Annotated in this window: 55 protein-coding genes and 1 pseudogene (2 of these 56 cut by a window edge); 35 read left to right on the top strand and 21 right to left on the bottom strand. The window is 27.8% G+C overall.

The window, feature by feature from the left end:
- Window positions 1-6: the end of an RIP metalloprotease RseP gene (gene rseP / locus BG_RS00575; protein ID WP_011193470.1), read on the top strand. It extends 1,296 nt beyond the left edge of the window; the window shows 6 of its 1,302 coding nt (coding positions 1,297-1,302); the start codon falls outside the window, past its left edge; the stop codon is at window positions 4-6.
- Here the strand turns inward: rseP and trhA are convergent.
- On the bottom strand, window positions 3-704 hold the full coding sequence (gene trhA / locus BG_RS00570) for a PAQR family membrane homeostasis protein TrhA (protein WP_011193469.1): 702 nt from the start codon (window positions 702-704) through the stop codon (window positions 3-5). The genes rseP and trhA overlap by 4 nt on opposite strands.
- A 201-nt stretch (window positions 705-905) precedes the next feature.
- Here trhA and BG_RS00565 point away from each other — a divergent pair, with 201 nt between their 5' ends.
- The 6 genes from BG_RS00565 to dnaB all read left to right on the top strand — a co-directional run bounded on the left by BG_RS00565 (window position 906) and on the right by dnaB (window position 5,838).
- Complete coding sequence (locus BG_RS00565; protein ID WP_011193468.1) at window positions 906-2,600, top strand: PTS transporter subunit EIIC; 1,695 nt, start codon at window positions 906-908, stop codon at window positions 2,598-2,600.
- Window positions 2,601-2,743: 143 nt separating this feature from the next.
- The gene (rpsF, locus tag BG_RS00560) at window positions 2,744-3,163 is read left to right on the top strand and encodes a 30S ribosomal protein S6 (protein WP_011193467.1); all 420 of its coding nucleotides are present in this window, start codon (window positions 2,744-2,746) and stop codon (window positions 3,161-3,163) included.
- Between the two features lie 11 nt (window positions 3,164-3,174).
- Window positions 3,175-3,624 carry a single-stranded DNA-binding protein gene (locus BG_RS00555; protein ID WP_011193466.1) on the top strand — a complete coding sequence of 150 codons (450 nt, stop codon included), beginning with the start codon at window positions 3,175-3,177 and terminating at the stop codon, window positions 3,622-3,624.
- Between the two features lie 14 nt (window positions 3,625-3,638).
- Window positions 3,639-3,929, top strand: coding sequence for a 30S ribosomal protein S18 (rpsR, locus tag BG_RS00550; protein ID WP_011193465.1), 291 nt, complete (start codon window positions 3,639-3,641; stop codon window positions 3,927-3,929).
- A 16-nt stretch (window positions 3,930-3,945) separates the two neighbouring features.
- Window positions 3,946-4,446, top strand: coding sequence for a 50S ribosomal protein L9 (rplI, locus tag BG_RS00545; RefSeq protein ID WP_011193464.1), 501 nt, complete (start codon window positions 3,946-3,948; stop codon window positions 4,444-4,446).
- A 24-nt stretch (window positions 4,447-4,470) separates the two neighbouring features.
- Window positions 4,471-5,838 (top strand): replicative DNA helicase, encoded by a 1,368-nt coding sequence (gene dnaB / locus BG_RS00540; protein WP_011193463.1) that lies wholly within the window; start codon window positions 4,471-4,473, stop codon window positions 5,836-5,838.
- A gap of 10 nt (window positions 5,839-5,848) precedes the next feature.
- Here dnaB and BG_RS00535 read toward each other — a convergent pair whose 3' ends face one another.
- Window positions 5,849-7,213 carry a hypothetical protein gene (locus BG_RS00535; protein ID WP_011193462.1) on the bottom strand — a complete coding sequence of 455 codons (1,365 nt, stop codon included), beginning with the start codon at window positions 7,211-7,213 and terminating at the stop codon, window positions 5,849-5,851.
- 142 nt (window positions 7,214-7,355) lie between these two features.
- On the opposite strand from BG_RS00535, the gene BG_RS00530 reads away from it, so the two are divergent.
- From BG_RS00530 to BG_RS00500, 7 genes are all read left to right on the top strand, one after another.
- On the top strand, window positions 7,356-8,549 hold the full coding sequence (locus BG_RS00530; RefSeq protein WP_011193461.1) for an acetyl-CoA C-acyltransferase: 1,194 nt from the start codon (window positions 7,356-7,358) through the stop codon (window positions 8,547-8,549).
- 79 nt (window positions 8,550-8,628) lie between these two features.
- The gene (locus tag BG_RS00525) at window positions 8,629-9,639 is read left to right on the top strand and encodes a peptidylprolyl isomerase (protein WP_011193460.1); all 1,011 of its coding nucleotides are present in this window, start codon (window positions 8,629-8,631) and stop codon (window positions 9,637-9,639) included.
- A gap of 37 nt (window positions 9,640-9,676) precedes the next feature.
- Window positions 9,677-10,105: a transcription antitermination factor NusB gene (gene nusB, locus BG_RS00520; protein ID WP_011193459.1), complete on the top strand. Its 429-nt coding sequence runs from the start codon at window positions 9,677-9,679 to the stop codon at window positions 10,103-10,105.
- A complete protein-coding gene (locus BG_RS00515) occupies window positions 10,092-11,759 on the top strand; it encodes a tetratricopeptide repeat protein (protein ID WP_011193458.1) in 1,668 nt (555 codons plus the stop codon). Before nusB ends, BG_RS00515 begins: the two co-directional genes overlap by 14 nt.
- Window positions 11,752-12,507 carry a type I methionyl aminopeptidase gene (gene map / locus BG_RS00510; protein ID WP_011193457.1) on the top strand — a complete coding sequence of 252 codons (756 nt, stop codon included), beginning with the start codon at window positions 11,752-11,754 and terminating at the stop codon, window positions 12,505-12,507. Before BG_RS00515 ends, map begins: the two co-directional genes overlap by 8 nt.
- Window positions 12,508-12,577: 70 nt before the next feature.
- On the top strand, window positions 12,578-14,002 hold the full coding sequence (gene htrA, locus BG_RS00505; protein ID WP_011193456.1) for a DegQ family serine endoprotease HtrA: 1,425 nt from the start codon (window positions 12,578-12,580) through the stop codon (window positions 14,000-14,002).
- 187 nt (window positions 14,003-14,189) lie between these two features.
- Complete coding sequence (locus tag BG_RS00500) at window positions 14,190-14,786, top strand: phosphoribosyltransferase (protein ID WP_004792163.1); 597 nt, start codon at window positions 14,190-14,192, stop codon at window positions 14,784-14,786.
- Here the strand turns inward: BG_RS00500 and BG_RS00495 are convergent.
- Both BG_RS00495 and asnS read right to left on the bottom strand, forming a co-directional pair.
- On the bottom strand, window positions 14,783-15,304 hold the full coding sequence (locus BG_RS00495; RefSeq protein ID WP_011193455.1) for a hypothetical protein: 522 nt from the start codon (window positions 15,302-15,304) through the stop codon (window positions 14,783-14,785). The genes BG_RS00500 and BG_RS00495 overlap by 4 nt on opposite strands.
- Before the next feature lie 14 nt (window positions 15,305-15,318).
- Window positions 15,319-16,707: an asparagine--tRNA ligase gene (gene asnS / locus BG_RS00490; protein WP_011193454.1), complete on the bottom strand. Its 1,389-nt coding sequence runs from the start codon at window positions 16,705-16,707 to the stop codon at window positions 15,319-15,321.
- Window positions 16,708-16,869: 162 nt separating this feature from the next.
- On the opposite strand from asnS, the gene murI reads away from it, so the two are divergent.
- The 14 genes from murI to BG_RS00420 all read left to right on the top strand — a co-directional run bounded on the left by murI (window position 16,870) and on the right by BG_RS00420 (window position 32,542).
- Window positions 16,870-17,652 carry a glutamate racemase gene (murI, locus tag BG_RS00485; protein WP_011193453.1) on the top strand — a complete coding sequence of 261 codons (783 nt, stop codon included), beginning with the start codon at window positions 16,870-16,872 and terminating at the stop codon, window positions 17,650-17,652.
- On the top strand, window positions 17,649-18,572 hold the full coding sequence (gene rsgA, locus BG_RS00480; RefSeq protein WP_011193452.1) for a ribosome small subunit-dependent GTPase A: 924 nt from the start codon (window positions 17,649-17,651) through the stop codon (window positions 18,570-18,572). Before murI ends, rsgA begins: the two co-directional genes overlap by 4 nt.
- Window positions 18,562-20,898 carry an endonuclease MutS2 gene (locus BG_RS00475; protein WP_011193451.1) on the top strand — a complete coding sequence of 779 codons (2,337 nt, stop codon included), beginning with the start codon at window positions 18,562-18,564 and terminating at the stop codon, window positions 20,896-20,898. Before rsgA ends, BG_RS00475 begins: the two co-directional genes overlap by 11 nt.
- A 5-nt stretch (window positions 20,899-20,903) precedes the next feature.
- Window positions 20,904-21,290: a hypothetical protein gene (locus BG_RS00470; protein ID WP_011193450.1), complete on the top strand. Its 387-nt coding sequence runs from the start codon at window positions 20,904-20,906 to the stop codon at window positions 21,288-21,290.
- Window positions 21,291-21,475: 185 nt separating this feature from the next.
- Window positions 21,476-22,075 (top strand): V-type ATP synthase subunit E, encoded by a 600-nt coding sequence (locus BG_RS00465; RefSeq protein WP_011193449.1) that lies wholly within the window; start codon window positions 21,476-21,478, stop codon window positions 22,073-22,075.
- A 9-nt stretch (window positions 22,076-22,084) separates the two neighbouring features.
- Window positions 22,085-22,630, top strand: a complete 546-nt coding sequence (locus BG_RS00460) for a hypothetical protein (protein ID WP_011193448.1) — start codon at window positions 22,085-22,087, stop codon at window positions 22,628-22,630.
- A gap of 13 nt (window positions 22,631-22,643) precedes the next feature.
- Window positions 22,644-24,371 carry a V-type ATP synthase subunit A gene (locus BG_RS00455; protein WP_011193447.1) on the top strand — a complete coding sequence of 576 codons (1,728 nt, stop codon included), beginning with the start codon at window positions 22,644-22,646 and terminating at the stop codon, window positions 24,369-24,371.
- Between the two features lie 21 nt (window positions 24,372-24,392).
- Complete coding sequence (locus tag BG_RS00450) at window positions 24,393-25,697, top strand: V-type ATP synthase subunit B (protein ID WP_011193446.1); 1,305 nt, start codon at window positions 24,393-24,395, stop codon at window positions 25,695-25,697.
- Between the two features lie 2 nt (window positions 25,698-25,699).
- Entirely contained in the window at window positions 25,700-26,296 is a 597-nt protein-coding gene (locus BG_RS00445) for a V-type ATP synthase subunit D (protein WP_011193445.1), read from the top strand.
- 10 nt (window positions 26,297-26,306) lie between these two features.
- Entirely contained in the window at window positions 26,307-28,133 is a 1,827-nt protein-coding gene (locus BG_RS00440; protein WP_011193444.1) for a V-type ATP synthase subunit I, read from the top strand.
- Between the two features lie 16 nt (window positions 28,134-28,149).
- A complete protein-coding gene (locus BG_RS00435; protein ID WP_002556692.1) occupies window positions 28,150-28,584 on the top strand; it encodes an ATP synthase subunit C-like protein in 435 nt (144 codons plus the stop codon).
- 71 nt (window positions 28,585-28,655) lie between these two features.
- The gene (locus BG_RS00430; RefSeq protein ID WP_044007948.1) at window positions 28,656-29,630 is read left to right on the top strand and encodes a hypothetical protein; all 975 of its coding nucleotides are present in this window, start codon (window positions 28,656-28,658) and stop codon (window positions 29,628-29,630) included.
- 33 nt (window positions 29,631-29,663) lie between these two features.
- Window positions 29,664-31,469, top strand: coding sequence for a translation elongation factor 4 (gene lepA / locus BG_RS00425; protein ID WP_011193442.1), 1,806 nt, complete (start codon window positions 29,664-29,666; stop codon window positions 31,467-31,469).
- Between the two features lie 122 nt (window positions 31,470-31,591).
- Window positions 31,592-32,542, top strand: a complete 951-nt coding sequence (locus BG_RS00420; RefSeq protein WP_011193441.1) for an L-lactate dehydrogenase — start codon at window positions 31,592-31,594, stop codon at window positions 32,540-32,542.
- Window positions 32,543-32,571: 29 nt separating this feature from the next.
- Here the strand turns inward: BG_RS00420 and BG_RS00415 are convergent.
- From BG_RS00415 to BG_RS00405, 3 genes and pseudogenes are all read right to left on the bottom strand, one after another.
- Window positions 32,572-34,107 (bottom strand): annotated as a pseudogene (locus BG_RS00415) (YifB family Mg chelatase-like AAA ATPase).
- On the bottom strand, window positions 34,104-34,532 hold the full coding sequence (locus BG_RS00410) for an iron-sulfur cluster assembly scaffold protein (RefSeq protein ID WP_011193437.1): 429 nt from the start codon (window positions 34,530-34,532) through the stop codon (window positions 34,104-34,106). The pseudogene BG_RS00415 and the gene BG_RS00410 overlap by 4 nt, the downstream one beginning before the upstream one ends.
- Window positions 34,533-34,735: 203 nt before the next feature.
- Window positions 34,736-36,004 (bottom strand): cysteine desulfurase, encoded by a 1,269-nt coding sequence (locus BG_RS00405; RefSeq protein ID WP_011193435.1) that lies wholly within the window; start codon window positions 36,002-36,004, stop codon window positions 34,736-34,738.
- Between the two features lie 182 nt (window positions 36,005-36,186).
- On the opposite strand from BG_RS00405, the gene BG_RS00400 reads away from it, so the two are divergent.
- Window positions 36,187-36,507 (top strand): hypothetical protein, encoded by a 321-nt coding sequence (locus BG_RS00400; RefSeq protein WP_011193434.1) that lies wholly within the window; start codon window positions 36,187-36,189, stop codon window positions 36,505-36,507.
- Window positions 36,500-37,798, top strand: coding sequence for a hypothetical protein (locus BG_RS00395; protein WP_011193433.1), 1,299 nt, complete (start codon window positions 36,500-36,502; stop codon window positions 37,796-37,798). Before BG_RS00400 ends, BG_RS00395 begins: the two co-directional genes overlap by 8 nt.
- Before the next feature lie 11 nt (window positions 37,799-37,809).
- Here BG_RS00395 and BG_RS00390 read toward each other — a convergent pair whose 3' ends face one another.
- The 13 genes from BG_RS00390 to BG_RS00330 all read right to left on the bottom strand — a co-directional run bounded on the left by BG_RS00390 (window position 37,810) and on the right by BG_RS00330 (window position 52,364).
- Entirely contained in the window at window positions 37,810-39,063 is a 1,254-nt protein-coding gene (locus BG_RS00390; RefSeq protein ID WP_011193432.1) for an ABC transporter permease, read from the bottom strand.
- The gene (locus tag BG_RS00385) at window positions 39,060-39,740 is read right to left on the bottom strand and encodes an ABC transporter ATP-binding protein (RefSeq protein ID WP_011193431.1); all 681 of its coding nucleotides are present in this window, start codon (window positions 39,738-39,740) and stop codon (window positions 39,060-39,062) included. Before BG_RS00385 ends, BG_RS00390 begins: the two co-directional genes overlap by 4 nt.
- Window position 39,741: 1 nt before the next feature.
- Complete coding sequence (locus BG_RS00380; protein ID WP_011193430.1) at window positions 39,742-40,995, bottom strand: ABC transporter permease; 1,254 nt, start codon at window positions 40,993-40,995, stop codon at window positions 39,742-39,744.
- Window positions 40,996-42,024: a hypothetical protein gene (locus BG_RS00375; RefSeq protein ID WP_011193429.1), complete on the bottom strand. Its 1,029-nt coding sequence runs from the start codon at window positions 42,022-42,024 to the stop codon at window positions 40,996-40,998. It lies immediately after the preceding gene.
- Complete coding sequence (gene ftsY / locus BG_RS00370; RefSeq protein WP_011193428.1) at window positions 42,021-42,866, bottom strand: signal recognition particle-docking protein FtsY; 846 nt, start codon at window positions 42,864-42,866, stop codon at window positions 42,021-42,023. Before ftsY ends, BG_RS00375 begins: the two co-directional genes overlap by 4 nt.
- A gap of 36 nt (window positions 42,867-42,902) precedes the next feature.
- Window positions 42,903-44,312, bottom strand: a complete 1,410-nt coding sequence (locus BG_RS00365) for a hypothetical protein (RefSeq protein WP_011193427.1) — start codon at window positions 44,310-44,312, stop codon at window positions 42,903-42,905.
- Window positions 44,294-45,371 (bottom strand): peptide chain release factor 2 gene (gene prfB, locus BG_RS00360; RefSeq protein ID WP_123771942.1). Its coding sequence is split into 2 segments (ribosomal slippage): window positions 44,294-45,313 and window positions 45,315-45,371, totalling 1,077 coding nucleotides; the frame shifts between segments, so codons are not numbered across the junction. The genes BG_RS00365 and prfB overlap by 19 nt, the downstream gene beginning before the upstream one ends.
- 15 nt (window positions 45,372-45,386) lie before the next feature.
- On the bottom strand, window positions 45,387-45,947 hold the full coding sequence (locus tag BG_RS00355; RefSeq protein ID WP_011193425.1) for a hypothetical protein: 561 nt from the start codon (window positions 45,945-45,947) through the stop codon (window positions 45,387-45,389).
- Window positions 45,944-48,262 (bottom strand): RnfABCDGE type electron transport complex subunit D, encoded by a 2,319-nt coding sequence (locus BG_RS00350; RefSeq protein ID WP_011193424.1) that lies wholly within the window; start codon window positions 48,260-48,262, stop codon window positions 45,944-45,946. Before BG_RS00350 ends, BG_RS00355 begins: the two co-directional genes overlap by 4 nt.
- Window positions 48,263-48,269: 7 nt before the next feature.
- Window positions 48,270-49,742: a hypothetical protein gene (locus BG_RS00345; RefSeq protein WP_011193423.1), complete on the bottom strand. Its 1,473-nt coding sequence runs from the start codon at window positions 49,740-49,742 to the stop codon at window positions 48,270-48,272.
- 16 nt (window positions 49,743-49,758) lie between these two features.
- Window positions 49,759-50,220, bottom strand: coding sequence for a divergent PAP2 family protein (locus BG_RS00340; protein WP_011193422.1), 462 nt, complete (start codon window positions 50,218-50,220; stop codon window positions 49,759-49,761).
- A 14-nt stretch (window positions 50,221-50,234) separates the two neighbouring features.
- The gene (locus tag BG_RS00335) at window positions 50,235-51,473 is read right to left on the bottom strand and encodes an aminopeptidase (RefSeq protein WP_011193421.1); all 1,239 of its coding nucleotides are present in this window, start codon (window positions 51,471-51,473) and stop codon (window positions 50,235-50,237) included.
- Complete coding sequence (locus BG_RS00330; RefSeq protein ID WP_011193420.1) at window positions 51,474-52,364, bottom strand: HAD family hydrolase; 891 nt, start codon at window positions 52,362-52,364, stop codon at window positions 51,474-51,476. It abuts the gene before it with no gap.
- A gap of 112 nt (window positions 52,365-52,476) precedes the next feature.
- Here BG_RS00330 and BG_RS00325 point away from each other — a divergent pair, with 112 nt between their 5' ends.
- The 5 genes from BG_RS00325 to BG_RS00305 all read left to right on the top strand — a co-directional run bounded on the left by BG_RS00325 (window position 52,477) and on the right by BG_RS00305 (window position 57,472).
- Window positions 52,477-54,255 (top strand): aminopeptidase P family protein, encoded by a 1,779-nt coding sequence (locus BG_RS00325; RefSeq protein WP_011193419.1) that lies wholly within the window; start codon window positions 52,477-52,479, stop codon window positions 54,253-54,255.
- Entirely contained in the window at window positions 54,252-54,938 is a 687-nt protein-coding gene (locus BG_RS00320) for a hypothetical protein (RefSeq protein ID WP_011193418.1), read from the top strand. Before BG_RS00325 ends, BG_RS00320 begins: the two co-directional genes overlap by 4 nt.
- Window positions 54,939-54,973: 35 nt before the next feature.
- A complete protein-coding gene (gene def, locus BG_RS00315; protein WP_044007946.1) occupies window positions 54,974-55,471 on the top strand; it encodes a peptide deformylase in 498 nt (165 codons plus the stop codon).
- Complete coding sequence (gene fmt / locus BG_RS00310) at window positions 55,468-56,415, top strand: methionyl-tRNA formyltransferase (RefSeq protein WP_011193416.1); 948 nt, start codon at window positions 55,468-55,470, stop codon at window positions 56,413-56,415. The genes def and fmt overlap by 4 nt, the downstream gene beginning before the upstream one ends.
- Window positions 56,416-56,479: 64 nt before the next feature.
- A complete protein-coding gene (locus BG_RS00305; protein WP_049770777.1) occupies window positions 56,480-57,472 on the top strand; it encodes a PASTA domain-containing protein in 993 nt (330 codons plus the stop codon).
- Window positions 57,473-57,523: 51 nt separating this feature from the next.
- Here the strand turns inward: BG_RS00305 and BG_RS00300 are convergent, their stop codons facing one another.
- On the bottom strand, window positions 57,524-57,671 hold the 3' end of the coding sequence (locus BG_RS00300; RefSeq protein ID WP_011193414.1) for a 16S rRNA (uracil(1498)-N(3))-methyltransferase. Its footprint extends 569 nt past the window's final position; only the last 148 of its 717 coding nucleotides appear in the window; its start codon lies off the right edge, out of view — the gene reads right to left on this strand; it ends in the stop codon at window positions 57,524-57,526.

The following is a 57,671-nucleotide window of genomic DNA, read 5'->3' as shown; positions in this document are numbered from 1 at the left end:
AATTAAAAATTAGAAATGTATTTTAACATAAGCCAAAAATGAGATGCTGATGCGATTATTATTAATATATGAAATACATCGTGCATTTTCATGTTAATTATTGGATTAAATTTTTTACTTAATATGTATACTATTCCGCCTATTGTATATACGATTCCACCAAAAACTAGCCAAAAAAATCCTTTTCCGCTAAGGGCCTTGTAAATGGGCTTGATTTTAAAAAGGATGAGCCATCCCATGATTATAAATATAAATCCATTAAACCATCCGGGGCTATTTGTAAATATTGCTTTGAAAATAACTCCGATTATAGCTAGACTCCACACTATACATAAGATTATTAGTCCTGATTCGTTTGGTACAAGGATTGCACATGCAGGAGTATATGTTCCTGCTATTAGAATAAATATTGAAATATGATCAAATTTTCTAAATATTTTTTTTATCTTACTTCCTTTTGGAAATATGTGGTAAAGAGTGCTCATTGAATATAATAGCGTCATTGAAAATCCGTAAATAAAGAATACAAGTATATGTAAATCTTTTTTTTTAAGAGCAGATATTGTAATAAGAATTGTTGTTCCAATTATAGACAAAATAATTCCAAAAAGATGCGATATAGAACTAAAAAGTTCATTCTTTGGTATTTTGCTTGTATTAATATTACCTAATAAGTACTTTTTAAGTTTGTTTTCTGTAAGCACAAATTTGCCTCCGTTTGATCATTTATTTATAAAAAATATATAATACATTACTTTAATTGTTAGTTTTTCTCAAGATTAAATTAATCTTATTTGATTTATCCAATCTTATTATTTAGATTGTTTCATGAGTAAAGTTTTTTTTTGTAAAAAAAGCTTTATAATAAATAGTGTTTACTGAAATTAGCATTGGAGAGGCTTAGCATGATTAATTTTATTAAAATAATTAACTTTTCAAGTTTGCAAAAATTTTCTAAAGCACTACGGGTGCCTATTTCTATTCTACCAGTTTCATGTTTATTGATTGGCATTGGATCTGTATTTTCAAATCCTTCTAATATTGTTTATGTTGATAAATTCTTTTTTCAAGATGTTTTAGGTTTAATGAAGGCTATAGGTAATGCTATTCTTCTCAATATGCCTTTGATTTTTTCTGTTGGGATTTCTATTGGAGTTGCAAGAATTGGGCAAGGAACAGCTGCTTTAGGGGGTCTTGTTGGTTATTTGACATTTAATATTACTGGAAATTATTTTATTGAGACTTTTTCAGGACTTGTTGAAGCAGAAGCGATGTCTTCTGTGGGGCGTATAAATTTTCTCGGTGTTCAAACTTTAAATACGGGAATTGCAGGTTCTTTGGCGGTAGGGCTTTTGGTTGGTTATTTGCATAACAAATTTTATAATATGAAGCTGCCAAAGGCTTTTGTTTTTTTTTCAGAGTGCCATTTTGCGCCCATAGTAATAGTTTTGCCTTTTTGTGTTATTTTGGCTATATGTTTTTGTTTGATTTGGTCAAGTGTTGACAAGTTAATTGCATCTTTAGGTTTGTTTGTTTTTAGATTTGAACATTTTGGCAGTTTCCTTTATGGATTTTTAAATAGACTTTTATTGCCTTTGGGATTGCATTCTATTTTATCTTTTCCTTTTGAGTTTACTTCTTTAGGTGGAGTGGAGACAATTAATGGCAATACCTTTAGAGGTATTAAGAATATATTTCATGCGCAGTTATTAGACCCATCGCTTGCTAAATTTTCACCAGGCCTTGCTAAGATTAGTAGCGGATTTTATCTCTCTATCATGTTCGGACTACCTGGAGCAGCATTAGGGGTTTACAAAGGAATTGTTCATGAAGATAAAAGTAAGGTTGCAGCGCTTCTTTTTTCCGGCGCTTTGACGGCTTTTTTGACAGGAATAACCGAACCTTTAGAATTTTTATTTATTTTCACGGCGCCTTTGCTTTATTTTGTTCATGCCATTTATTCTGGATTTGCATTATTGTTTGCTAATTTTTTTGATGTTAGGATTGGCAATACCTTTTCTACTGGATTTTTGGATTTTTTTATGTTTGGAATACTTCAAGGAAATTCTAGAACAAATTGGATTAGTATAGTACCTTTAGGAGTAATCTTTTTTGCTCTTTATTATTTTACTTTTAGTTGGCTTTATAGATATTTTGATTTTCAGATATTTGTTGCAGACGATCCATTTTTCGAAGGTCAAGAAGGCAAGCTAGAGAGTCTTGGTATTGCTCATCTTTTAATTCAAGGTCTTGGTGGATTTGATAATATTAAAAAGATTGATGTTTGTTCTACAAGATTGCATGTAGATGTTGTTAATACTGAGCTTATTGATAATGATTTGCTAAAAGAGGCTGGAGTTCTTAAGATAGGGCTTGTTAATGGCAAAGTGCAACTTTTTTATGGATCTAATTCATATTATATTAAAAAGGCTATTGATACCTATTCTCCAAAAAGTCTTTTTGAAGCTAGTGTTATGGTTGCAGTTGATAATGTAAAAAAAGGCCTTAAGACTTATATTGAAATGAAAGAAGATAAAAAACTTGAAAAGCAGGGCAAATCGGGAAAAACTTATAAGCTTAGCGAATTAGAAGAAGATTAAGAGTTTAGATTATGTTTTAGTTGCCTTCTTCTATTTTATAAATAAAGTTTTTATTGTTGAAAAAAATTAATCTCTTTTATATACTAACTAAGTAGCCTTTGTTGCATATTTTGCAATGCGATAGACCATAAGGAGTTTTAGTAATGATTAAAAGATATGAGGCATGTTTTTTGTTTAAAAGTGAAGAAATTGAGTATAAATGTTCTTTAGAAGAGGTTAGAAAATCTTTAGAATTTTTTGGCGCAATTGATATTGTTAGCAATTTTATTGGAGAGAGAGCCTTAGAATATCCTATCAAAAAGCAAGCTAGGGGTCGTTATGAAATAATAGAATTTAGCATGGAAGGTAATAATTTAAAAGAACTTGAATCAAGGCTTAAGCTAATTAAAAACTTGCTTAGGTATATGATTTTGGTCAAAATAGTTAGAAAGATCAATACTAAAAAAATTAAGAGAAGAAATTTTAGGGAATTTAGAGACAATGTTGACAAAGAAAGTTTTAAAGGTGGCTCTAAAATCGAAACGCCAACAGGTTCTGAAAGCACAGATATTCAGGAAAAATAAGAGGGTTTTTAATGGCTGATATTAATTCATTAGTATTGTCTGGCAGGCTTACAAGAGATTCTGAGCTTTCTTATACAGAAAGTGGCATGGCTATTCTCAGGTTTTCTTTAGCTAATAATAGAAGAATGAAGAAAAATGACGAATGGATTGATTATCCACAATATTTTGATTGTGTTATTTTTTCAAAAAGAGCTGAAAGTCTTAATGAGTATTTGAAAAAGGGTAAACAAGTTGTGGTAAGTGGGTCTCTTAAATATGAAAGCTGGCAAGATAAGAATACTGGTGACAAGAGGAGTAAGATTAATATATTTGTAGATAATTTGCAAATGTTTAGTTCAGGCTCTAATGCTTTTCAAATGCAAGATTCAGATGTTAATAATTTGGCAAGTCATAAAAGAGAAGATGCAATTAAGAATATTGATATTGTTGATGATAAATTTAATGAAGATATACCTTTTTAATGGAGTTTAAGTTTATGTATAAAGATAGAGATGTAAATCAAAGAGATTCAAGATTTGAAAATCAGCAGGATGGTTTTAAAAAAAATTCAAATTTCAGATTTTTTAAGAGAAAGTCATGTAAGTTTTGTGATTCTGGTAAACATCCTGATTATAAAGATTTTGATTTTCTTAAAAAGTTTATTACCGAGCAAGGTAAGATTTTACCCAAAAGAATTACTGGAACTTCTGCCAAGCATCAAAGGCGTTTGGCATTAGAAGTTAAACGGGCAAGATATATGGCTTTGTTGCCTTTTGTAAAAAAATAGTTATTTAGGGGTAATTATGAAAGTGATTTTAAAGGAAGATTTTACTAATCTAGGAAGAGAAGGAGATACCGTAGAGGTAAAGGACGGATTTGCAAGAAATTATTTGCTACCGAAAGGTTTTGCAGTTTTTTCAAATAAACATAATGTTGAGATTTTTAATCAAAAAAAAAGATCAATATTAAAAAAGCAAGAAACAAAAAAACAAATTGCCAACGATCTTAAATCTAAGCTTGATCTTGTTAAATTAGAATTTTTTATGAAATCCAATGATTCTGGCAAATTGTTTCATAGCATTAACAGCTTGAATATTGCCGAGGAACTTTTAAAACTTGGTTTTGATATAGAGAGAAAAAAGATAGATATACATCATGGAACTTTAAAGGCTTTTGGAACTTATGATGTGACAGTTAAACTTTATGAAGGCATTAGCGCTATTATTAAAGTAGAGATCAAAAAAGAAAAAAAACAAGAGGATAAAAAGTCTTTGAATAAAAAGTTAAATAAGGTAGATGAGTAAGTTGAAAGAGATGGGGTGTAGTTTGTGGCTTTAGCAGCTTTTTCAAATTCTGCGCTTCTTTTTAATGATGGTGCAGAAAAAGCGGTAATTTCTAGTATATTTTATAATTCAGATAAGTTAGAGCAAATTGCTTTTCATGTAAGAGCTGATGATTTTTATAATGAAACTCATAAGTTGATTTTTAAAGCAATGGTTTCTCTTTATGAAAAAAGGGAAAATATTGATCCTATTACCGTTTTTGAAGAAGTATCTAAACATGTTTCAAAAACACAGCTTTTGATTAAAAAAGATTTAATCAATTTGCCAGATTATTTAGATTCACTTTCAGTTTATTTACCAACAGATAGAACTATAAATGTTTATGCAAAAATTGTAAAAGAACAGAGTGTTCGTAGAAGCATTTTAAATGTTTCTAAGGAACTTAACGACTATATAAATGACTCTACAAAAACTATTAATGAGATTGTTGAAGAATCTCAACAAAAAATTCTTTCAATTGAGTTGGATTATTCTAGCAAAAACCTCTATCATGCTAAAATTATTGCAGAACGTGTTCATAATGAAATATATGAACGCAGTATGAAGAAAAAGGAGGCAAATTTTGGCATTCCAAGTGGTTTTAGAAAGGTCGATTCTCTTATTGGAGGGTTTAGAAATAGCGATTTTATTATAGTTGGTGCTCGTCCTAGTATTGGTAAAACGGCATTTGCTTTAAATATTGCGTCTGCTATAGCATTAAGAAAGGAAGGAAAGAAAAAAGTAGGATTTTTTTCTCTTGAAATGACAGCGGATGCTTTAATAAAAAGAATAATATCGTCTCAATCTTGTATTGATAGCTTTAAAGTTCAAAATAGTATTTTATCTGGACAGGAGATAAAATCATTAAATGATATTGTAAATGAAATTAGTGATTCTGAACTTTATATTGAAGATACTCCTAATATTAGTTTACTAACATTAGCAACTCAAGCTAGAAAGCTTAAGCGATTTTATGGTATAGATATAATATTTGTTGATTATATTAGTCTAATTTCTTTTGAAACAAAAAACCTTCCAAGGCATGAACAAGTTGCTTCGATTAGCAAATCTCTTAAAGAGCTTGCTAGAGAGCTTGAAATTCCTATTATTGCATTATCTCAGCTTACAAGAGATACAGAAGGGCGTGAACCCAATCTTGCTAGTCTAAGGGAATCTGGAGCATTAGAGCAAGATGCTGATATTGTAATTTTACTTCATAGAGATAAGGATTTTAAATTTGAGTCTTCTGATGAGATAGAGCCAATAGAAACCAAGGTTATTGTAGCAAAACATAGAAATGGCCCTACAGGTAGGGCAGATATATTATTTTTACCGCACATTACTAAGTTTGTTAACAAAGACCATCAGTATTAATTTAATGTTGTTATTTAACGACTACTCCAATTCCTAAATAATTAAAGTTAATAGAATGTTTTTCTAATTTTTTTTCATCTAGATTATAAGCTAAAGGAACATAGCTTACTTTTGAATATATTTTGAAAATATAGTCAGTGTTGTGGTATTTAAACATTTTGAACAAAAATCCTAATTCATTTTCAATTCCAGCTTGAATAACGTTTTTTATTCTTATTGGTCTAAAGATACTTTTAATATCTTTATTATTTTGATTATAGGCTAAAAATAATCCTGAAATGATGTAAGGATTAAATGTTTTTTGCGGTAAAAATTCATACATAATACCCGATGATAATTGATTTGTAAAGCTATTATTTTCATTATAATTAGTGTAATAATTTGTTGATATTGAAAAGTAATGGTTAATGTTTTCATTTATTTTATAAAATATTGAATTTCTTATTTTAAATGGGATCATAATATCAAATCCAAAGTAAAAATTATTACTCATAATATTAAATTCATTTTTCGATTCTGATATTTTTGTATGTTCTTCAGGTGCAATAATTATTCCAAATCCCCCAACGCTTAAGAAATTTTCTTTGGTTGAAAAATTTTTAATGTTTAAATCATTTCTTATGAAAAAATTTTTAGAGTAAAATTGATAATTTATTCCAATTCCCGTTTCTGCTTCTTGTATTTTTGAATATGTTTTAAGGTTTTTAATTTGATTTTGAATTTGAGTGTAAAGTTTTATATCAAATCCAATATTTTCATTTTTTAAGGTAATTCCAATGCTGTTTTTGATAAAATAATCTGCAAAATAAGACAAATCTATATAATTTTCTAAATTGAAAAAATTCATGTAAGAGTAATTTAGGGCAAAGCTTAAAAATCCTCTGTAATTGTAGCCATCGTAGCTTCTTATACTTGGAATTGGGCGATGTTGATTTAAAATGATGTGAATTATACTTTGCATTAAGTGTCCCCCCCAGTCTCCAAATAATAAGTTTTTAATTCCAATCCCCAAGTCTATTTCTCCAAAATTTTTACCATTAATTAGCAATAAGATTGGAAAGTAATACATGAAACCTATTTCAATTAAGTCTGTTCTACTAATTAAAGATTTTGGATAATCTTTATAGCCTCTAAAAGTTAACATGTGTGCTTCTAAATTTATTATAAAATTGTATTTTGAAGCATAGGTGAAAATCAGAGAACCACTTCTTAAATCATCAAAAAAATTGCTTAATGAAAATCCAAATCCATCATTTAATATTTCAAAATAATATTTGTCAATACCTTCATTTTTGAATTGGATTGCATAATTATAAGAATAAGCTTTTAAAGTAGAAATTATAAATATTATTAAAAGTATTTTTTTAAAGTGCATTTCAAAATTATAGCATTTTAGCTTATTTATTAAATAATTCAGGTTAAGTAGTTTATTTTTTATTTAATAAACTTAGTTTTTATAGTTAGCTATTGTATTGTATAATTCAATGGAGTTCAATAAGACTTTAGGAGTAGTTTTGATGAAAAAGGTAGCTATTATTGATGGACTTAGAATGCCCAATACCAAGTTTGGAGGTTCTTTTAAGGGCTTGGATATTATTGATGAATCTTCAAAAGTTGTTAAAGCTTTACTTAAAAGAAATAATTTATGCGAAGTGGATGAGGTCATTGTTGGGAATGTAATATCTTCAGGACTTGGCCAAAATATTGCAAGGCAAATTGCTTTAAAGTCTAGTTTGGGCGATAATGTGCCTGCATTTAGCGTCAATAAAGTTTGTGGCTCTGGTCTTAAAGCTTTGGAGCTTGCATTTAATTCTATTGTTCTTGGAAACAATGATATTGTTTTAGCTGGAGGGATGGAAGATCTAACCAATTCTCCTTATTTATTGCCCAGAAAGGTTAGATTTGACGGTCTTAAATTTGGTAATTTTGGAATTGAAGATTCAATTCAAAAAGATGCCTTAATAGATTCTCTAAATTTTATTTCTATGGGACTTACGGCGGAAAATCTTTCAGAAAAATATAAAATAACAAGAGAGATGCAAGATGAATTTGCATATAATTCTCATGTAAAGGCATTAAAGGCAAGAGAACTTGGATATTTTGAAGATGAAATTCATCCTTTGACTATTCTTGATAAGAAGACTAATTCTAGTAGGATTGTCTCAAGTGATGAGGAAATAAGAGATAATTTAACTCTAAATAAGCTAGCATCTCTTAATCCTGTTTTTAAAGAATCAGGCACAGTAACTGCCGGAAATTCTTCTAGTTTAAATGATGGGGCTTGTTTTTTAATTTTAGCAAGTGAGGAAAGAGTAAAAAGCTTAGGGGTAATGCCATTGGCTTATATTGGGGGGTTTGAAAGCGTAGGGCTTAGTCCGCTTTATATGGGTTTTGGAGCTTATATGGCCATTGAAGGCATTATTAGTAAATTAAGTTTAAACCCTAGCGAAATAGACTTGATTGAGGTGAATGAAGCATTTGCAGCTCAAGCATTAAGCATTGAAAAGGCCTTGTTTAAAAAATACAATATAGCTAGCGATATTATCAATGTAAATGGTGGTGCTATTGCTTTGGGGCATCCATTTGCGGTTAGTGGTTCAAGAATTTTATTAACACTTGCTCGTTCTATGAAAATGAAGAATAAAACAAAAGGAATAGCATCTGTTTGTGTTGGCGGTGGACAAGGAATTTCTAGTTTTTTGTATAGATGAAAATGTTTTATTAACTAGATTTAAATGTAAAATTTTGTTAAATTAGTGGGTAAGTGATTCTTTAATAAGAGGTTATTTTATGAAGAGTTTTTTATTTTTGGTAATATTGGGAATTATGGGGATTAACTCTTTTGCTCAAAATACTCCTGTTGCTATTATTAATTTATATAAAAATGAAATTATTACTAAAACTGGTTTTGATTCTAAGGTTGATATATTTAAAAAGACCCAAGGCCGAGACTTAACTGCTGCTGAGAAAAAGCAAGTTTTGCAAGTTTTAATAGCAGATGTTCTTTTTAGCCAAGAGGCTTCAAAGCAGGGAATTAAAATTTCAGATGATGAGGTTATGCAAACAATTAGAACTCAATTTGGACTTGTAAATCTTACTGATGAGCAAATTAAGCAAATGATAGAAAAACAAGGGACAAATTGGGGTGAGCTTTTGGCTTCAATGAAAAGATCTTTATCTTCTCAAAAACTTGTTTTAAAGCAATCTCAGCCCAGATTTTCTGAAGTTAAAACTCCTAGTGAGAAAGAAATTGTTGAGTATTATGAGGCTAATAAAACTAAATTTGTAAATCCCGATATTTCAAGAGTTAGTCATGTATTTTTTTCTACTAAGGATAAAAAAAGATCAGATGTTTTAGATCAAGCTAAAAATATTTTAAGCCAAATAAGATCAAAAAAAATTACTTTTGAAGAGGCTGTAAGAAAATATTCAAATGATGAGTCTTCTAAAGCTAAAAATGGCGATCTTGGTTTTTTGTCAAGGGGTGATCAAAATGCTCAAAATCTTCTTGGAGCTGATTTTATTAAAGAGGTTTTTAATTTCAATAAGGGTGATATATCTTCGCCTATTGCTTCAAAGGAAGGATTTCATATTATCAAAGTTACAGAAAAATATGCTCAGAGATTTTTAGGCTTGAATGACAAAGTATCGCCTACTACAGATTTGATTGTCAAAGATGCAATAAGAAATAACATGATTAATATTCAGCAACAGCAAATTGTCGTTGAAGTGCAGCAAGATGTGTATAGTAAGCTTAACAAGTCTGCAAATATACAAATCTTGGATTCTAGTCTAAAATAAAATATATTTTTATTTGTATAATTTTGTTATGGATTTAATGCATGAAGTTAGAGTTTTAGCTTTTCAAAAGATTTATAGTATTGATATTAATCAAAGCGCAATGGACGATATTTTTGATATTTTTAGTATTGAGGATAAAGGATTAGATATAGAAAATGAATCTATTAAGTCGTTTTATTCTTCTTTGGTAAATGGCACTTTTAATAATTTAGAGTATATTGATAGCTTGATTAAGGATATTTCTTGGAATTGGTCTTTAGATCGAATGGATAAGGTTGATCTTGCAATACTTAGAATGGGCGTCTATTCTTTGAAGTTCCAAAATTTTGAAAATTCAAAGCGTGCTTTAATTGATGAGGCAATTTTGATTGCCAAGAAATATGGCAGTAAAAACTCTGACAAATTTATAAATGGTATACTTGATGCTTTATTGAAAAATATGGAGAATTGTATTGAAAAAAAATAAAACTTTAGTGTTCATTTTATTATTTTTATTATCGGTTTTTTTAGGTGGTTTTTATTTCTATTTCAATCCCAATATTTTATATTTTTTGAGAGGCGAGAAAGATTTTAGCAAGCTTATTATAGGAATTGATTTTTATATCGATAAAAAAAAATTTGCTGATGCTAAAAAAGCAATACGATTTTCATCATATTATGCTAATACTGAATTTAAATGGCTATCTCTTATTAAAAGAGCTAAGGTTTGGGCTTTAAATACGGGTGACTATCATCTGATGGTGGATGTAACAAATCTTAGCGTTAAAGTTTTGCCGGGTAATTTAAAACTAAGAGCTTTAGAAGTTTATTCTAAGCTTAAAATTGGGCTTTTAAAAGACGCTTATAAGATTGCAAATCAATATCTTTTAAATAATGAAGAGTATCGGGGTCTTTATGATGAAGTTTTTATTAAAAATTTAAGTGCGGATAATAAGGTTTTAGATTTTAACAAATTTATTGATAAAATATATAGGGAAAAGGATGCCCGTGTTTTTGAAGAGATAGGTTTAAATCTTAAAAATAATGCATTTTTAGTAAATGCAATGCTTTTATATATAGAGAAAAAAAACATGGATGCTGCTAAGCGTATACTTTTTAAAATTAAAGAAGACAAAAACTTTTTCAAAGAGCTTGCATATATTTCATACAATCTTAATGATTTAGATTTTACAATTTCCAATCTTAAGTTCTTTAAAAATGAAGATGATCCCACTTTGCTTTTTTTGCTTGCTGATGCTTATTTTAAAAAAGGAGATATTAATAATGCTAAAAATGAATATTTAAAGCTTTATACAAAATTTCCTGATTATAATGTTCTTGTTTATTTAAATCTTGCACTTATAGCTAATAATGAGAATGATTTTAAAAAAGCAATTTCTTATTTAAATAAGGCTAATGAGCTGTTTAAAGATAATAAGATAATAAGTTATTATTTAGCAAACATATACTTTAGAATTAAAAATTATTTTAAAGCTAATGAAATTATAGCTAATTACAAGGAAGATCCTTTATTTTTTAAAATTTATTTTGCGTTAAATTATGCAAATTCTGAGTATGAGGCAAAAAAATCTTATTTATGGCGACTATTTTATAAAACAGAGTACAATTCTAGGATTGCTCAATTTTTGGCTTGGAATTTGTTGCTTTATTCAGATTTAAAAGACTTGGATTTATTTTTTAAAATTTATAATTTTTCTGAAAATAAACAAGATTGGTATGATTTTTATAAATTTTATTATTATTTCCTTAAAAGAAATTTTACTAGTTCAAAGAGAGTAATTTTTGACAATAAATCCCAAAAATATATGTTTGGAGTTTATTATAATCTTGGAGTTTTGAGCTTTTCTGAGAAAGATTATAAAGAAGCAGAAAGATATTTTAATAAAGGAGTATCTTTATTGCCTAGTAGTTTTTATGATAAAGATGCTAGCACCCATTATGAGTGTGAGCTTGTATCAAAAATCTACTTAAAACAAGGAATTAATTATCTTTATTTGGGGAAAATGGAAAAAGGCAAAGAGTCTATTTTAACTTCTTATTCTTTCTGCAAAACTGATCAAGGAAGGCTTTATAAAAATATGATAGATACACTTAGAGAAAGGAAGTTGAATTTTGACTAGACTAAGATTGAAATCTAAAGATGAGATTAAAAAAATAAAAGCTTCAGCACGCTTGTTAGCGCTTACTTTGTTAGAAGTCGAAAGAAATATTGTTCCTGGTATTAGCACTAAGGAGCTTGATTTGATAGCCTATGATTTTATTATTAAAAATAGAGCTAAGCCAGCTTTTAAAGGATATCATGGGTTTAAGGGCACTATTTGTGCATCTGTTAATGAAGAGGTTATTCACGGTATCCCTGGGAAAAGAAAACTAGCTTCTGGGGATATTATTAGCATTGATTGTGGGGTCATTCTTGATGGGTTTTATAGCGATATGGCAAAAACTTTTAAAGTGGGAAGTGTGGACCCTAGTATTGATAAACTTTTAGAAGTTACAAATGCTTCTCTTTACAAAGGTATTGCTGAGATGAAAGTGGGAAATAGAATTTTAAATATATCAAAAGCAATAGAAGAGTATATAAAACCATTTGGTTTTGGAATAGTTAGAGAATATACGGGCCATGGTGTTGGATTTCAACTTCACGAAGAACCAAGTGTTCCAAATTATTATGCCCCTTTTTTTAAAAATATTAGAATTCAGGAAGGTATGGTTTTGGCTATTGAGCCTATGGTAAACTTAAAGGGGCATAAGGTTTCAATAAAAAGTGATGGTTGGACTGTTTTTGCATCTGATCTTAGTTATTCTGCACATTTTGAACACACTGTTGCTGTTGTTGATGGATTGCCTTTAATTTTAAGTGAAGTTTAAATTTTAAATTAATCTAATCAAATATTAAAATATTATTTATAAATTAAGTAATTATGTGGAGGTTATAAAAGTGGAAAAAAAGTTTTTTTCTGGATTTATTCTCAGTTTTTTGGCTTTAGGTATTGGTTTTTTTATTGGAATGCATTACTTAGATTCTAATAGAAGCAATATTGTTTTTGCAGAAGAAAAAGACAATACAGTACAAGCCTTACAAGATTCTTTTAGGGAAGTTTCCAAGAAAATTTTATCATCGTCCGTAGAAGTTCATGCAACCGGGGTAATTAAACAGAGTTTTCCTATTCCATTTTTCTTTTTTGATATGCCAGAATTTGATTCTGAGAGAAAAAGCAATTGGGCAGGGTCTGGAGTAATAATTGGTAGGGATTCTCAAAAAAAATCATTATTTTATGTGGTTACAAATAGTCATGTAGTAGATAAGGCAACTGAACTTGAAGTTGTGTCTTATGATAAAAAAAAGCACAAGGCTAAGTTAATTGGCAAAGATGAAAAAAAAGATATTGCTCTTATTAGCTTTGAAAGTGATGATGCAACTATTAAAGTAGCTGATCTTGGAGATAGTGATAAGCTTGAAATAGGTGATTGGGTTATGGCAGTAGGTAGTCCTTTTCAATTTAGTTTTACAGTTACAGCAGGTATTGTAAGTGGATTACAACGCTCTGCAAATCCTAATTTACAATCAAGGAATTTATTTATTCAAACTGATGCTGCAATCAACAGAGGTAATTCAGGCGGTCCTCTTGTAAATATAAAAGGTGAAGTTATTGGAATTAATGCTTGGATAGCTTCAAATTCTGGAGGAAATATTGGGTTAGGTTTTGCAATTCCTGTTAATAATATTAAAAGTACTGTAGATTTTTTTCTTAAAGGTAAAAAAATTGAATCAGCATGGCTTGGAATTTCTTTTTATCCTTTAAAGACAAGAGATTCTGAAGTACTAAAAAGCTTAGGAGTTGAAGGTAAGGATGTTTCAGCTGCAATTATTGCCTCTCTTTATCCAGGTTCACCTGCCGTTAAGTCAGGGCTTAAAGCAGGCGATATTATTGTTAAGGTTAATGGGGTTTCTATGAGTGTTTTTCAAGATGTTACATCATATATTAGCGATTTTTATGCTGGTGAGAAAGTAAATGTAGAAATTTTAAGAGGTAATGTCAAAAAAAATATTGAGATTGTTCTTGCTGTTAGACCTAAGGATAAAGAACTTTCTTCTTCCAAAATGCTTCCAGGTTTTATTGTGTATCCATTAGTTGAGGATATTAAAGCTCAGCTTAATTTAAGAAATTGGATTAAAGGCGTTGTTGTTGATTATATTGATAAAAATTTAGCATCAAATATTAAGATGAAATCAGGAGATGTGATTCTTTCTGTAAATTCACAAAGTGTTTCTAATTTAAGAGAATTTTATGATGCTCTTAAGATTGGAAAAAATACTTATAAAATTTTAAGAGGAAATGATTCTTTTAAAATTTCGTTTTAGTAAATTTTAGTTTTGGGTTAAGAGTTAGTCTTAGCCCTTTTTTTGTTTTATGTATAATTTGTTAAGCTTTGTTTTAGATTGTAATTTTTTTATTTTGTGTAAATATTTATGTGTTAATTTACAACTAAAATATTTTGATTTAATATAATTTATTATTATTATTATTGGGAAGGAATAAGTTTAAATTATGAAAAAATATATTTCTTATGAAGAGATAAGAATTAATGGGTTTAAGCTTGCTTATAAAATTTATAAAGATGGATTTATTCCAGACATTATGTATGTTTCTTTGAGAGGGGGAGCCTATCTTGGAAATATTATTAGCGAATTTTTTAAATTTGTAAAAGCAGATAAACCCCTTTTATATGCCGCTGTTGTTGCCAGATCTTATGATATTTTTAATGAGCAGCAAAAAAAGATAATGATAGATGGTTGGACCTATGATCCAAAATATTTAAGGGCAGGCGATAAAGTTTTGTTTGTTGATGATATTTTTGATACGGGTCGTACTATTGTTTATTTAAGAGGTGAGGTTTTAAAAAAGGGTATAGAAAATAAAAATGTTAAAATAGCAGTTTACGATTATAAGGATCATGGATTTGTAGATTATATTCCTGATTATTATGTTAATAAATATACTAACCAAGAAGAATTAAATACTTGGATTCATTATGGAAATCATGAGCTTACAGGATTGAATGAAAGTGAATATAAGAATAGTTTTAGATATATAGATGATGAACTTAATGAGGTTTTAAAATTTTTGGCAAAAAACAAATCTTAATTATTGCTTTCTATATATTCTATTAAAGTGTATCCCTTTGTTTTTACCATTTTAATTATTATTCCTAGATTATCTTTTAATATTGGGCCTATTAGCAGATGAGTTTTTTCGGTTTTAATTGGATACTTATTAATATTTTTAATTGCTTCAAAGTTATCATTTTTATAGCTAGGATAAACTTTAACATAATGATTTGTTTTAAAATTTCTATTATTTGTGGTTTTTTGATTTATGTTATTGCTTAAATTCCTGTCAGGATAATTAATTTTCTTTGATTTTTGTATGTATATATTAGAATTTATGTTTTTTGCGTTGTTTGTATCTTTTTTAAAAACCGATTTTTTTTTGGCCTTTTTGAAGTTTGAATTTAAATCGTAAGTTTTAGATTTTTTTTTGATTTTTGTTTCTACGTTTGAAAATAATTCTAATTTATTGTTTGATTTTTCATCTTTTACTGGAAATAATCTTGTTAAAAAAAGAAAGAGTAGCATTAATTTGTAGAGTTTTATTAATCTCATTTCCTTTTATTTTATTAAAAATAAAGATTTTTAGGAGTTCTTGGGAATGGTATTGAATCTCTTATATTAGATATTCCCGTTGTGTATTGCACCAATCTTTCAAGTCCAAGTCCAAAACCAGAATGGGGAGTAGAACCAAATCTTCTTAGATCAAGATACCAGTTTAGATGCTCAATGTTTAGGTTTAATTCTTTTATTCTATTTTCTAATTTTTGCAAGTCATCTTCTCTTTCGCTTCCTCCTATAATCTCTCCAATTCTTGGAACAAGTATGTCCATTCCTTTGACGGTTTTATTGTCTTTGTTTATTTTCATGTAAAATGCTTTGAAATTTTTTGGATAATCAATGACTGCTATTGGTTTTTTAAAAATCTCCTCTGTTAAGTATCTTTCGTGATCTGTTTGCAAATCTATTCCCCAGCAAGGTTTTATTTCAAAATTTTTTTTTGAACTTTCAAGAATTTCAATTGCTTTAGTATAGGTAATAACTTCAAAATTGGAATTTATTACGTTTTCTAGTTTTTTAATTAAACCTTTTTCAATGTAATTTTCTAAGAAATCCATATCTTGTGAGCATTCGTTTAAAATTGAACTTAAAAGGTATTTTAAGAGATCTTCTGCTAGGCTAATATTGTCGTTAAGCTTGTAAAAAGCCATTTCCGGTTCTATCATCCAAAATTCTGAAGCGTGGCGTGTGGTGTTAGAATTTTCTGCTCGAAATGTTGGTCCGAATGTATATATTTTAGATAAAGCCATTGCATACGCTTCTCCGTGCAATTGACCGGTGACAGAGAGAAAAGCTTCTTTTCCAAAAAAATCGTCCTTGAAATCAATATTGCTAAGCGAATTGTTTGGTTTATTAAATTTTAGTGTGGAAACTCTAAACATTTCCCCAGCACCTTCCCCATCATTTGATGTAATTATTGGTGTATTAATATAAAAAAAACCATTTTTTTGGAAATATTCATGAATCTTGTATGAAATTTTATTTCTTACCCTAGCAATGGCTCCAAATGTATTGGTTCTTATTCTTAAATGAGGTATTTCTCTTAAGAATTCAAAAGTATGTCTCTTTTTTTGCAATGGGTAAGTTTTTGAATCTGCTTCTCCGATTACATTAAAACTATATATTTTTATTTCATAATTTTGTCCTTTTGCAGGACTTTCCACTAATAGGCCCGTTAACGATATACTTGCCCCTGTTGTTAGTTTTTTCAGATCTTTTTCAGTAAATTGATTTTCTTCTTCATTTATGACAGCTTGAATTCCTTTAAGCGTTGAGCCATCATTAATTTCTATAAATCCAATCTTACCATTACTTCTCTTAGTTCTAATCCAGCCGTTTATTGTAACATTGCTGTTTAAAATTGGATTTTCTAAAATATCTTTAATGCTTGAAAACATTTTATTTATCACCTTAAATACTTATTAATATTACTAAATCAATTTTATTATACCTTAAAACCTTTTTTAAAAAAACATTCAACAATTTTTATTATTTTAATTCTTGAAATTAACTTTGTTAATATTTATACTTTATTTTTTAGGGGTGATTATTATTTTGTAATGAAAAATTTCAAAGAAGTAATAATTGTTTTTGATTCAGGAATAGGGGGACTTTCTTATTTTAAATATATTAAAAATAAAATGGACGGATACCAATATGTTTATGTTGCCGACAATAAAAATTTTCCTTATGGAGAAAAGAGTTCAGAATATCTTTTAGAAGCAGTTTTGTATTTAATTGAGAAACTTAACAAAATCTATAATATTAGTGCATTAATTTTGGCTTGCAATACAATTTCTGTTAGTGTATACAATAAATTAAATTTTATTTTTCCAGTAGTCTATACTTTGCCAGAGGTAAGTTCAATTTCAGATCTTGTTTTAAAAAGAGTTCTTTTGATTGCAACAAATACTACCCTTGAAAGCAAATTTGTTAAAGATCAAGTGAATATGCATAATGATTTAATTATAAAAGCTGCTGGAGAGCTTGTTAATTTTGTTGAATATGGAGAGAAGTACAGAAAAGATGCTATTAGATGTTTGGAAGCCTTGAAATTTGAAGTTGTAAACACCGGTAGAGAAATTGTTTTTCTTGGGTGCACTCATTATTTGCATCTTAAGGCAATGATAGAAGATTTCTTAAAAATTCCTGTTTATGAGAATCGTGAATTAGTGGTACAAAGTCTTATTAGATCAATTAATTTTCCTCAATATAAAGACAGCTATTATAAAAATGATGTTGACCTTGTAGATGAGTTTTATTTGACTAAAAATGAAAATTTGACTTTTTATCAAAATTTTTGCAAGAAATATAATCTCCACTTTAAAGGAACGATAGTTTGAATTATCTTGAATTTGAGGTTATTTGGGGAGTTAATAATATATATTCTATTTTAGAACTTAAGAGTAAATTAATTTATGAAGGAATTTTTAAGGGTAAGATATTAGAAACAGGCTGTAAGGAGTATAGTCCTTTAGTTCCAGGGGATATAGTTTTAGGGTATGTTTATGGTTCTCGTAAAGTATATATTGATAAGCGAGTAAGTAGGAAAAATATTCTTTGGCGTTATAACAGAAAAGTAGATCTTAGGCAAGCAATTGTTTCTAATGTTGACAATGTTTTAATTGTAAATTCTGCTAACTTTCCTGAGATGAAAAATTTTTTTATCGACAGAGTCCTTGTTGTTGCAGAAGAGCAAAATATTGTTCCTGTTATTGTGATTAATAAAATTGATAAAGGAATAAGCCAGAGGGTTGAAGAATTTTCTGAAATTTATAAAAATCTAGGATACAGGGTTTTAAAAACCTCTGTTAAAACTTTTGAGGGCATTAAAGAAGTAAAAGAGATTTTAAGAAATTCAAGAACTTCCTTTATTGGCCAATCTGGTGTTGGTAAATCTTCTTTAATAAATTTGATTGATTCAAGAGCTTCTCAATCAGTAAATGAAATTTCAGAGAAGTATTCTAGGGGAAAACATACTACTGTTTATTCAATATCATTTCATTCTGAGAACTGGATAATAGTTGATACGCCCGGAATAAAGGAGTTTGGAGTTGAAACATTACCTTTTGAAAATCTTAAGTATTATTTTAAAGAGTTTGAAAATTTTGCTAGTTTTTGTAAATATAAATCTTGCTTACATGTTAGCGAGCCTCATTGTTCTGTTACGAATTCTTTAGGCAATGGTATTTCTAAACCCAGATACGAAAGTTATTTAAAGATTTTGTCAGAGCTAAAAAATTATAAAAATTATGCAAAATAAATATTTTAAAAATATTGACTTTTATGAAATTTTATCTTTAGTATCTAAATATGTTTCTAATCCAGACACCGTTAATTTACTAAATAATCAAGAAATATTAAAAACAAGGGAAAGTTTGGAGAAAATGTTTTCCTTTGTAAATATCATTAAAATGCTTTTTGAGAGTTGTAAAGGATATCCGAATTCTTTTATAAATAGCTTAGAATATTCCATTTCATTATTATCAAAAGAAAATTCAAGGGCTTCTATTGAAAATTTGAGAGATATTATGGGATTTTTAGATGAGGTTTTGAGAATAAATTTATTTTTACATAAAAATAGCGATATCAAAAATCTTAATGTTCAGATTTTATCCGATTTATTATTTTTAAGTCCAGAGCTAAAAAATTTGCTTAGTGAATTGAAAGAATATATAGATGTTGATACTCTTGAATTGAAAAGTGGTGTTGTAAAAGAGTATGATTCGATTGAATTTGAAATTAAAAATTTAAATAGACAAGTTGAAAAGCAGATAAAAAGAGTAATTAGCTTAAATTTAGAATATTTGGCTTCTAATATTGTTTATTATAAATCGAATAAATATACTCTTGCTCTTAAATCTAATTTTAAAGGTAAAATTAAGGGAAATGTTATTTCTGTTTCATCATCAGGTGAAACATTTTATATTGAACCAAATGATATTGTAAATTATAACAATAAGTTAAATTATTTAGATTTAGAAAAAAAAAGAATAATTTTAAAAATTTTACAAAATCTTTCTAGTAAAGTTCATAAGAACGTTCTTCTTTTAGATAATCTTTATAATAATTTTTTGTATTATGATTCTTTAAAAGCACGAGCGCTTTATGGAATCAAAACTAAGGGAATATTTCCTGAAATTTCAAATGTATTAAATATTTTTGATGCTCATCATCCTTTACTAAAGGATTCAAAGGCAATAACTTTTACCCCTGCTGAGAATCGTATTGTAATCATTACTGGTCCTAATGCTGGTGGGAAAACGGTAACTTTAAAGACAATTGGACTGCTTAGTGCAATGTTTCAATTTGGGATTCCTATTGTTGTTAGCGAATCTAGTACTTTTAAAATTTTTGATAACATTTTTATTGACATTGGAGATGATCAGTCAATTTCTAATTCTCTTTCAACTTTTTCAAGCCATATGAGTAATATTTCTTATATTCTAAAACATACTACAAAAAAAAGTCTTGTAATATTTGATGAATTTTGCTCAGGTACAGACATTGATCAAAGTCAAGCGCTTGCTATTTCAATTCTTGAATATTTAATTAATATTAATTCTTATGTTTTAATATCAACTCATTATAATGCTCTTAAATATTTTGCATATACTCATGAAGGCGTTATTAATGCTTCTATGCGGATGGATTTAGAGACGATGGAACCTAATTATAATTTAATTTTTTCCATTCCCGGTGAAAGTTATGCGTTTAATGTTGCCAGTAGGTTTTTGATTGACAGGAGTATAGTAATTCGTGCTAATGAAATTTATTCATCTCAAAAAACAGAAGTTAATAAAATTTTAGAAAGATTAGTAGAGAAAGAGAAAGATTTGCTTTCAATTAAAGAAAGCATGAATAAGAAATTAATCCAAATAGAATTACGAGAAAAAGAAGTAGAAAATATTTATCAAGATCTTTTATTAAAGGAAAAAAATATTGAAACAGAGCTTTTAAATGAGCAGAATGAATTTTTAAAAAATTCAAGAAAAGTTTTGGAAAATTTAGTTAGAGAAATAAAAGAGGGTAATGTTAATGTTGAAAAGAATAAAGCTTTTATATCAGATTTAGAAAAAAATATAGACTTTAAGTTAAATAAAGTAAATTCTCTTAATAGTAAGAGAAATATAGCGACAGATTTTAAAATAGGAGACAGGGTTAGAATAGTTAATTCTAATGCAAAAGGGAAAATAGTTGGAATTTCTAAAAAAAAGATTACTGTTAATGTAGGTGCTTTTAATGTTAGTGTTTCTAACTCGGAGATATCTTTAGAAAACTTTACAGAGCATAAAAAAGAGGGTGATAAAAATTTCAGTTTCTCAATTGATTATAATAAGGAAAACTTGTTAAGCTTTACTATTGATATTAGGGGTATGAGGTCTATTGATGCTCTAGACTTTTTGAATAAGAAAATAGATAATATTATATTAAATGGCATTAATAAATTTGAGATTATTCATGGAAAAGGGGAGGGTCATCTTATGAGGGAAGTTCATAATTTGTTAAAAGAGTTAAAGTTTATTAAAAAATATTATTTTGCTCATCCTAGTGATGGAGGAGCTGGAAAAACTATAGTTGAGATTTAATTTAAGTGAATATAGCAAAATTTAATGAATTTGAAAATATATTGTTTCACATTTGTCTTGATGTTGATTTTGTGCTTGAAGATGAATTTGGCAATTCTTATGATATTCATCCTAATAGACCTTTTAGAGGGAAGGCTGCAAACGGTTTATTGGATGGTCTTTTTAGTGTTACAACAACTTTTACATCAGGATATGGATCCAAGTTTGGAAGAGGTTATTTGATTATTATTGAAATATTGACTTTAAATTTTGTTGATGATGAATTTTGGAATAAGATAAATAGAAGAGGTATTGAAATCTTTAAAGAAGGGCTTAAAAATAAATTTCCAAGCAAAAATATCGATATAGTGCTTGATGGCAATGTTTATAAAATTATTGGGCAATTTTTTTAATGGTTTTGTTATTTATAATAATTGAGAATGAATATATTCTTTGAAGAAGTATTATTGTGCTAATTTGATATGTCTTATTAATATTATAAAGTTTTTGATACTAAGAATTATTGTATACTTTTTTAAAGTTTTGTTTGCAACAAGTGCTAAGTTATTATTTTTATATTGTATAATAAGGAGTTTTAATGCAATTTGAAGTAAAGGATCTGATAAATAAAATTAAAAAAGATGGACTTGAAGAAGCTGAGCGAATATCTAATGATATTATTTTTAAGGCTAAAAAAGAGGCAGAAGAAATAGTTGCTAGAGCAGAAGAAGCTGTCGGGGCATTAAAGGCAAAATCAGAAAAAGAAATTAATGATTATAAACGTCATGCCCTTGAAGCTTCTCGTCAGGCAATCAGAGATTTAATTATTGGAGTTGAGAAGAATCTTAAATCTCTTTTTGAAAATACTTTAAAAGATAATGTGGCGGAAGTTTTTAGTGATAATGATTTTTTATCAGAGCTTATAATTAAAATAACGGATTCTTGGATTAAAGAAGAAAAATTGGTTATTCAGTTAAATGAATCTGATTTTTCTGGCTTAGAACAGATATTAAGACTAAAACTTGGAAATAAGCTTAAGGAAGGGATAGAAATTAAACCTTTCAAAGGTATAAGCAAAGGATTTAAGATTCAAAAAAAGAATACTGGTTTGCAGTATGATTTTTCAGTAGAAACTATTGCAGACATTCTTTTTGATTATCTTAATCCAAGATTTAAGGAAGTTATAAAAGTGGTCTAGGAGACTTTTGTGTTGGATTCATATTATTATGTTTTATCTTCTTTGCCTTATATTGATTTAAAATCTTTAAAAAATTATAGTGTTTCAGATTTTTTGAATAATGTTGAAATTTCTTTAAGCAAAAAGGACTTTAATTTTTTAAAAGGCTTGCTAGAATTTAAGGTAGCTAAAGGCGAATCAAGAGTTTTTGATCTTTTTCTTGATTTTGAAGATACAATAAGATATACGCTTGCAGTTTTAAGGGCAGAAAAATTGGGGCTGTCTAAGGATTTTTATTTAGAATCTGCTTATTACTCGAGTTATTATCTAAGTATTTTAAGAAATATTTGTTTGAAAGAAAATTCTTTTGAAATAGAATTAAGTGTTGACCTTCTTAAGTGGCAATTTTTGACTGATCTTGAGATTGGGCATGAATTTGATTTTGAGAAAGTAATAATTTACTTTTTAAAGTTAAGGTTATTTTTAAGGCATAATTTATTTAAAGAAAAATTGGGTATTCAAAATTTTGACAATATTTGTCAAAATTTAATTGATAAAACTAGTGAAAAAGTTTAGAAAAGGAATTTCAATGAAGACAAAAGGAAAAGTCGTTGGAGTGAATGGTAACTTAGTTACTATTGAGGTGGAAGGTTCAGTTTCTATGAATGAAGTTTTATTTATAAAAACTGCTGGTAGAAATTTAAAAGCAGAAATAATTCGCGTTAGGGGCAATGAAGTTGATGCACAAGTTTTTGAATTGACAAAAGGGATATCTGTTGGAGATGTAGTTGAATTTACAGACAAGCTTTTAACAGTTGAATTGGGACCAGGTCTTTTAACCCAAGTGTATGATGGGCTTCAAAATCCTTTGCCTGAACTGGCTATTCAATGTGGATTTTTTTTAGAAAGGGGAGTTTATTTAAGACCCTTGAATAAAGATAAGAAATGGAATTTTAAAAAAACTGCTAAAGTTGGAGATAGTGTTATTGCAGGAGATTTTTTAGGCTTTGTAATTGAAGGAACTGTCCACCATCAAATAATGATTCCATTTTATAAAAGAGATTCTTATAAAATTGTAGAGATTGTAAATGATGGAAACTATTCGATTGATGAGCAAATTGCTGTAATTGAAGATGATTCTGGCATGAAGCATAGTATTACAATGTCTTTTCATTGGCCTGTTAAAATTCCTATTACTAATTATAAGGAACGACTTATTCCTAGCGAGCCTATGTTGACTCAAACTAGAATTATAGATACATTTTTTCCAGTTGCCAAAGGAGGAACTTTTTGTATTCCAGGTCCTTTTGGAGCTGGAAAAACAGTTCTTCAGCAAGTTACAAGTCGAAATGCTGATGTTGATATAGTGATTATTGCAGCTTGTGGTGAACGAGCAGGAGAGGTGGTAGAAACTCTTAAGGAGTTCCCTGAGTTGATAGATCCAAAAACTGGTAAATCTTTGATGGATAGAACTTGTATTATTTGTAATACAAGTTCTATGCCAGTTGCAGCTAGAGAAGCCTCTGTTTATACCGCTATTACTATTGGTGAATATTATAGGCAGATGGGTCTTGATATTCTTCTTTTAGCAGATTCAACTTCAAGATGGGCTCAGGCTATGAGAGAAATGTCTGGTCGCCTTGAAGAAATTCCTGGCGAGGAGGCTTTTCCAGCTTATCTTGAGTCTGTTATTGCTTCCTTTTATGAAAGGGCAGGCATTGTAGTTCTTAATAATGGCGATATTGGATCTGTAACAGTTGGTGGTTCTGTAAGTCCTGCTGGTGGTAATTTTGAAGAGCCAGTTACTCAAGCAACCTTGAAGGTTGTAGGAGCATTCCATGGACTTACAAGAGAAAGGTCTGATGCTAGGAAATTTCCAGCTATTAGCCCTCTTGAATCTTGGAGTAAATATAAAGGTGTTATTGATTCTAAAAAGGCAGAATATGCAAGATCTTTTTTAGTAAAAGGTAACGAAATTAATCAAATGATGAAAGTTGTTGGGGAAGAGGGTATAAGTAGTGAAGATTTTTTAATTTATTTAAAATCTGAACTGCTTGATTCGTGTTATTTGCAACAAAATTCATTTGATTCTGTTGATGCTGCTGTTAGTTCAGAGCGTCAAAATTATATGTTTGATATAGTTTATAACATTCTTAAAACCAACTTTGAGTTTTCTGATAAGCTTCAAGCAAGAGATTTTATGAATGAATTAAGGCAAAATCTTTTAGACATGAATCTTTCTTCTTTTAAAGATTATAAATTTAATAAATTGGAGCAGGCTTTGAGTGAATTAGTAAATTTAAAAAAGGTAATTTAAGGGGTTTGGAGAAATATATATATGAAAAGAGTCTATAGTAAAATAGAGTGTATAGCAGGCAATGTAATAACTGTTACAGCTCAAGGTATTAAGTATGGTGAGCTTGCCATTGTGAAAGCAAAAGATACAAGTTCTCTAGCCGAAGTAATTAAGCTTGATCGAGAAAAAGTTTCTCTTCAAGTTTATGGTGGAACAAGAGGTATTTCCACATCAGACGAGATAAAGTTTTTAGGGCATTCAATGCAAGTTTCATTTTCTGACAATTTGCTTGGCAGAATTTTTGATGGTTCTGGAAATCCTAGGGATGGAGGCCCTTCTCTTGATGATAATTTGATTGAAATTGGGGGGCCTTCTGCAAATCCTGCAAAACGCATTGTTCCTAGAAATATGATAAGAACGGGGCTTCCAATGATAGATGTTTTTAATACTCTTGTTGAATCTCAAAAATTACCAATCTTTTCTGTTTCTGGCGAGCCTTATAATGAGCTTCTTCTTAGAATTGCACTTCAAGCAGAGGTTGATTTGATAATTCTCGGCGGAATGGGACTTAAACATGATGATTATTTAACTTTTAAAGATTCTTTAGAAAAAGGAGGTGCTTTAAGTAGAACAATTTTTTTTGTTCATACTGCTAATGATTCTGTTGTTGAATCTTTAACTGTTCCTGATATTTCTCTTTCTGTTGCTGAAAAGTTTGCTCTTAAGGGTAAAAAAGTTTTAGTGCTTCTTACAGACATGACAAATTTTGCTGATGCAATGAAAGAAATATCTATTACGATGGAGCAAGTGCCTTCTAATAGAGGTTATCCTGGAGATTTATATTCTCAGCTTGCATATCGTTATGAGAAAGCTATTGATTTTGAAGGTGCAGGATCGATTACAATACTTACGGTTACAACTATGCCGGGTGACGATGTTACTCATCCTGTTCCTGATAATACTGGATATATTACAGAAGGTCAGTACTATTTAAAGGGTGGCAGAATAGAACCTTTTGGATCGCTTTCAAGACTTAAGCAAATGGTAAATGGTAGGACAAGAGACGATCACAGAACTATAATGGACTCAATGATTAAGCTTTATGCATCTTCAAAAGATTCTGTAGAAAAGAAGGCTATGGGATTTAATATGACCAAGTGGGATGAAAAATTGCTCAAGTATAGCAATATGTTTGAAAGTAAGATGATGGATTTATCTGTTAATATCCCCTTGGAAGAGGCTTTAGATTTAGGTTGGGATATTCTTGCTAGTTGTTTTAGTCCAAAAGAAACGGGAATAAAAACGGACCTTATCGAAAAATATTGGCCTAAAAAAGAGACTAGTTGATTATGCCTAAAATTAAATTGACCAAAAATGATCTTAAAAAGCAAAAAGATGAACTTAAAATGTTTAAGAGATATTTGCCTACTTTGCAGCTTAAAAAACAGCAGCTTTATATGGAAATTGTTAGAATTGAGAATTCTTATAGAATTAAAAATCTTGAGCAACAAAAACTTAAAGATAGTATTTCTAATTGGATTTCTCTTTTTAGTGAAAAATTTCCTTTTGAGAGTTGGATTCAAGTAAAAACAGTGATCAAAAAGTCTGTAAATATTGCGGGGGTTGCAATTCCTATATTTGACTCTATTGAATATGAAGACATAAGGCATGATTTACTTTTTACTCCTTATTGGGTAGATAAGGGGATTGAAACTCTTAAAATTGTGATTCAAATTAATGTAGAACTTGAAATTTTAAAAAAACAGATTGATTTGCTTTTAAAAGAGTTTCGAGTAACATCTCAGAGAGTTAATTTATTTGAGAAAGTTATGATACCAACAGCTAAGGCTAATATAAAAAAAATTAATATATATCTTGGAGATCAGCAAACAGCGGCTGTTGTAAGAGGTAAAATTGCTAAGTCTAATTTGATTAAAAAAAAATAGGAACAAGCTTATGATTGTAAAAATGAAAAAAGTTTTACTTTTGACTTTATCAAAATATAAAAAAGAATCATTAGAAATTTTAAGAGATTTTGGAGCAGTTCATATTAACTTTTGCAATAAAAATTCAGATTCTTTAAAAAAAAGCATTGATAATCGGCGAATTTTATTGCAAGCTTTTTCGCTACTTAGAGAAGATGGAAGCGTTAAGGCTTTGAAATCTTCTAATGGAAATTTTTTAGATATTGCAAAAAGCATAGTCAATTTAGGTAATGAGATTAAAGAATTTCAAGATATTAAACGATCTTTATTGCATGAAAGGAATTTGATTTCCGTTTGGGGAAATTTTTCTTTAGAGTACATTAACAAATTGAAAGAATCCAACATTTATATTCAATTTTTTAAAATCCAAAAAAGTGAATATAAAAATTTATTAAGAGATCCTAATGTTGATGTGCTTTTAATTGAAAATGTAAAAAACACTTCTTATTTTGTGAGTGTTGGTGAGTTTGAGCAAAAAATTGCAATTGCTGATGAATTTAAGTTTAATTTTGATCTTGATTATATTAATAATAAATTAAAGGTTGTTGATGAGATTTTAGATCAAAAATTGACTCAAATTTCTCTTTTTAATAAATACATTGATATTTTAAGAGATGAGATAAAAAATTACGATCAAATTGTAGAGTTTGAGCAAGTTTTAGCTGATATGCAAACTGATTTTGAAGATTTTTCATATATTACGGGATTTGTTCCAGCCGAAAGTCAAGAATCTCTTAAAAGCTCAGTTTTAAAAGCAGGCTTTGCAGTGCAATTTGCAGATCCTGAAGAAAATGATATTATTCCAACCTATATAAAAAGAAAAGGAATTGCCAATTTAGCTGCACCTATTTTTAATATTTTAGAGACAATTCCTGGATACAAAGAAAGGGATATAAGTTTTATTTTTATGTTATTTTTCTTTGTATTTTTTGGTATGATAATAGGTGATGCAGCTTATGGAGTGATATTTTTTTTGATAGGAATTTTGCTTAGTTTGAGTTTTATCCTTAAAGGGAAGCCTTTAACCCCAGTTCATGGGTTAATATTTTATCTTAGTGTATCATCGATACTTTATGGCTCTATGACTGGAACTTGGTTTGGCAGTCCTTTAATCCTTGAAATGTTTCCTATTTTGAATTCTTTTAAAGTTAGTTATTTGACAGATAAAAATAGTGTACAAAATATTATTTTTATTTGCTTTTCAATAGGAGTTTTGCAAATTTCATTGGCTCATGCTTGGAATTTTTTAAGACAAGTAAAAGAAAAGCCCTATATCCATTCAATTGCACAAATTGGTTGGCTTATAGGTATCGCTGGCCTTTATTACCTTGTTTTGAATTTAATACTCAGTCAATCTCGATTTCCCATGTATAATGCTGTTTATTATGCAATATACATGGGCGTTGCGCTTGTATTTGTTTTTGGTAAACAAGATGGTTCAAATTTTTTTAAGTGTATATTGAAAAGTTTTGGAGGTATTATAGAACAGTTTTTAACTACTGTGTCGGGGTTTGCAGATATAATATCTTATATTAGACTTTTTGCAGTTGGACTTGCAGGACTTTCAATCTCAGCAAGTTTTAATGCTATGTCAATGCCTTTATTAAAATCTTCTAATATTGGTTTTATAGCAGCTGGGATTATTGTTATACTTTTTGGGCATGTTTTAAATATAATGTTATCTTTACTTTCAGTAATTGTTCATGGGGTAAGGCTTAATATGCTTGAATTTTCAAACCATTTAGGGCAAGAGTGGAGCGGATATGCTTATAAGCCTTTTAGAAAAATAAAAAAATAAATAAAAAGGAGTATTTATGGATATAGGTTTAATAGGAGTTAATTCAGCTTTGACAATTTCAGCAATAGGTTCTGCGTTGGGTATGGGAGCAGCAGGTAGTGCTGCTATTGGAGCATGGAAGAGATGTTATATGCAAGGAAAGCCAGCACCATTTTTATTGATTGTTTTTGTTTCAGCACCATTGACTCAAATAATATATGGATATATTTTAATGAACACTTTATATGAGGTGATGATGCAGACAAATCCATGGTTGTTACTTGGAGCTGGTATTGGTGGTGGTTTTGCGATTGCTGTTTCTGGATTTGCTCAAGGTAAAGCGGCAGCAGGCGCTTGTGATGCTTTTTCTGAGACCGGAAAAGGGTTTGCTACATACCTATTAGTTTTAGGATTAATAGAATCTGTTGCTCTTTTTGTAATGGTATTTTTAATGATATTTAAGTTTGTTTAATTTTTATTTATTATTTCTTTTAATATTAAATTTTCTCGTAATTTATGAGTTAATTTAATATGTTTGTTATTATGAGAAATTTGGTTTTATTTTTTTTTGCTTTGCCTTTTTCTATTTCTTTGATTTCTTCAAGTAATAAAAATTTTCCGTATTGGATTTTACTTGAAAAAGGTAGACAATTCCTTTATTCAAAATCTGAATTTAGTAAGTCCAATCTTACACATGCTATTAATTATTTGCAGGAAGCTTTGCTTAGAAAAGGTGTTTATCCCGAAGCTAGCTATTATTTGTCAGTAGCCTATGGTATGTCTGGCAATGCTGTTCTTGAAAAATTAAATCTTTACAAGTCTTTTGAAGACAAAGATTATTTACTAGATGAATCTTTTGAAAAAAAAATACTTTTTTCTTTAGCCAAAATGGCTGAACTTGAGAATAATTATGTTGATACGATTGATTATTTAAATGACATATTAAATAAGTTTTCAACTAAAAAAGATTATTATAGTTATCATGATTATTCTCAAGGTGAAAATAGTATACCAAACAATAAGTTTAATATTTCATTTTATTTAACTTCTTATTTAAAACAAGTAAGGGGAGCTTTTGGCATTGATTTTACTTTTAATCTTTACAGATTTAAGAACTACAATGTTATTGATACTCATCAATTATTGTCAAAAGTTTATTTACGTTTAAGTGCTTATGAACTTTCAATTACTCATGGACTTATAGCTGCAGTAGGGATTTTAACAAGAATGTATGATTATGTTTGTTATTATGAACCTGTTTATCAGTTTAGGAATTTAAGGTCTTTTGTTCAAAAAATTAATGAGTATAAGGCAATAAAAAATGCTTTTGAATCTACAGATTTTTGGGAAATAGTTTATAATGTTGCTGTTGCTACTTATGCATATTCTAATGGTAAGTATAGATTTAGATCAATAGATACTTGGAAATTAATAGTGGATCTTGCGCCAAAATTTTCTCCTTATATTACGAAATCAAGAAGTCAAATTAAAAATTCTGTATTTAAAAAAAAGGGTTAATTTTTAAATCTTGATTTGTAGTTCAAGGGGGGAGTGAGTATTAGTATTCGTAAGAAAAATTTTTGCATTATTGCACACATTGATCATGGTAAATCGACATTAGCCGATCGATTTATTCAAAAGGCTAAAATAATATCTGATCGTGATTTTAAAAGTCAAATGCTTGACAGCATGGAGATTGAGCGAGAAAGAGGAATTACAATAAAAAGTCAAGTAGTAACAATCACCTATAAAAGCAATGATGGTGATTGTTATGAGTTAAATTTTGTAGATACCCCAGGTCATGTTGATTTTTCTTATGAAGTCTCAAGAGCAATTTCATCTTGTGAGGGTGCTCTTTTATTAATTGATGCAAGTCAGGGAATACAAGCTCAGACAGTTTCTAATTTTTATATGGCTTTTGAGCATGATTTAGAAATTATTCCTGTTATTAATAAGATAGATCTTCCAAATGCTAATATTGATTTTGTAAAAAAGCAAATAAAAAATGATTTAGGATTAAATGAAGAAATTGCTATTTCGATTTCTGCTAAGAATGGAATAGGAATTGATGATTTGCTTGAAGCTATTTGTAAGCATGTGCCATCTCCTAGAGGAAGTATTAAGGATCCATTAAGAGCATTAATTTTTGATTCACATTATGATTCTTATAGAGGAGTTGTTGTTCACTTTAGGATTTTTGAAGGACAAATCAAGACAGGCGATAAGATTAGATTAATGCATACTAATAGTGAGCATTTAATTGAAGAGATTGGAGTTTTTAAAATATCTCTTGAAAGAAAGGATAGATTAGAAGCAGGAGATGTTGGATATTTTATTGCAGGAATAAAAAATATATCAGATGTGAAGATCGGAGATACAGTAACTCTTTGTGATTGTCCCGCATTATCTCCTCTTGAGGGATTTAAAGAGGTTAAGCCTGTAGTGTTTTCTTCAGTATATCCTGTTGATGCTAATCAATATGATGATCTTTTAAAGGCAATGGATAGATTAAAGCTTAATGATGCATCGTTAACATTTGAAAAAGATTCATCATCAGCTCTTGGACATGGTTTTAAGTGCGGATTTCTTGGTCTTTTGCATTTAGAGGTTATTCAAGAACGTATTGAGCGTGAATTTGATTTAAATGTAATATTGACTTCTCCTTCTGTTAGATACAAAATAATTCCTAAAAAGGGAGAATCTTATTTTATTGAAAGTCCTGAGCAATTTCATGGAAATGAAGCTATTGAAGGTGTTCTTGAGCCTTATATTAGAGCTAATATAATTGTTCCTACAGAATTTTTAGGAAACATTATGAGTGTGTGTTTATTGAAAAGAGGAGTACAGACAAGCTTAATTTATCTTGATACTAAGCGTGTTGAACTTATTTATAAAATGCCTCTTTCTGAAATCCTTTTTGATTTTTATGACAAGATTAAATCTGTTAGTCGAGGATATGCTTCTTTTGATTATGAACTTTTAGATTATGAATATACGGATTTAGTAAGATTAGATATATTGGTTAATGGGGATAGGGTTGATGCACTGTCTCAATTGGTTTTTAAAGATAGTGCAAAAACTAAGGCTATTGGGATTTGTAAAAAGTTGAAAGATGAAATAGCAAGGCAGCAATTTAAAATAGCTATTCAAGGTGCTATTGGCTCTAATGTTATTGCTCGAGAGACAATCTCTCCTGTTAGAAAAGATGTTACTGCCAAGTGTTATGGCGGTGATATTACTCGTAAGCGAAAACTTTTGGAAAAGCAGAAAGAAGGTAAAAAACGAATGAAAATGGTGGGAAATGTTGAGATTCCACAGCGCGCTTTTCTTGCGGTTCTGAAATCTAATGATAATTAAATATGTTTTTAATTTTTAAGGGTATGTGATTGGCAAAGCCCTTAAAAATGCGATAAAATATTTTTATCATTACTTATTTAAAATTAATTGTATTGTAGTTTAAATTTATATGGGAGTAATTTATGCTTAAGTCTAATAAAGTTGTTCTTATTGGAGCTGGTGGGGTGGGTTCAAGCTTTGCTTATGCTTTGACAATAGACAATTCGCTTGTACATGAACTAGTAATTATTGATGTTAATGAAAATAAAGCAAAAGGTGAGGTCATGGACCTTAATCATGGCCAAATGTTTTTAAAGAAGAATATTAATGTATTGTTTGGGACTTACAAAGATTGTATTAACGCAGATATTGTTGTAATTACAGCAGGACTTAATCAAAAGCCTAGTGAAACAAGACTTGATTTGGTTGATAAAAATTCTGAAATTTTTAAGGATATTATAACCAATGTTGTATCTAGTGGATTTGATGGTATTTTTGTCATTGCAAGTAATCCTGTAGATATTATGACTTATGTTACAATGAAATATTCTAAATTTCCTATTCACAAGGTTATTGGCACTGGTACTATTCTTGATACTTCAAGGCTTAGATATTTTTTAAGTGATCGTTTAAATGTGAACACTCAAAATATACATTCATATATTATGGGTGAACATGGTGATAGTTCTTTTGCTACTTGGGATGAAACAAAAATAGCAATGAAGCCTTTATCAGAATACCTTGCTGAAGGCAAAATAACTGAGATAGAGCTTGATGAAATTCATAAAAAGGTTGTGAATGCTGCTTATGAGGTTATTAAGCTCAAGGGAGCAACCTATTATGCTATTGGACTTGGTATTAAGAATATTGTAAATGCAATAATTGGAGATCAGAATATTATTCTTCCAATATCTTCTTATATTAATGGTCAGTATGGGGGATTAGTTAAAGACATTTACATTGGAGCGCCTGCCATAGTTTGTAAAGAAGGAGTCAAAGAAGTTTTAAACTTTAAGATAAGTCCTAAAGAGCTTGAGAAGTTTAACAGTTCTGCTAATCAGCTTAAAAGCTATATTGATAAAATAGAATTTTAGTTTAAAGACCCCAAATATTTTAGGGGTTTTTATTTTTCAAGCATATTTTCTCCGTTTTTTCTATGCTCAATTGCCTCGAGTAAAGCTTCTCTTGAAATATTTTTTTCTTCCTTTAAATCGGAGATTGTTCTTGCAATTTTTAGTATTGAATGTGTTGCTCTTGAAGATATGTTTAGTTTGTTTAGAATATAAATCAAATCATTTTTTAAGATTGCACTTAATTCGCAAAATTTTTCAATGTGATCAGAATTAAGATCAGAATTTTTATTTATGTTTGCAAAATTTTCGTATCTTATATTTTGAATGTTTCTTGCTTTTATTATTCTTCGTTTTATTTCACTTGAACTTTCGCTTGTTTCTCCGAATAATTTTTCATTATTAATCGCTCTTGTTGAGACCCTAATATCAATTCTATCAAGCATTGCAGCTCCAAGTTTTTTCCAATAATTTGAAATTTCTTATTGTAAGCAAAAACAATCTGTGTTTTTTTTGCCAAGATTTCCACAAGGGCAAAGATTCATTGCAAGCATTAGTTGGAAATTGGCCGGGTATTTGAATAATTTAAAACTTGCTCTTGAGATTGAAATTGATTTATCTTCAATAGGTTCACGTAAAGATTGTAAGATGGATTTTTTAAATTCTAAAGCTTCATCTAGAAATAATACTCCATTGTGGGCAAGAGACACTTCACCAGGCAAAGGATTAGGCCCCCCTCCAATTATTCCTTCTTTACTGGCAGTATGGTGAGGATTTCTAAAAGGTCTTTGTTTTATTATCTTTCTGTCTATTAATTTTCCTGATATTGACCATATTCTATTTGTTTCTATAAGCTCTTTGTTTGTAAGTGGAGGAAGAATAGATTGGGCACACTTAATACTAAGTGTTTTTCCACTTCCAGGCGGACCAAATAACATAATATTATGTCCACCAGCAATTGCTATTTCAATTGCTCTTTTTACTCTTTGTTGTCCTTTTATATTTTTAAAGTCATAATCTAAAACATAATCTTGTTCAATTACTGCTTGTGGTTTAATATCTGTTCTTGGAGGAAGTATATTGTCTTTTAATTGTTCTATTATGTTTAGAGTTTCTTTTAAATCTTTAACACTCCAAATATTCAAGCCATCTATTAGATAAGCTTCTTCTAAATTTTCAAAGGGAACTATTGCAAATTTTATTTTCTTTTCTTTAGCAAGAGCAACGGCTGGTAAAACTGCTTTTATTGATCTTATTTTGCCATCTAATTGCAATTCTCCTAATATTAAAATTTCTAAATTTTTATTATTTTTGTTTCCTTTGATTTTAATGATGCCAATAACAATCGAAAGGTCAAGAGCTGTTCCAAGCTTTTTAATTCCAGCTGGTGCAAGATTTATTAATATTCTATCTTTAGGGAAATTAAAATTTGAATTCTTTATAGCTGATTTTACCCTTTCTCTTGATTCTTTAATTTCGCTTCCAGCAAGTCCTACAATATCAATTCCAGGAATTCCTTTTTTAATGTCTATTTCAATCTCAATTAGCTCTCCTTCATATCCGATTGATGAGTGTGAATGGATTTTTATCTAATAGTTCTCCTTAAAGGCTTATAGTTTACCAAACTATCTTTTAATGATTTGTATGGCAGTAAGAAACAGTCTTTTCTATTTGTATTTGTAAATATGTTAAAAATTTTTAAACTTGTGTCAATTTCTTCTAGATTTGCAAAATCACCGTTTATCACTTTTTGTACTAAGCTTAGGATTTCGGATTTTGGTTTATTATTGCACAATTTGTTTAAAGCGTTGGCACTTGCAAGTAAGATCATACATCCAGATGCATAATGTTTTAAATTAAATTTTCCGTTATTTGCTTCTATTATTTGGAATAAAATTTGATCTCCACATTTAGATTGATGTTTTAAATTTTGGTTTGTTTTTATTTTATGTATTATGTAATTATTTACTTTGCTAAGCTTTATTAATTTTTTTTTAATTTCTTCAGTGAGCATAATTTTATTTTATTTTCTTTAATTTATTAAATCAATAATAAAAAATAATATGAAGATTTTTAAATAAAAATTTTTTAAAACATAGCTTAAATTGTTTTTAGACTTTTAAAGATTGAAATAATGCTTATTAATCCTAAAATTAAAGTTAATCAAAAAGAAAGATTTTTGATTAACTTTGTTATGATTTTTATTTTTCTCTATTTTTATGAAAGCTCTTTTATTACTTTTTTTAATCCCAATATAAAAATATCAATTTCTTCTTGTGTATTATAAAAATAAAAGCTAATTCTTAAAAGATGGTTTTTATTTAAATTTTCTGGGAAAAATGCTACATAAGAACAAGTTTTTCCGGCTCTAGTTGCTATTCCAATTGTATCTAAATATGTTTCAATATCATGTGAGTGAATATTTTTTACTGTAAATGATATTATTGAATTTCTTTTAAGATTTGTATTTAGTAAAAATTCGACTTCATCAAGCTCTTGTAATTTTTTTACCCCATATTCTATTAATTGCTGATCATGTTCTAAAATGAAATCCATAGAAATATTATTGATATATTTTATTGCCTCTTTAAGCCCAATAATTCCTGCAATATTTGGAGTTCCTGATTCGAATTTATTGGGAGCATCAAGTGATTTAAATTTAATTTTTTCATTTTTTATGAATATTTCTTCTACAGTATTTCCTCCTAATTTTGGACTATCAAGTTTTTCAGCCATATTATTTGAAATGTATAAAATTCCTATTCCTGTTGGAGCAAGCATTTTATGGCCAGAAAATACCAAAAAGTCACAGCCAATTTTTTTAACATCTATTTTTATATGCGGCGCCATTTGTGCAGCATCTACAAAAAGACTTATATTATATTTTTTTGCGATTTTTCCAATAGATTCTAAATCATTCATTGTTCCCAAGGTATTATTTATTCCTGAAATACTTATAAGCTTTGTTTTTTCTGTAATAAGTTTTTCAATTTCTTCGGGGGTAATAATTCCCATTTCATTGAATTTAGCAAACTTAATTGTTAGATTAGCTAATTTTGCAAGATTTGCCCATGGCAGCAAATTACTATTATGTTCAAGAGTTGTAAGAATAATTTCATCTTTTTTTTTAAAGTATTTTGAGTAAAAAAATGAGTTTGCGATGATGTTAATTCCATCCGTAGTTCCAGAAGTAAATATTATATTTTTTGAAGATTCTGCATTAATAAAATTTTTTACAAGTTCTCTTGTTTTTTCAATTTTTATGCTAGATTGAATTGCAAATTTGTGACCGCTTCTATGTACATTTGCGTTGTAATTTTCATAATATTCAATGATAGAATAAATTACTTTTTTAGGCTTTTGAGAGGTTGCTGCATTGTCAAAATAAATTATATGCTTATTGTCAAACTGTTTATTTAAAATAGGAAAATCTTTCCTTAAAAACTTAACCTTTTCTGCATTGCTTTTTATTTGTTTGAAATCCATAATCCTTAAAAGTTCCTTTGTTTTAATTTTTAGCTTTTAATCATTATAGCATTATTTTTTATTTCATAAAAAAAGTTTAAAATGATTATTAATTAATAATCATTTTTTTTAAATTGAAATTTATTTTTTTGTATAAATTTTGTTTATTGGCTATGTTTTTTGATTATGATATACTCGTTTATATGAAAGAAGTAATTTATAGGTTTGAAAAAGATGAAGATTATAAAATGGTTCCTATTAATAATATTTATGGGAATGTAACTAATACAGGGGAGATTTTTTGTGATCTTGTTTTCGAGTCTACAGAGATTTCTGAGGAGATTGCTTATACAAAAACCAAAGAAGGTGTTTTAGAAGATGCCTCAAAAGAATTGAAGCGCGGAGAAGAGGGAAAAATAGTATTAATCAACTCTTTTATAGGAATTTCTATTACAAAGACTACTGCCAGAAATATTGCTTATTGGCTTTTAAAAAAAGTTGATGAATTAGAAGATAATGAATAATAGTAAAACATCTGAAGATAGAATTAAGATTTATTTATCAAAACTTAAAAAGTATAAAAGTAAAATTTTAAGCAAAAAGAGTATTAAAAATATTATTGAAATATCAGATATTTCTGATAATGATATTGAAAATATGGGGCTTCATTTTAAAAAGTCTTATGCGAGAGTCAAAAGATTTGTTGATGTGGGGAAGATAGATGTTGCTTTTAGAGAGCTTGAATCTATCTATTTTTATTCTCTTCACGATAAATCAATATTTAGTTTATTTTTTTTTCTTTTTAAAGAGATTACCGATAAGTTAAATACTAAAGAATCTAAAAAAAAAATGATTCATGTAAGTTTACAAGCAAAAGAATTTGGTATAAGAAATGATTTAGATTTAATCGACTATTATGAATCTAAGAAATCAAAGAGCAGAATGTTAATATTAGCCTTGAGCTCTATTTTAATATTTTTTATTTCTTTGATTACTTACAGATCTTTTCAAAGTTTCATTGGTGTAAATGAGAACGGTAAGGCTTCTTTAAAAGAAAAATTTACTCCTCCTTTAATATCGCAAGGTCTTCCTCCTATTACTATGGCTACGGATTTAGTAGTTGAAGCTGCTAATCTCATTTCAGATTCTAAAGACTTATATTACATAGAAATAGAAGACGCTAAAGTTTTAGTTTTTGAAGATGCTCATTTGTATCAGCTTAAAGCAGGGGTTGTCTCAAAAGAGCATCCTGTTAAAAAGATTTCCTACAGAGTTACAATTTATGATGATCTTGGCAGATCTGTGTTTAATCAGGTTTTTGACAAAGAAAGTGATTTTTCTCTAAAATGGGGTAAAAATGTTTATATTCCAATTGATGTTATATCAAGTATACCAAGAGCTATTGATGTTAATCCTAAAAAAGTAGTATTAGATATTATTGAAGTAGATTTTTTTAAAAATGTTGATGATAAAATTGGTGTAAATCTTGATTCAGATTCTTTTATATTGAAATTTAAATATATTGGAAATTATTTTAAAAAGTCTTTTGGGATTTGTAAAGCAAATACTGTTATAGAAGTTTTCAATTCCTCAAAAGATGTTATTAAAAATTTGGAGATTGAAATTGGTTATATTGATAAGGAAGGTAGAATTATTAGGTCTTTGAAGCGTAAATTAATCTCTTCTGCCAATTCTTTTTTAAAATCTAAATCTAAACAGAGTTTCACAATTAGTACAATTTTCTTAAATGAGATTTATCCTACAATTGAAAAGGATTTTTCATCTATTAAAATTTATAATGTAATGATTAAATAGGGCTTTAAGCGCTATCTTAAGATTTCTTTTTCTTTTAGATTTGAGACAATGTTGAGCGGAACCAGTGTAGTTAAAATGTTTATTAACATATATAAGCTAAGAAGTGTTAAGCTAAAGCTCAGGCTTAAGTCTATTTGAAATTCAGATACGTAATATTCTGAGTTTAATATTTCAGAATTTTCTTCTCCAAATATTTTTAAAAAAAAGTTTAAAACATTATCAACAAAGTTTATTAAATAAGATATTTTAAGTGTTAAATAGTTCCCAATTATTATTCCAATCCCGCAAAAGGTAGTGCTTAATGTGAGCGATATCAAAAGAAATATTATTTTTATGTTTAAATTATTCATTCCAATTGATTTTAGTATTGCAATTTTCTTTTTATTTTCAAAAATAAGCATTGAAATAGACGAAGATATATTAATGCTTGCAAATATTATAATCAAAGCCATAATGAATATTAAAAGTTTTTTACTTATATCTAGATTATTGTATTTATTTAAGTAAAGTTCATAAAATGTTTTTATTTGGAATTCTTGAAATTCAGTTTCTAAATTCTGTTTCAAGATTTCATTGTTTTTTATTGAATTGAAATTTGTTTCAATTCCAATTATGCTTTTTGAAAACTTTTTTGACATTAAATTTTCGTTTTCAAGAGAAATTAAAACTAAGTTATTGTCAATATCTTTTAGTCCGGTTTCAATTATTCCTGAGATATGAAACTTTTTTATTCTGGGCAGTATTTTATGGTTTTTTGCATTTGGAATCAAAATATCAATTTTTTCATTGAGATTTAAATTAAGTTTATTTTTTATTTGATTTGGAATGAGTATGGAGTCCTTTTTTAAATTTTTAGTACCTTTTATTAATTTTATTGATTTGTTTTCCAATATGAATTCATTTTCTATTGCTCTTATTAATACGCCTTGTTTTTTATTATTTCCAATAATTCCGTAAGTTCTTTTCTCAAAAAAGTAATTTAAATCTTTGTAATTATATTTTTTTTTAAATGAGCTTAATCTGTCTTTTAAGTAATTGGTTTTATTTGTGTTATTGTATTCTATTTGAATGGAAAAACCTTCACTTTCAATATATTTATTAATAGTAGAAGTCATAATATTGCTAGACATATAGTAGACAATAATTAGTGGGATCATTACTAAACTTAATGATATTCCAGAACCTATTAAAGCTATTTTATTTGTTGAATTTTTAAAAATTATATACGCAATTTTTGTAATTTCTGTTAGCTTTAGAAGCATCATAGTTTTTTTAATGTCCTATCTTTGAATTCATATTTTGAATCTGCTTTGTTAGCAAATTGAGGGTTATGACTAACTAGTATTAAGGTTTTTCTAAAATTTTTTGTTGTATTGATAAGTAGATTTTCTACAGTTTTAGCTGTACTTAAGTCTAAATTTCCCGTAGGTTCATCACATAAGATTATATCAGGTTCATTGATTAACGCTCTAGCAATAGCAACTCTTTGTGATTCGCCTCCAGAGAGTTCTGAAGGATAATGTTTTGCTCTGTTTTCTATTTTTAGTATTTTCATTAGATCTAGAGCTTTTTTATTTACTGTTTCCTTTGTTTCCTGGCCTGAGATGATTTTGGGTAAAATTATATTTTCAGTTACATTGAACTCATTTATTAAATTATAATTTTGGAATACTAAACCTATTTGTCTGTTTTTATACAAACTCAATGTTTTTTCATTTGCATTTTTCAAAACTATTCCACAAGATATTATTTCCCCAGAATCTATTTTATCAATTCCTGAAATCATATTAAAAAGAGTTGATTTCCCGCATCCACTTTTTCCTTGAATTGAAATAAATTCACCTTTTGTTACAGTTAAGTTTAGATTTTCTATTACTTGAATTTTTGTTTTATTTTTTTTATATGCTTTGCAAAGATTTTTTATAATTAATATATTTTCCATATTACGACCCATTTATAGTTTCAATGTTTTTCTGACTTCCAATTTTTTTTGTTGCTTTCATGCTTGAATATATTGTAGAAAAGCATGCAAAGCAGAAAGTAAATACTAAATCGCTTAAAAATAATTTAGGAGTAATTGTATCTTTTACTATTTGTATTTTAATGCCATCTATTTCTAAAGCCAATATTTGATTTAAAAAATTTATTAAACTGTTTACTAGATTATCAATTATTTTTAAAATTTCATTTATATTTAAGGAAATTGAAATTCCCAGTATCAAGCCAAGAAGTCCCCCTATAGTGCAGATTATTATTGAGTGAATAAAAAAAATTTGTTTTATTTTTTTTATTCTAAGCCCCATGGATAATAGTATTAAAATAGCTTTATTTTTGTTTATTATTATTCTTTTTTGTAGATAATATGCATTAACAGCAATAACAATGAAAATGCTTGTTAAAATAATTAACATTGTATTTCGTTCTATTTTCAATGCTTTATAAAATTCTTTATTGTATTCATTCCAAGTTTTTACTTTAATTTTTTGATTAATAGCTTTGATCTTTTCAATTAATTTGTTACTTGGATTTAAATTTTTTGTTTTTACTTGGTAATTGATGTTAGAATTACGTAAAAGATTATTTTTAATAAAATAGTCTATATTCATAAAAATTAAATTTTCATTTATTTTTGCATAATTACTTTTGAAAATTGATTTTATTTTAAAATTTTTTATATCATTTTCTAATGATATAAAGTTTTTTATTTCATCGGCGATTATTAATCTTAAGGTATCATTTTTTAATAAGTTAAAATTGTAGGAGAGTACATTTCCAATAATGATCTCATCGTCTTTAAGATCCAGTTCATCTTTTTCAAGTCCTGTAAATGTAATAAAATTTTGGTCTTTTTTAAGATCTTTAATATCAACTGCAATGATATGCAAAATAGTTGGATAATAATAATCTTGAATTCCAATGCCTTGCGTTTCGTATATTTTATTTATATGTTTTATTTCCTCAATCTTTTTAATTTTTTTGATTTCTTCTTTAGTAAGTTCATTTTCTATTTTCAAATTTCCACTTTCTACATTTGTAGTGCTAAGGAAAAAATCGTTTTGAAAACCATTCATAATTGATATTGTTAGGATAATTATTATTTCACCTAAGGTAATGCTTAATATTATTACAATTGTGAGGGCTAAGCTATTTTTTTCTTCTAGTATTAATTTTTTAAGCAAAAAATTTCTTATACCCATTTAATTTGTTCCTATTGGTTTTTCTTCGATGATTTTTCCATTCTTATGCTTTACTCTAAGAGCGGGTTTTTTATTGTAGTATATTTCTTCTTCATATTCATTATCATTGTGGTATTCGGTTTTTAGATAAATTATATCGTTTTCATAAATTTTTTTGCTTTTTAATTGGTTGTCTTTGTTATATTCGTATTCAATTTTAGTATTGGTATATTGGTCTTTATCCTTTTCTTTAGTGTTTTGAAAAATTATCATATCAGATGAGTTGTATTGAAAATCATTTATTTTTATAAGTTCATTATTTTTATATGTTTCTTCTTTAATTAGATTGTTTCTTTGATATGTAGATATGATTTTTGTGTTTGCTTCTTCAACGGTATTTACTATTTTTTGTTCATCTAGATATTGGTTTTTTTCTTTAGATTTTATTTTATTATTAACAATAATTGTACTGTTTAAATTTCTTTTTTTGTCATCATATTTTATAGCCTTTGTTGTTGATTTTTTGATGTCAAAATATGTAGATTTTATATCGCCATTGATTCCATAGTTCCAAATTTGGAAATTTGATCCTGTTATTTTTAGTAATTTACCATTTTCATCTTTAGAGTAAAATATTAATTTTGGTTTTTGGTTTATTGTTTTTAAATTCTTGGATATTAAGTTGCCGTTTTCATAAAAGTAATTTGCTGTTTCAAGAATTTTTCCTTTGCTGTCATATTCAATTTCTTGTATTTTATTATTTAAATTATCGTAAACCTCTTCTTTTCTTTTTGTATCTTTTGTATCATAATATGTGATTTTTCTTGTGTTTTCTATTATTTGAATTGTCTTATATTTTATTAAATTTGTTTCTTTATATAAGTAGAGTTTTTCGGTATCATCAATCAAATGATACTCAATGTAAAATCCTTTTTTTGGTTTTTCGTTTAATTTTTGGTATTTATTGAAAAATGTGTCAGATGCAAAATAGCTTTTTGCATAAATAATTTGTGTTATAAATAGAAGAAGTATTAATTGTTTTTTTTTCATAGCAATTTATTAAGATATTCATTGATATCAAATTCTTTAATGTCTTCTAGTGTTTCTCCAAATGTAGTAAAGTATATGGGCTTTTCAAGAATTTTTGAAATATTTATTATTACACCTGCTCTTGAGGATGAATCAAGTTTCGTGATTATTATTCCGTCTATTTCTATTGCTTTATTAAAAATTTCTGCTTGGCTATTTGTATTTTTTCCAATAGTAGAATCGATTACAAGTATTTTTTGATAATTGATATTAGTGTTTTTTATTTGCTTTAATATTACATTGTTTATTTTTTGAAGCTCTTTTATTAAATTCTCTTTATTTTGCAATCTTCCGGCTGTGTCAATAATTAATGCATCATAATTTTTAATCTTAGCGCTTGATATGCTGTCGAATATAACAGCTGATGGATCGCTTCCTTGGTTTTGAGATATTATTCTGATTCCAATTTGTTCACCATAAACTTTCATTTGTTCAATTGCGGCTGCTCTGAATGTATCAGCAGCGGATATTAATATATTTTTGCCTTCATTTTTTAATTTATTTGCAAGTTTTGCTATGCTTGATGTTTTTCCAATTCCATTTATGCCAACTATTAACAAAATGTTTAATTTGTTATTTTCTAGAGTAAATTTTTTTATATTAATATAATTACTTAAAAGTTCTTTTAGTTTTTCAATAATAGTTTTTTCGTTTTTATTTTTTTCTTTTGTTAATTTGTTTATTATCTCTATTACAATTTCATTATTAATGTCTGATTCTAATAGAATGTCTTCTAAATTTTCAATAATATTTTCTTGTTGCTTGCTTTTAAATAAATTTTTTATTTTTTCTAAAATGCCCAAATGTTTGTTCTCCTATTTTATTGCTAATTGTTAAATCTATTCTCCTAGATTTGCTTCTTTAATATATTCTACTAAATGAGTTATTAATGAAATAAAGCTACCAATAGTTAAGGTAATACCTGCTCCAAATAGAAATTTTGCAGTCATTTGTTCTGCTTTTGCCATATAAACATCTTCAGCTGTTAATATTTTGTTGATAAAGTGATTGCCAGTTATTTTATAAAGTGCTTCTGCATTGTTAAGTAACGTTCCTGCAAAAATGGTTCCTATTGTGCTTAATGTAAAAACAGCTAGATTAATATAAAATTTATCTCTTTTATTGCTAAGTCTATTTTTGATAGTTTTTATCATTTCTATTTCTACTTGATCTTTTTCTTTATTTATTAACTTGAATTTATCTTTATATCCTTCAGATTTAAGCAAAATGATGTCTTGATTTTCTGGTTTTTCTATTTCAATTGGGGTTTCTCCCATAAATATGCCTTTTTTAAAAACTTTAGATTTCACATTGCTTTTAATTTCTACTTTTTTAGAGATTGTTCTTTTTAAGTCAATATTTAATATTATTGAATCTGCATTTTTTACTTTTCTTTTAATAGAGTAGTTTTCGAAATTTGTGCTTGTGATTTGTATTTCAATTTCTTTGTTTGGGATTTTAGAAATGTCAAAAATATTATTGTAATAGATTCCTTTTGAAACAAATTTTTCATTTATATAGATTTTTGCATCCGAGTTGTTTTTGACATTAATGTTGATTTTTAAAAATTCTCTACCTAATATTTTTTTGAAACTGTGTTTTGTTATTTTATCTGCAATTTCATTAACAGAAGAGGATGTTTTAAATACTGCTTTTTCAGTCTCAATTTTCTCGGGAGTAACGTTGCTAATTTCTAGTAAATAATAATTTTCTATTTTTTTAAGGTCAATATAGCTAATAAAAAATAATTCTTCTCTTATGAAAAATTCTTTATTTAAATTTGAGATGTTTGTTTGTTCTTCGATTTTTTTATATTTTACTTTTAATTTTTTTAAATTGCTAAAATATTCTGCAAATCTTTTTTTTTTGCTTTTAATATTTTGAATATTTTTTTTAAGCTCATCGATTTTAGTTTCAGTGTTATGCTTTTCTTTTGCGTTTATTATGTTTTGCAGTTTTTTTATATCCATTTCTTTTTTTAATTTGCTAATTTCAAGTTCTGTTTTTATTATATCTTGATTTATATAAATATCTTCAATAATATTCTTGTCATCGTTGCTTACAACATGCTCTGTTATTTTATCGTAGACTTTGTTTAATTGTTTTTCAATTCCTTTTTTAAGGTCAATATTTTCTTTTTTTGTATTAATGATATAGGAAAAGTTGTATTCAATATTACTTTGAGAATGTATTTTATATATTGTAAATATTAGCAACGGCATTACTAGGGTTAGTTTAAACTTTTCCATTTTAAATACTCTTCTATGAAATTATCTATATTGCCGTCCATAACCGAAGTGGTGTTTGAATTTTCAAATTTTGTTCTGTGATCTTTTACTAAATTGTAAGGTTGAAATACGTAAGATCTTATTTGGTTGCCCCAAGAAATTTCTTTTTTTACTTCTTGCTTGGATTTATTTTTTTTATCTTCTTTATTCTTATAGTATTCGTAAAGTCTTGATTTTAAAACTTTCATTGCCATATCTTTGTTTTTGTGCTGACTTCGGTCGCTTTGAGATTGAGTTACTATTCCTGTTTCAATGTGAGTTATTCTTACAGCAGAGGATGTTTTGTTGACGTGTTGCCCCCCAGCTCCCGATGCTCTATATGTATCAATTCTTATATCTTCTGGTTTAATTATTATTTCTATTTTCTCATCAATAACAGGGTCAACAAATACTGATGCAAAAGAGGTATGTCTTTTTTTAGCAGCATCAAACGGAGAAATTCTTATAAGGCGATGTATTCCAACTTCACTTTTTAAAAGTCCATAAGCATATTCACCTTTGATTTCTATTGTAATAGATTTAATTCCACCTTCTGCTTCAAGCAAATCAATCAGTTCTGTTTTATATTTTTTTCTCTCAGCATATCTTGAGTACATTCTGTAAAGCATTGCAACCCAGTCACATGCTTCAGTGCCTCCAGCACCAGAATGAATAGTTAAAAAAGCGCTGTTTATGTCAAGCTCTTCTTTAAAGTAAGAAATTGTGAGTAAATTTTTGTACTGTTTTTCAAGTACATTAAATTCGATTTCTAAGCTGTTAATATCTTTTTCATTTTCAACAATTTCACAAAGATCGCTTAAATCTTTGATTTTGTTTATTAGCTCTTCCCACGGATCAATTTTATTTTTCAAGATACTTTGAGCTTTTATAACTTCTTGGGCTCTTTTAGGATCATTCCAAAAATTTTTCTGGTGTATTTCTTTTTCGTATTTTTCTATTTTATCTTGAATTTCTTTTTTGTCAAAGCTTCCTCCAAATGCCTTCGGCTTGTTCAAACAATATATTTATTTTTTCTTTCATTTTTATTTCTCGCTATTATTTATTGTATATTAATATAATTATATTTGGAATTAAAGATAAAATAAACATTATAAAAAAATATATTGGTTCGTTTTCCAATATATTGATTTTAGGTTTTTTATCAAAGTTTTTTTTAATTGATATTATTGACATTAAAGCTATTAGTATGCCAAGTACAGACAGAATAAGTATTTCTAATCCTTCAAGAAATCCGTTGTTCTTATCAAGCGCAAAAAATGTTATTGCAATTAAACTGCTATTTGAAAGCATAAAATCGTTTGAATAATTTGATTTTTTATTGTAAACAATAAACATATCATTTAATACCTTAAATGATAATATCAGCATGTAAATTAAAATTACATAAAAAATTGGCATTAAAAACAATAAATTGTTCTTTTCAAGTAGTTTATAGAGATAGAATGATATTGAATATATTAATAAAGAGGTAATTGTTATTATGACGTATTTTTTTATTAAGATTTCATTATTTTTTATTTTTATGTCTTCAAATCCAACAAAGTGTATTAAAGTTAAGTTGTTAATAATTAAGCATGTAATCAAATTATTAGTCATAATTTTATTATATCCTTTTCATCCTCTTGAAGGGGTTTGAGTGCTTTTCCTTTATTTTTTTTTAAAAAATGCATTATTTTTTTAATTTTAAAGGTTAAGCTATATTTTTTTATTAAGTTTGAGCTTGCTTGTAAGATAAAGATAGATATTATGACCGATAAAGTTTCAAAAGGAATATAGCTTAATATTAAAAAGTATATAAATGCCAATATCGACCCGTAAAGGATTTGCTCAAATTTGAAGTGAGGTGTTATTTGCACTTCTGTTGCCATTGTAAATATTAAGAGCATTGGTATTGGGGAAATAAGCAATGTTAACATATCTGAGCTGATGTGGCTTAGCATTCCTATATTATGTGTTATGTATGAGATTGTCATTAAACTTATATAAAATGACAATGGTATTAATTTGTTAATTATATATTTACCAACTATCAATAAGAGTCCAAAATAAAGCAAGATTGGAGATATTGTTTTTTCATTATTAACTCCTAAAAGACTTTCAATATGAAATCTTGTGACAATTATATTAAAAACGGAAAAAATGTTTTTATTTACAAAGTTTTCAATTGCATCGATGTTTTTATTTTCATATCTTGTCAAGGTATTTAAACTTTTAAAATTTTTTATGTTTGGATTTGTGCTAATTATTTCATTCCAGGTTGGAATTATTGGGGTTGAGTTTTTAAGCTCTTCTTGATAGGTTTGCTTAAAACTTACTGGAAAATTTAATACAAAAAACATAAAAGAAATTAATATAGGATTTGCTAAAAATGCTGATAGCCTGAAAAAGTAAAAGAATACTAAAAAAGTAAACAATAAGGAGGCTATTTTTAGTGTAATTGCTAAATTTAAAGGCAATATAATGCTTATAATTAAGGCATTGTAAACAAAAAAAGACAAACATTTGTAATTAATTTTTAGCATTATTGGTACATAGATTGCTACACTAATAAATATTAGCAGTAAAGTGTCTGTCATGAATTTTGTATTATTTAAGAAAGAAAACATTAAACTAGGCAATAATGATAGTATGATAGCAAAGTATATATCTTTTAAATTGTTTTCAGTGTATATTACCTCATTTATTAGGCTTTCATTTAGAATTTTACCTTTAATTTCTTTTTGAACTTTATGTATTTCTTCTTCTACTTCTTTGTCTGTATATTTAAATATTTTTAATTTGCTGTTATCATTTATTTTTTCATTCTTTAAGTATGAGAAAATAATATCTTCCATTTGTAATGGCGAAAAGCTAGATATAAACAATGCTCTAATTTTGTCATATATTGACTTTTTCTTTAATATGGTGATGCTATAAATATCCCTTGTTATTGGTATGTTTAATGTTTCAATTTTTATTTTATTGACCGGATTGTTTAAAAAAATTTCATATTTTTTTGTATCAATTTTTTCGTTTATTACTTGGCTGAAAGAAGTTCCAATTTTTACTTTTAGTATTCTACTTTTTATTTTTTTATTTCCATTTATAGCTACAAATTTTTCTTTATAAGGATTGTTATTGTTTATAACAATATTTGTATTATATAGATCTTCAATATTTACTAATAAAATATTGTTGAGAGGGTTTATGTCATCTTTTGCATTTTTATTATTGTATAAAAAGTGCATTATCATTTCGTGATTTGTATAAGGATATGCATTTTCTAAAGATTTAATTTTTATTTTTTTGTTTTTAAAAATATTTAATTTTTCGAATGCTTTTTTCAGTTTGTCTTTATTTGATATTATTGTGATTTCTTTGAATTTAAATATTTTGTCGATTATTTGGAATCCTGAAAGAATATCTTCTAATTTTTCTGCCATCAGTGCTTCTGAAATATTTGTAAACACATCTTTTCCATTTGTTAATAAAATCATTTTGTCTATTTTTTTACATTTGTTTATGAACTGAAATAAAGAATTTTCATTAAACCAAGGAATTCCTAGTTGAATTAATTTTGCTAGGGTCTTTTCTCTTGATATTTCATCTTCAATTGGGGTTTTTTCGGTTTTTATTTTTCCTTGAAATTTGATTAATGCTGATTTTAATTTTTTACCATCTGGAAAGTTTGCTGTGTATATTTTTTCCACTATTCCAGATATTGGGGAGTATGTATATAGTTCTATGTTTGAATTTTTAGATAAAATTTGATTTTCTTCTATTTTTTGTTTTTCAATTATGTATATTATAGATTTTGAATTTTCTGTTTCAAGGGGTATGAGGGCATATTCAGGTATTTGAATCTCGTCAATGTTTACCTCGTATTTATTATATTTTTTAAAAATTGTTTTTACTTTTTCTAAGTCTAGCATTAGCTATCTATCCTTGAATATATTTTTTATAGGTTTTTTCATTTATATTTAAAAGAATTGTAAATCTTATTGCTTTAAATAGGAATAGTAATACAAAGAAAGGCAAAGAGAATAAGAAGAGCATTTTGTAATTTTTTTTATCTATATTGATATTATCCTTATTTTCTTTATATATTAGTATTGGGTTTTTATTGTTTAAAAACAGACTTGCAAGATCTTTTTTAAGAGCCTCATCAATAAATGATTTGTCTACTTCGTAAACGGTTTTAGGATTAATTTCTATCTTGTTGTTTTTGACTTCAAAGTAATTTTCTTTTATATTTTTAGGAATTTTTCCATATTTAGCAGTAATATTGTATTTTAGTTCGTTTTGATAAAGAATATGGGATAGATACCCTACAATATTGGGCATGTCTTTATTATATCCTAGCATTATATAAATATTGTTAGGATTTAAATAATCGAAATAATTTAATTTTTTACTGTAAAGGTAGTTGATGTTTTTATAAGAATTTAGTATATAGCTTGAATAAACGAATGGCATCAATGAGAGTGTAAATAGCAGCAGATGTATTGCTATTTTAAATTTTAAAGTTTTTTTTTCTTCTTTTTTTCTCTCTTTAATTTCGATCGGGAATAAGAATGTATCTTTAAAATTGCTTTCTGTTTTGATCCAGCTGAAAATTAAAAAAATGCAAAGGGCTGGTATTGCAACAAATGCAATAAAAGTGGGATCAATATTTGTAGTAAAAAAGGCCGTGATTGTAATGAAATATAGAGTTGCGAATGTAAAGAAAAATAGTAAGTGTTTTATTTTTGTTATTAGTGTTAAAAAATTTATTTCTTTTAAATATATTTTATTGTAATTTTTGTTAAAATTATTGATTATTGAAAATAACAAATAAGAGAGAACTGTAAATGGATAAAAATACATTATTTCTTTACTTATTATAAAAGTAAGTGATGAGATTAATAGAAAAATTAAAGTAAATATAGAGTTTGCTGGATTTAAAAAAATTAATAAAATTATTATGATTAAAAATATTATGCTTGAAATAAAATTAATTTTTGTTTTGTAGTCAGCAGAATGCATGTCGACATTGATATTGAGCTCTTTTTTTAGGTTTTTAAAATTTATAGTTTTAAATCTGTTTTCAACATAAAGAAGTTTTTTATTTTCTATGTTGAAAAGATTGGGAAGTTTTTTTAAAAATATATTTTTTCTCAAGTCAAGATTGTTAAGTTTGTTTGTTTCATTTATTGTGATTTTTTTATTTTCGGGAAAGTCTAAAATGTCAATTTTAGTTGTGTATTCTGAGATTGTTTTGTATCCTAATGAATTTATGTATTCATTAGCAGTTTTTAGGTCTGCTTCATTTGTGAAGTATAGGGGTTTATAATCTCCAAATTGAGCTACATCGCATGAATTGATAAGTGGCATTGTTGCAATTAAACACAAAAGACTTAAAAAGCGCAACATTTATTTTTTCCCTGTACTATAAATAGCACACAATATATGCAGAGACTATTCCTATTATTATGCCCGTTAGAACCTCTTTCTTTTTGTGTCCCTTGACCACTTTTATTTCTGTGGGGCCAATTTTTATTTCTTTTTTTAATTTTTCTGACAATGCATTCAAATATTCTGCCTGAACCCCAGACATATATCTTACTCCGAAAGAATCTCTTATTGTAATAAGAGCAAAGGCAAGAGCTATTATAAAATTGTGCCTTATCCCTTCAGTTATTGCAATTGAGGTTGAAAGCGCAGTGACTGTTGATGAATGACTGCTTGGCATGCCCCCTGTTTCTAGAAAAATTTTTTTTAAAAGATGCACTGGAGTTAGTTTTAACTTTCTTGTTTTTACAGTTTGGATACCATATTTAATTACTTGAGCAGAAATTCCTGATACAAAACAAGATAAAAAAAGATCGTTGGTAAGCAATGCCCTTATCATTATTAAACCCCCTTTTATATTGCAAATTTGCCAGCCTTTATTATCGCGTATTCTTTTTCATTTTTATCTACACCAATGACATCCAAGTCATCGCTTCCAATCATTAAATCTGTATGTATTAATGAAACATTGCATCCGTAATTTAGTTTATCTGTGTCAGTTTTTAAATCTTCTTCGTTACTTAAACAAGATGGATATGCAGCTCCTAGTGCTATATGGCAACTTGCATTCTCATCATACAATGTGCTGTAAAAAATAAGATTGCTTTGATAAATAAGGGAACTGCTGTCAACTAGTGCTACTTCTCCTATATATTTTGCTTGAATGTCGGTTTCAATGTGTGATTTTAATATTTCTTTTTGTTTCTCATCACTACAGCCAAAGTCAACAACTTTTCCATTTTCGAATTTTAACCATATTCCAGATATTAATGTTCCAAGCACCATGACAGGGCGGGTGGCATAAACAATTCCTTTTGTTTTTTTATAGTTTGGAGTTGTAAAAACTTCTTCTGTTGGCATATTGGCATTAAATTCTATTTCTGTTTCTTTGATTTTTTCGCTTCCACCTGTCCATAGGGAAGTTTCAAGTAGATATACTTCTAGGTTTGTTTTTTCGTTTTTAAAAATTACCTTTTCTAGGTTAAGTTCATTTAATATTTTACATCTTTTGTGAAGTCTTTCTCCATGGGATTCCCATTCTTTTATTGGATTTTCTCTATCAAGTAACAATATTTTCTTTTGTATTTTGAAAAATTCTTCTAAGGTTTCATTTCCTTCTTTTTTATTTAAAACCTTGGAAGCCCATTTTGGACCTGGCGAACAAACAACACACCAAGCTATTTCGTTGCTCATTATTGCTTGTGATAAGGTTTTACTTGCCAGATTTAATGCTTTTTGATAAATTGACATTTTTTGACCAATGCTCTCTTTTAAGTCTTCAAAATTTTCTGTATCATCGACGTTTATTCTTGCCCATTTATCTTGAACCATTTCTTCTAAAAAACTCTTTTCGAAATTTGGAATAAATTCTAAGCTTTTCTCTTGTGAAAATTTTAACCTTGATTTTAAAATATCAATGTCTTTAATATTTAGTTTGACATACTTAGCTCCATGTTCATAAGCTTTTTTTGCTAATATTTTCAAAAAATTGTAATTTTCGATTGAACCTTGAATTAGAACACATTGATTTTTTTGTAAATTAATTCCCTTTAAAATTATAAGTTCTGCATATTTTATTAAATCTTTCTCCATTTATTCCTCCCGAATAGGTTCTTCTAAAACGTTATCATTAATGTAATTTGCAACAGCCTCTTCATCATTTGTCCCTATTACTTCTAAGTAAGGTAGCATTGCTTTTAATCTATAATTTGAATTTCTCATTAGTAATCCCTTTTTTACATTTTCTAGCATATCAGTATCATTAAATCCATCTCCAAAAGCTATGGTTTCGCTTAAATCAATATTGATGGTTTTAAGAACTTCTTTTAATGCATTTCCCTTTGAGACTTTATGATCTACAATTTCTAGTGAATTTGGAGTAGAAAGGTATGCATTTATTTCTCCTTTGTATTTATCTAAAATCATCGCTTCATATTCTATTAAACTTTCTTCTTTGCCGGCTAATATTATTTTTGCAACATTTTCAAAATTTTCAAGCTCATTAAAGTCTTTAATTTCTTTAATTTTATTGACTGGACTGACTATTTCATGTCTTAAGAGATTAGATTCTTTTCTAAATTTTTGGCATTCATCAATTGCAATTTTAGTTTTGATATCAATATTTAATTGGTCGTCGTATTGATCTGCTTTATGTAAAAAATGAGGTATGTGACTAAACTTTTTGTCTCTTAAATTTAAAATTTTCTTTATCACTTTAGGAGATAAATTATGACTTTTTATTAATTTCCATTCTTGGTTGTAAACTTTTGCTCCGTTTAATGTAATGAAAAATGAAACTTGCAGTTGATCTATTTTTTTTGTAATTTGAATGATTTCATTCTTGCTTCTTCCTGTTGCTATTATGAATTTCTTTTTTTCTTTTGTTAATTTTTTAATTACAAGTTCTGTAAAGGCTCCAATATAGCTTTTTGATACTAAAAGAGTACCATCAAGATCAGAGGCAACTGCCTTAATATTTTTCATATTTTATCCTTTAGGAGTTAATTTCAAGCTAAATTATATCAAATTTTTTTTTTTTTTTAAATTGATAATTATTTGGTATACTAGTATTAATAGTTATATAAAGGGGATTTTTTTGGATATTAATAAAAGATTAGCTTTACTTAGAGATCATATGAGGAAAAATGGAGTTGATGCTTATTTGGTAACAGGTTATGATCCTCATTTTAGCGAATATTCTCATGAAAGGTATGGTGCTCGCAAGTTTATTACAGGTTTTTCTGGTAGCTTTGGCACGGTAATTATAACATTATCCAAAGCTGTTCTTTTCACGGATGGTAGATATTTTTTACAGGCCGATCAAGAACTTAAGGGAACTCAAGTTACATTAATAAAGCTTGGAGTAAAAGGATATCCTGATATTTTTACGTATATAAATTTAAATTTGCAAGAATCAAAGCTTGGAATTTACTCTGATGAAATTAATATAAAGTTTTATAAAGAGTTGTCTAGAAAATGTAAAAATACACATATCGAGGTTTTAAATCAAGATCTAATTGATTTAATTTGGGAATCTAGACCCCAGCTTGAGTTTAGCCATGTAGTTGAATTGATTGATACTGAGAAGAATAATAAAAGAGTTGAAAAAATCAAATCTATTTATTTAACTCTAGAAAATAATTCAGCAGATTTTTATGTTATTACTGCTCTTGATGAGATTGCTTGGATATTGAATTTAAGAGGTTCAGATGTTAAAGAATCTGCATTGTTTTATTCGTTTCTTTTAATATCTAAAAATCAAGATCGAAAAAACGTTCTTTTTATTGATACAAAAAAACTTGATTCAAGTGTTAAAGAAGCACTTGAAAATGAAAATTTTGAAATAGAGGCTTATAGCAATTTTTATTGTTATTTGGATCGAATAAGACATGAAGGTAAATTTTTTGTTTCACTTTATACTAATCTTAGGGTTTTAAAGCTTCTTGGCGAGAACAATGTCATTTTGGGAGAAAGTATTATAGGCGATCTTAAGGCGGTAAAAACTGATTATGAACTTCTCAAAATGAAAGAAGCGCATGTTATTGATGCTATTGGCTTGATTAAATTTTTACATAAGTTTAAAAGTCTTAGTAAGGCCGAATTGGCTGAGTTAGATGAAATAGACATTGCTGATATGCTTTTGCATTTCAGGAAATTAAATAAAGACTTTTTTAGCTCTAGCTTTGACTCAATAGTTGGTTTTAAAGAAAATGGGGCTCTTCCGCATTATAAGCCCAAAAGAGGCAAAAAAATCAATACCAATGGTCTTCTTTTGATTGATTCTGGTGGTTCTTATTTTGGACTTGGGACCACAGACGTTACAAGGGTTTTTCTAATAGGGAATGCTTCTGGTGAAGAAAAGCATGACTATACTTTGGTTCTTAAGGCTTTTATTAGCCTTGCTTCTTTAAAGTTCCCATATGGATCTTCAGGGGCTTTTCTTGATGGAATTTGTAGATTGCCGCTTTTAAAAAATGAATTGAATTTTATTCATGGCACTGGGCATGGTGTTGGTTTTTTTCTCAATGTTCATGAGCTTCCAGTTTCGATTAGTCCTAATTCTAACTATCCTTTTAAAGGATCCGAAGTGGTTTCAATTGAGCCTGGTCTTTATCGAACATTTAGTCATGGGATAAGAATTGAAAATTTAGTTTTTGTAAGGCAAGCTTTTGCAAATGATTTTGGAACTTTTTTAGAATTTGAAAATTTAACTCTTGTTCCTTTTGAAAAGGAATTGATAGTAAAAGAAATGCTCTCGGAGGACGAGTTAAATTATATCAATAATTATCATGAATGTGTGTTTTTAACTTTAAAAGAACATTTTAATGATGAAGAGGAGTTGAAATTTTTAGCAAAGCTTACAAGTAGAATATGAGATTTATAATTGCATTTTTAATGATTTTAAATCAAGGATTTTCAGGCTTGTTTTCTTTGCCGGAAGATATTATTTTTGAGAGTTCTTATGAGATTGCAATTAAAAAAGCTCAAAAATTGGATAAAAATGTTTTAATTTTGGTTGGTAGAGATATTAAAGAAAATCTAATAAAAGATTTTTTAAATTCTTTTAGAAATGATGAAATTATTCACACGGTATCTAAAAAAAATGTTTTTTTAGTTATCGATAAGGATAATGAAATTTTTAATAAAATTAATCGACAAAAAAGCCCAACTATTTTTTTTGTAGATTCTAAAAATGAGCAAATAAAAGCGGCTTATGCGGGAACTGTTTTAAGTGGTGTTCAATTCGACAAGGATTTTCTGAACTATGTTATTGGGACTATAAAATCAGCAAGTGTTCTAGAAAAGCAAAAAAATTATGAAATCAATACTATTAATGAAAGGATCTTTTTTTATAAAACATTAAAAGGTGATTGGCGATTAAAGCTTAACGGTAAAGACAAAAAGCTTGTTCTTTTTGATACAGATCTTAAAGAATTTTTAGTTTTTAAAGATATTGATGAAAACAAGCTTTATGCCATTCCTAAGTCTAGGATTGGTAATATTTATTTTTCATTAGCAGGAAATGAGGAATGGAAGCTTTTTGGAAAAATAAAATAAGTGTCTTTTTCTGTTTGAAAGGGGGATGGATTTTTATGGAAATGGTATTTTATCCTAATGATTTGCTTCGTGTTAAGACAAAACAAATTGATAATATTGATAATAAAATTAGGGATTATGCAAAAAAGATGATAGAATTGATGGATATTAGTGGTGGAGTGGGACTTGCTGCTCCTCAGGTAGGCCTTGATTTGTCACTTTTTGTAGTTAGAGAGAATCGAATGGCAAGACCTTTGGTTTTTATTAATCCTTCAATAACAGAAACTTCTTATGAGCTTAATTCTTATAAAGAAGGATGTTTAAGTATACCAGGAGTTTATTATAATTTAATGAGACCTAACGGTATTGTGGTAAAATTTTATGATGAGAATGGAAAATCTTTTACTATAGAAAATTCTGATTTTTTGGCAAGAATTATTCAACATGAAATGGACCATTTGAATGGAATTCTTTTTATTGATTATTACGAAGAAAGGATCAAAAATAAATTGTTAAAGCCTTATATGAGAGAAAGAGGTTTTAAGACAAAATGAAAATATTTTTTGTAAGTTCTTCTTTTATTGCTTTAGAAGTTTTTAAGGAGATTTTAAGGCATTATGAAGTGGTGGGGGTTTTAACCCTGCCTGATAAACCTAAAGGCAGAGGACAAAAGTTAAGTCAAAATGTAATAAAGGTGGAGGCTATTGCTAAAGATATCAAGGTTTTTGATCCCTTGATTCTTGATAACAATACATTAAATTCAATTAGAGATTTGAATCCGGATTTAATGTTGGTTTTTTCTTATGGCAAGATATTTAAAAAAGAATTTTTAGATATTTTTCGAATGGGATGTATTAATGTTCATCCTTCTCTTTTGCCTAAATATAGAGGTGTTTCTCCTATTCAATCTGCAATTTTAAATGGTGATTGTGTTAGCGGTATTACTATTCAGAGTATGGCTTTAGAAATGGATAGTGGCAATATTTTGGTGCAAAAAAAATTTAAAATAAGATCTTATGATACAAGTTATGATATTTCAAAGCTTGTATCAAGTCTTAGTCCAAGCCTTGTTTTAGAAGCTTTGGAAAAAATTAGTAAGGGGTTTTTAGGAATTCCTCAAAAATCGAGCGAAGCTACCTTTTGTTCTTTTTTGAAAAAAGAATTGGGCTTTATAGACTTTAATTTAAGTTCATTTGAAATTAAAAACAGAATTAATGCATGCAATCCTTGGCCGCTTGTAAGGGCTAAGCTTGATTATAGTGACATTATTTTTCATCGTGCTGATTTTTGGGAAATAGATTTATATAAAGAGAGAAAAGTAGGAGAAATTGTTGATTTTGATCCCGAAAGAGGATTATTTGTTAATACTGGTAAAGGAATTCTTTTCCTCTTAGAAGTTCAAAGACCCGGAAGAAGGGTTTTAGATTTTAAGTCTTTTTATAATGGGAGTAGGCAGCTAATAGGACGAGTGTTTTCTTCAGTAGGAGGAATATATTAGTTTTAATAATAATGACAATTTAGAAAATAAATTTTCCAATGGAGAGGAATTCTTTAAAGATAAAATATATATTCCTCAGAGTGGCGAAAATTGCAATAATGAAGTATTAATTTTGCCTAAAGCTACAACCAGGGCATTGCTTTTAGTTATTTTTGGATCTTTAATTGTTTCTTTTGCAATTTTTTTTATGGTTTTAGAAAATAAGGAGATTGCAGTTGTTCCAAATCTTTATTCTCTTACCCTTGAAGATGCTATTATTGAATTGCAGAGAAAAGAGTTAATTCCGCATATTGAATTTAAATTTTCTTCAAGCGCTCTTGACAAAGGAAAAGTGATAGAGCAGGGTCCAAAACCAGGAACTGTTTTAAGACATAATAATAAGGTTATAATTTTCATTAGCAAAGGAGCTATAATAAACAGAGTTGATAGCTTTATTGGCAAAAACATTAATGATGTTATTATCAATTTAAAGGCCAATTCTTTTGATAATTCTAAATTACTTTACCACATTGTTAAACCTCTTGAGGTTGAGAGTGAATTGCCAAAAGGGATAATAATTCGTCAAAATCCATCACCGGGGAGTCAAATATCAAGTTTAACAGATCTTCAATTTTTAATTAGTAAGGGCAAAGATCATTTAGACAAACATATTAAAAATTATATTGGAATTTATTATAAAGATGCGATTGCGTCTCTTTTGAATGATGGGATTAGCTTTGACCTTGATTTGGCAAATACGGGCGATTTTGGAAATGTTGTTTTTCAGTCTATTCCATCTGGAACCAAAATAAATGAATCAGATAAAATTTTAATTACTATTGCAAAGCCCAAGGTTGACAATAAAATTGTTTTTGGAATTTTGACTTATAAATTAAGACAGCATCCATCTTATGTTGATATATCGGTTAGACTAAAAGGCTTGGATGGTGAAAATTCTTTGATTTATTCCTTTAAGTCAAAAGGAGGTCTAATTAAATTGCCTTATGAGGTCTACAAAGGCTCTATGATTGAACTTTATATATATGATAAGCTTATAAATCAAACAGTTATAAATTGATTGTGTTTAAATGGATTGACTTAAAGTAATAAAAAAACTTTTAATATAAAATCACACATTAATTAGTTTTGATGCAGTAATAATAGATGCAGCAATGATGGCTGTTTCTGTTCTTAGGATGTTTGATGATATGCTGCAAGGGGAAAAATTATATTGCGTTATTAATTGTTTCTCTTTTTCTGTAAATCCCCTCTCGGGT

This window comes from Borreliella bavariensis PBi (assembly GCF_000196215.1).
GTDB classification, from domain to species: domain Bacteria; phylum Spirochaetota; class Spirochaetia; order Borreliales; family Borreliaceae; genus Borreliella; species Borreliella garinii.
This window is presented reverse-complemented; position numbering and strand designations above follow the sequence as displayed.

Bases quoted from the DNA above. Each gene is read 5' to 3' on its own strand.
- BG_RS00565 (WP_011193468.1), top strand. From the start codon at position 906: ATGATTAATTTTATTAAAATAATTAACTTTTCAAGTTTGCAAAAATTT.
- rpsF (WP_011193467.1), top strand. From the start codon at position 2,744: ATGATTAAAAGATATGAGGCATGTTTTTTGTTTAAAAGTGAAGAAATT.
- BG_RS00555 (WP_011193466.1), top strand. From the start codon at position 3,175: ATGGCTGATATTAATTCATTAGTATTGTCTGGCAGGCTTACAAGAGAT.
- rpsR (WP_011193465.1), top strand. From the start codon at position 3,639: ATGTATAAAGATAGAGATGTAAATCAAAGAGATTCAAGATTTGAAAAT.
- rplI (WP_011193464.1), top strand. From the start codon at position 3,946: ATGAAAGTGATTTTAAAGGAAGATTTTACTAATCTAGGAAGAGAAGGA.
- BG_RS00535 (WP_011193462.1), bottom strand. From the start codon at position 7,213: ATGCACTTTAAAAAAATACTTTTAATAATATTTATAATTTCTACTTTA.
- BG_RS00530 (WP_011193461.1), top strand. From the start codon at position 7,356: ATGAAAAAGGTAGCTATTATTGATGGACTTAGAATGCCCAATACCAAG.
- BG_RS00525 (WP_011193460.1), top strand. From the start codon at position 8,629: ATGAAGAGTTTTTTATTTTTGGTAATATTGGGAATTATGGGGATTAAC.
- nusB (WP_011193459.1), top strand. From the start codon at position 9,677: ATGCATGAAGTTAGAGTTTTAGCTTTTCAAAAGATTTATAGTATTGAT.
- BG_RS00500 (WP_004792163.1), top strand. From the start codon at position 14,190: ATGAAAAAATATATTTCTTATGAAGAGATAAGAATTAATGGGTTTAAG.
- BG_RS00495 (WP_011193455.1), bottom strand. From the start codon at position 15,304: ATGAGATTAATAAAACTCTACAAATTAATGCTACTCTTTCTTTTTTTA.
- asnS (WP_011193454.1), bottom strand. From the start codon at position 16,707: ATGTTTTCAAGCATTAAAGATATTTTAGAAAATCCAATTTTAAACAGC.
- murI (WP_011193453.1), top strand. From the start codon at position 16,870: ATGAAAAATTTCAAAGAAGTAATAATTGTTTTTGATTCAGGAATAGGG.
- BG_RS00475 (WP_011193451.1), top strand. From the start codon at position 18,562: ATGCAAAATAAATATTTTAAAAATATTGACTTTTATGAAATTTTATCT.
- BG_RS00465 (WP_011193449.1), top strand. From the start codon at position 21,476: ATGCAATTTGAAGTAAAGGATCTGATAAATAAAATTAAAAAAGATGGA.
- BG_RS00455 (WP_011193447.1), top strand. From the start codon at position 22,644: ATGAAGACAAAAGGAAAAGTCGTTGGAGTGAATGGTAACTTAGTTACT.
- BG_RS00450 (WP_011193446.1), top strand. From the start codon at position 24,393: ATGAAAAGAGTCTATAGTAAAATAGAGTGTATAGCAGGCAATGTAATA.
- BG_RS00445 (WP_011193445.1), top strand. From the start codon at position 25,700: ATGCCTAAAATTAAATTGACCAAAAATGATCTTAAAAAGCAAAAAGAT.
- BG_RS00440 (WP_011193444.1), top strand. From the start codon at position 26,307: ATGATTGTAAAAATGAAAAAAGTTTTACTTTTGACTTTATCAAAATAT.
- BG_RS00435 (WP_002556692.1), top strand. From the start codon at position 28,150: ATGGATATAGGTTTAATAGGAGTTAATTCAGCTTTGACAATTTCAGCA.
- BG_RS00430 (WP_044007948.1), top strand. From the start codon at position 28,656: ATGAGAAATTTGGTTTTATTTTTTTTTGCTTTGCCTTTTTCTATTTCT.
- BG_RS00420 (WP_011193441.1), top strand. From the start codon at position 31,592: ATGCTTAAGTCTAATAAAGTTGTTCTTATTGGAGCTGGTGGGGTGGGT.
- BG_RS00410 (WP_011193437.1), bottom strand. From the start codon at position 34,532: ATGCTCACTGAAGAAATTAAAAAAAAATTAATAAAGCTTAGCAAAGTA.
- BG_RS00405 (WP_011193435.1), bottom strand. From the start codon at position 36,004: ATGGATTTCAAACAAATAAAAAGCAATGCAGAAAAGGTTAAGTTTTTA.
- BG_RS00400 (WP_011193434.1), top strand. From the start codon at position 36,187: ATGAAAGAAGTAATTTATAGGTTTGAAAAAGATGAAGATTATAAAATG.
- BG_RS00395 (WP_011193433.1), top strand. From the start codon at position 36,500: ATGAATAATAGTAAAACATCTGAAGATAGAATTAAGATTTATTTATCA.
- BG_RS00390 (WP_011193432.1), bottom strand. From the start codon at position 39,063: ATGATGCTTCTAAAGCTAACAGAAATTACAAAAATTGCGTATATAATT.
- BG_RS00385 (WP_011193431.1), bottom strand. From the start codon at position 39,740: ATGGAAAATATATTAATTATAAAAAATCTTTGCAAAGCATATAAAAAA.
- BG_RS00380 (WP_011193430.1), bottom strand. From the start codon at position 40,995: ATGGGTATAAGAAATTTTTTGCTTAAAAAATTAATACTAGAAGAAAAA.
- BG_RS00375 (WP_011193429.1), bottom strand. From the start codon at position 42,024: ATGAAAAAAAAACAATTAATACTTCTTCTATTTATAACACAAATTATT.
- BG_RS00365 (WP_011193427.1), bottom strand. From the start codon at position 44,312: ATGGAAAAGTTTAAACTAACCCTAGTAATGCCGTTGCTAATATTTACA.
- BG_RS00355 (WP_011193425.1), bottom strand. From the start codon at position 45,947: ATGACTAATAATTTGATTACATGCTTAATTATTAACAACTTAACTTTA.
- BG_RS00350 (WP_011193424.1), bottom strand. From the start codon at position 48,262: ATGCTAGACTTAGAAAAAGTAAAAACAATTTTTAAAAAATATAATAAA.
- BG_RS00345 (WP_011193423.1), bottom strand. From the start codon at position 49,742: ATGTTGCGCTTTTTAAGTCTTTTGTGTTTAATTGCAACAATGCCACTT.
- BG_RS00340 (WP_011193422.1), bottom strand. From the start codon at position 50,220: ATGATAAGGGCATTGCTTACCAACGATCTTTTTTTATCTTGTTTTGTA.
- BG_RS00335 (WP_011193421.1), bottom strand. From the start codon at position 51,473: ATGGAGAAAGATTTAATAAAATATGCAGAACTTATAATTTTAAAGGGA.
- BG_RS00330 (WP_011193420.1), bottom strand. From the start codon at position 52,364: ATGAAAAATATTAAGGCAGTTGCCTCTGATCTTGATGGTACTCTTTTA.
- BG_RS00320 (WP_011193418.1), top strand. From the start codon at position 54,252: ATGAGATTTATAATTGCATTTTTAATGATTTTAAATCAAGGATTTTCA.
- def (WP_044007946.1), top strand. From the start codon at position 54,974: ATGGAAATGGTATTTTATCCTAATGATTTGCTTCGTGTTAAGACAAAA.
- fmt (WP_011193416.1), top strand. From the start codon at position 55,468: ATGAAAATATTTTTTGTAAGTTCTTCTTTTATTGCTTTAGAAGTTTTT.